This window comes from Nisaea nitritireducens (assembly GCF_014904795.1).
Taxonomy (GTDB): Bacteria; Pseudomonadota; Alphaproteobacteria; order Thalassobaculales; family Thalassobaculaceae; genus Nisaea; species Nisaea nitritireducens.
This window is the reverse complement of record NZ_JACZFS010000030.1, coordinates 1-56,882: the sequence shown is the minus strand read 5'-3', so window position 1 is coordinate 56,882 and position 56,882 is coordinate 1. Positions and strand designations below refer to the sequence as shown.

Sequence of the window (56,882 nt, the reverse complement as noted above, 5' to 3'; positions counted from 1 at the left end):
TTTCCCGTCATCTTAAGCTGATGGTCGAGGCAAATCTGCTGGAACGCCATCAGGAAGGCAGCCGGGCCTTCTACCGGATGAGTGAAGACAGCGACGTGTCCGATCTCGCCCGTATGCTGGTGGACCTGACGCCGGATGATGACGATGTCATCTCCGTCGATCTGAAGCGGCTGGATGAGATCAAGCTGCAGCGCGCCCAGGTGGCGGAGGAGTATTTCCGCCGCAATGCGCAGAACTGGGAAGATATGCGAGGCCAGCATATCGATGACGAGAGCGTCGATACGCGTCTGAAGCGCCGCATTCTCAGCGCGCCGGTGCGCGATTTGCTGGATATTGGAACAGGCACGGGACGTGTGCTTCGTCTTGTCGGTGAGGATGTTCGGGCCGCGGTCGGTGTCGATAATTCCCGCGAGATGCTGGCGATTGCCCGCAGCTATCTCGATCAGGAAGTGCTGCGGAATTGCCAGGTCCGGCATGCGGACATGTATCGCCTGCCGTTCCCGGCACATCGCTTTGATGCGGTCACGGCCAACATGCTGATGCATTATGCCGACAGCCCGGCCGATATGGTGCGCGAGGCGGCGCGGGTGCTGCGCCCGGGCGGCCGGCTTGTGCTGGTCGATTTCGCCTCTCATGACCTCGCGGACCTGCGCGAGCGCCATGCTCATCGCTGGCTCGGGTTTTCCGATGCCGATGTGGAGCGGCTGTTTGCAAAGGCAGGTCTCGAAATTCAGGATGTCGAGCGGATCGACGGTGGAGACCTCACGGTGTGTATCTGGACCGGCAAGAGCCGGATTGAAATTGCTAATGATCTTGTGGCGGAGGCGCTCTGATGGCCGAGAAACTTTCTGTCAGCTTTGAATTTTTCCCGCCCTCCAGTGAGGCTGCCGAAGCGCGCCTGTGGAACACGGTGGAAAAACTTGCCCCTCTCGGTCCGGCTTTCGCCTCGGTCACGTACGGGGCTGGCGGAACCACGCGGGAGCGCACCCTGAAAGTGGTGCAGAAACTGAAGAGCGACGGGCGTATGGAGCCTGCGGCGCATCTGACTTGTGTCGGTGCCGACAAGGCGGAGGTCGATGGCATCGCCAAGGGATGGCTTGAGGCGGGTATCACCCGGCTGGTCGCTCTGCGCGGCGATCCGCCCCAGGATACCGGCCGCTATCAGCCGCATCCGGACGGCTATGAAAATGCAGCGGATCTGGTCTCCGGATTGCGCCGGATCGGCGCTTTCGATATTTCCGTCGCGGCCTATCCGGAAGCACATCCGGACTCACCGTCTGAGGCGGCGGATATCGCCAATCTCAAGGCAAAGATCGACAACGGTGCGAACCGCGCGATCACCCAGTATTTCTTCGATGTCGATCTGTTCCTGCGTTTCCGGGACAAGGTCACCAAGGCGGGTATCGATGCTCCGCTGGTGCCGGGCATCATGCCAATTGGCCATTTTGGCCGGATGGTGAACTTCAGCAAACGCTGCGGCGCGTCTGTTCCCGACTGGCTGTTCGAGCGGTTCGAGGGACTGGACGAGGATCCGGAGACGCGTGAGCTGGTTGCCGCCAGCACCGCCGCCGATCTCTGCCATCGTCTGATCGAGGAAGGCGTGACGGATTTCCATTTCTACACCCTCAATGTGCCGTCGCTGACCTTCGCCACATGCCATCTGCTCGGCATGCGTCCGAACCTGTCGGAGGCCGCATGACGGGAGTGGGAGAGCGCATCCCGCATGCTGCCCCGGCGCCGGCCTCGCAACTGGCGCGCTGGGTCGGCAAGAGCGGCTGCGTAGAGGCGCTGAATATCGAGCGTCCGAAGCTGGTCATGAAAGTGCACCGGCGTTTCGTGAAGGCCGGTGCCGAGGTGCTTTTCACCAATTCCGGCGGCGCCGCTCCGCAGTTGCTGCGCAGTTTCCGCATGTTCGACGAGGCCTTCGCCGTCAGCTATCTCGGCGCCGAGCTGGCCCGGACGGTGGCTGACGAAGCGGCTCATCAGGTGCTGGTGATCGGCGATGTCCGCTTGCCATCGAGGGTTCCGGTCACGGGCTTCATGACGGCGGACGAAATCGAATCCGCCGCGCGCTGCCTTGTCTCCGCGCAGGTTGCGGGCGGTGTCGATGCGGTACTGATCGACGTTGCGGCCCGTCCCGCGCATGTCGCGGCGGCGATGAACGGGGCCCGCTGGGGCATGACGGAGGCAGAGCAGAAGGTTCCCCTGATGCTGCTGCTGCGTCCGGCATTGCAGCCGGGCCGGTTTGATCGCGACCAGATCCATGAAGATCTGGCACAATCCGCCGTGCTTGCTTCGACCATGCAGGTTGCGGCGATCGGCGTTAATCCGGGCGATATCCCTGAAACCGCTCCGGCACTGCTGGAACATGTATTGCCGAACTGGAAGGGGGCTGTGGCTCTCAGCCCGGCGGCGGATGCCAACACTGTGCGGACGCTGTGCGAAGACCCGATGCTGGGAGGGCGGCTTGCCTTCCTGCCGTCGTCGTCGCCGCGCGATCTCCGCCGCGTTATCAAAACAAGCCTCGGGGCCACGACGCTGGTCCGGAGAAGGAAAAGAAAATGAATCGGGAAGACCGGATCAAAGCCTTCGAAACCCTGCTCGGCGAACGCATCTTCGTGATGGACGGCGCCATGGGGACCATGGTGCAGGGCTATAACCTGGACGAGGCCGGCTATCGGGGCGAGCGCTTGGCGGACCATGGCTCCGACCTGCGCGGGAACAACGATATCCTGAACCTGACCCGGCCGGAAATCGTCGAAGAGATCCATCGGGCCTATTTCGATGCCGGCTCCGATATCGTCGAGACCAACACTTTCAGCGCGACCACGATCGCCCAAGCCGATTATGCCGCCGAGGATCTGGTCTACGAGCTGAACTTCGAAGGCGCTCGGATTGCACGGAAGGCCGCCGATGCAGCCGAAGCGGCGGAGCCGGGACGGATTTGTTTCGTTGCCGGTGCCCTCGGCCCGACCAACAGGACGGCCTCGATTTCTCCGGACGTCAACGATCCGGCTTTTCGGAACACGAATTTCGATGAGCTGGCCGGAGCCTATAAGGAAGCCGCTCGTGGTCTGATCGAAGGCGGTGCCGACCTGCTGCTGGTGGAGACCATTTTCGATACGCTGAACGCCAAGGCGGCTTTGTTCGGGATCGACGAGTTGGCAGAAGAGACCGGTATCCGGTTGCCGCTGATGATTTCCGGCACGATTACGGATCTCTCCGGCCGCACGCTCTCGGGACAGACACCGGAAGCCTTCTGGAACTCGGTGCGCCACGCCAAGCCAATCAGTGTCGGCCTCAATTGCGCGCTCGGAGCGCATCAGCTTCGCGGGTTTCTGGCCGAGCTTTCCCGCGTCGCCGAAACCTGTGTCAGCGCCTATCCCAATGCCGGACTGCCGAACGCTTTTGGTGGTTATGACGAGACCCCGGAAGAAACCGCGCGTGAGATCGGCGCCTGGGCCCGGGACGGACTGGTCAATATCGTCGGCGGCTGCTGCGGCACCACGCCGGATCACATCCGGGCAATCGCCGAGGCGGTCAAGGATGTGCCGCCGCGCGAGATACCGAAACCGCCGCGGCGCATGCGGCTTTCCGGCCTTGAGCCGTTCGAGGTGCCGGCATGAGCGAGACAATGGAAAAGACAGAAACCGGAGAAGTGACCGAGACCGGCGCCCGTTTCGTCAATATCGGCGAGCGCACAAACGTCACCGGCTCCGCCCGCTTCAAGCGGCTGATCCTGGAAGGCGACTATGAGACCGCGCTGGATGTTGCCCGTCAGCAGGTCGAGAGCGGCGCCCAGATCATCGACATCAACATGGATGAGGGGATGCTGGATTCGAAAGCGGCGATGGTCCGCTTTCTGAACATGATCGCGTCCGAGCCGGATATCTCGAAGGTTCCGGTGATGATCGACAGCTCGAAATGGGAGATCATCGAGGCTGGCCTGAAATGCGTGCAGGGCAAGTCGGTGGTGAATTCCATCAGCCTTAAGGAAGGCGAGGAGCCGTTCCTGAAACAGGCCCGGCTGGTCCGGCGCTATGGCGCCGCCGTTGTCGTGATGGCCTTTGATGAAGAAGGGCAGGCGGATACCGCCGATCGCAAATTCGAGATCTGCAAGCGGTCCTACGATCTGCTTGTCGGGACTGTCGGCTTTGCGCCGGAAGACATCATCTTCGATCCCAACATCTTCGCCGTTGCGACCGGGATTGAGGAGCACAACGATTACGGCCGGGCCTTCATTGAGGCCACGCGCCGGATCCGTACAGAGCTTCCGGGCGCCCATGTCTCCGGCGGCCTGTCGAACCTCTCTTTCTCCTTCCGTGGCAACAATTCGGTCCGCGAAGCGATCCATGCGGTCTTCCTGTTCCATGCCATCAAGGCAGGCATGGACATGGCGATCGTCAATGCGGGCGCGCTGCCGGTCTATGAGGATATTCCGGAAGATCTGCGGGAGCGGGCGGAAGACGTGGTGCTCAACCGACGGGACGATGCGACCGAACGCCTGCTGGAAATTGCCGAGAGTTTCCGGGGACAGGCCAAGGCCAGGGAAGCGGACCTCACCTGGCGTGAACAGGATGTGTCGGGCCGACTCTCTTATGCGCTGGTGCACGGTATTACCGACTTCATCGACGAGGATGTCGAGGAAGCGCGGCTTTCCCTTGGCCGCCCGCTGGATGTGATCGAAGGCCCGCTGATGTCCGGCATGAATGTCGTCGGCGACCTCTTCGGTGCGGGGAAGATGTTCCTGCCGCAGGTGGTCAAGAGCGCGCGGGTGATGAAGAAGGCCGTGGCGATCCTGCTGCCCTATATGGAGCAGGAAGCGGACGGCAAGGCCCGTTCCAATGGCAAGATCCTGATGGCGACGGTGAAGGGGGACGTTCACGATATTGGCAAGAACATCGTCGGCGTCGTGCTCCAGTGCAACAATTACGAGGTCATCGATCTCGGTGTCATGGTGTCGTCCGCCAAGATCCTGGAAACCGCCAAGGCGGAGAACGTCGATGCCATCGGCCTGTCCGGCCTGATCACGCCGAGCCTGGAGGAGATGTCCTATGTCGCCTCGGAGATGAAGCGGGAAGGCATGAGTCTGCCGCTGCTGATCGGTGGGGCGACCACCAGCAAGGTGCATACGGCGGTGAAGATCGCGCCGAATTATGATGGGCCGGTGGTCTATGTCACCGATGCATCGCGTGCGGTGGGCGTGACCGGGAACCTGTTCTCGGCCAGCAACAGCCAGAACTTCGCCGGTGAGATCTCGGACGAATATGAAAAGATCCGGGCGCACCATGCACGGGGTAACAGCGGGGCGAAGCGCCTGACGCTGGAAGAGGCGCGGGAGAATGCGACCCAGATCGACTGGGGTTCTTACGAGCCGCCGAAGCCGTCTTTCCTCGGCACTAAAATCTTCGACAATTATGACCTTGGCGAATTGGCCGAACGGATCGACTGGAAGCCTTTCTTCCAGGCTTGGGAGCTGCATGGCCGGTTCCCGGAAATTCTGAACGATCCGAAAGTCGGAGAGACCGCGCGTTCACTCTATGACGACGGGCGCCGGATGCTCGACACCATGATCACCGAGGGCTGGGTGCGGGCCCGTGCTGTTGTCGGCTTCTGGCCGGCGGCTTCGGACAAGGACGACATCGTGCTGTTTACAGACGAGAGCCGCACCGAGCGCCGGAGCGTTCTGCACACACTCCGTCAGCAGCGCATTCACAGCCGCGCAGACCGGGCGAACCTGGCGCTGTCCGACTTCATTGCTCCGCTGGAGACCGGTGTGGCCGATTATATCGGCGGCTTCGTGGTCACGGCGGGCGAGGAGATCGACGGGCGGGCGAAGAAGCTGGAGGCCGCGCACGACGACTATGACGCTATCCTGATGAAAGTTATCGGCGACCGGCTGGCGGAAGCCTTTGCCGAGCGCATGCATGAGCGGGTTCGCACGGAGTTCTGGGGCTACGCGCCAGGTGAGTCGCTCAGCAACGAGCAGCTCATCGCCGAGGATTATCGCGGTATCCGCCCGGCTCCGGGCTATCCGGCCTGCCCGGACCATACGGAAAAGCCAGAACTGTTCCGCCTGCTGGACGCGCAAGCCGCGACCGGTGTGTCTCTTACGGAAAGCAACGCCATGTGGCCTGCTTCCTCAGTTTCGGGGCTCTATTTCTCGCATCCTGAGTCGCGCTATTTCGGCCTCGGCCGGATCGGCCGCGATCAGGTGGCCGACTATGCCGCACGCAAGGGCGCGACTGTGGAAGAGGTCGAGCGCTGGCTGGCCTCCAACCTCGACTATGACCCGAAGGCCGCCGCTGCATAGCTTCAGGGATTCCCGTCTTTCTTCAGACGGGTTAGGTTCTGGACCTATGTTGGTGCGAGAGCCGGAGGCTGGTCTTGGAGGAAACACCGAGGGATAGAGTGTTCCGTGAGGAACTGGCCGATCCTGAACGTTTGAAAGTACATATTGGCCGGCTTGTCGAGCTGCTTAACGCGCGCCTCGATAGTGACAAACGCTACCTCGTCTATGTGCTCGCCCAGCCGAGCCGCATGGGACATCTGATAGCAGAGCCGTGGTGCTTGAACACAATGTTCCGAGAGCGCTACGACGAGATCGTGATTGTCACCGGCCCCGGCGCGCAGGCGGCCAACGCGGCAGTCTTTGAATATCTGAAATCAGAATTCACGGTTATCGAGACCGACGACATCATTTTGACGACAATGGGTTTCATTGATGCCGGTGCCTTCGGGCTGGGCAACTACGATCTTTATCTAAGATCACCACAGACCCTCTATAAGGACTTCACTAAACAATTGGCAAATGGCCTGCCGCATCGGTTCTTCTCCGTTCCGAACCATGTGCGTGACGCAGCGCAAAAGTTTCTCGACAGTTCAATTGAAGATCCATCACGGCCCTATGTCGTGCTGCATGTTCGCGATGCCGGTTTCGCTCCGGATATGGCGTACCACTCGTTCAGGTTCACGCCTATCGAAGCCTACCGGGATGGAGTGAAGTTTCTGCTCGAAAACGGGTATGCGGTGATCCGGATCGGCGATATTGCAAGCCCCGCACTCGATCTCACCGACCCGAATTACATAGAAGCCATGAGGCACGACGCACATGATCGGTCGCTTGATTTCGGGCTGATTGGCGGAGCTGCGTTTGGCATCTGCACGCAATCGGGGCCCTTCTCGATATTCCAGTCTTTGGGTAAGCCGTTCCTGGTGACCAATGCCTATCCGGTTTCGTCCTGGGGATTCTTGCCTCATGAGCTCTCGATCTTCACCCACTATGTGCGGGGAAACGGAGACCGTCTCTCGTATCGAGATATGGGGCTCGCCAACCTGAAGGGGATTCCCACTGCGGGGGCACTGGAGGCTGCGGGGCTGCGGGTTGAAAGCAACAGCGCGGAAGAAGTTCTCGCAGGGGTCATGGAGATGGCCCGGTTTGTCGAGGAGCAAACGCCGCAGGATCTGGAAGTTCAGAACCGGTTTTTGCAAATCACAGCCGAGTTTGACGAAACGGTCCGCGGCACGGCAACGCAAGGACCCACGCCGTCGCGGTGGCCGCAGCGTTTATGCTCAGCCTATCTGGAAACAAATCCCGGTTTTCTGACGTGACGGTAAAGAATATGGGGCCGCTGTGAATAGCGGCGCTTATTAAAAACCGATCGGTTTCGGCACATAGTGAAGTGTCCGGAAGCGGGCTGTCTCGATGAAGCCCAGCTTGCGGTAAAGCGCGAGCGCGCCTGTATTGCTGTCCTGGGTCGCAATGAGGGTGCAATCAGCCAGCCTGGCATAGTGGGAAAAGGCTGCCTTGATAAGTGCGGCGCCGATCCCTTGTCCCTGATGGGCTTGCGAGACGGCGATCAGGTCAATGGTCACTATACGGTTCTGAAGAAGGCACCCGTTAAAGCCAGCAATCTCGCCATCTTCTTCCCAGATGAAGGTCCTGTCCGTTCGTCCATTAACTTCATTCCGGGCCCACGCCGCCTTGACCCGGCTTGCGACCTTCTCCGAGACCTTTGGGTCGGCGTGATATCTGTCCGAGCGGAAAACGGCTTGGGCGATAGCTGCGCAAGACTCTCCGTCGCTCGGGTTTGAATACCTGATATTCGGGGAAGCGGGTTGGAGATCCTCTTGGATGAAATATCGTTCGAGTTGCACAAGCGTCTCGATTTCCCGGAAACCGCTGTCCTCTGCCGGAGGGCGCCATGCTTCCGGTAACCGGACGGATACCAGAATCGCATCGTCCGGCACCAAATCACGTATATCCCGGAGCTCGGACTCGTCTGCGATCTCCAGGCGATAGACAGGGCCTCCGAGGAGGGAGCTGTCGAAAGCTTGTTTCACCTGACTTGCCATTGTGACTATTCCTGAAGCAAAGGCCCGAAATCATTGCCGTAAAAAGATTGCACGGCCCAACCGTGTAACGGTAGTGATTGTTCGGTCGGGTGATGAAAATATAATCGTGATCAATATTGCCGGCGTTAACTTTATATTTCCCGTGGGTGTTACCAGATAGGACGTATCGTTTGCGGTGCACCTTGTGGCGCGTTTAGCTGGCCCCCGGTAACCCGTATGCAAATCATTGAGTAGGCGTATCGTCTTGACGGCAAAAGCGAAGCTTTTCCTGAAAATCGCTATAAGTTGTGTCCTGATTGGGTCCCTGATCTATCAGGTCGATCTTTCACGCCTGATTTCCGCGGCGCTATCGCCGTCTCTTCCGCTGCTGGGCTGCGTCGTCGGGATTGTCATCCTGCAGTTCTTTATCGGTGCCTGCCGCTGGTTCCTGCTCATCCGGGGGACCGGGGTGCCTCTGTCGCCCTGGCAGACATTTCGTATCCTGCTGGCGGGAATGTTTTTCAATCAGGCGCTTCCGGGCTCTCTCAGTGCCGACACGGTTCGTATCTGGCTTGTCAGCCAGCACGGTCTGCCGTTGTCCCGCGCCGCAAGTACCGTGCTTCTTGATCGAACGGCTGGCCTTGTCTCCATTCTGACGCTTCTGGTCGTGACCAGTGTGACCGTGGCAAAGGTCGCGCCGGATCCCAATCTCAGTACCGTTGCAATCCTCGTGGTAGGTGGAGCGCTCGTCCTGTTGGCGATGGGCCTTTCCAGCGCGGACTGGATCGCGGATCTGATCGAGGATCACCGGTTCGGCCGCCCCTTCGCTGCGATGCTCAGGGATTCCCGCGTGCTGTGGCGGGCGGGATACCGGTCCGCTATCGTTATTGGATTAAGCTACCTGCTGCATGTCATCAGCGCGTTCGGGCTCTGGGTAGTATTCAAGTCGATTTCGGTCGAGGTCGACTTCCCGATGGTGCTTGGCGCCCTGCCTTTGGTGATCCTCGGTACTTTGCTGCCGATCTCCGTCGGAGGCTGGGGCGTGCGGGAAGGTCTTATGGTCGGGATCTTCGCGATGACCGGGATGCCGCTGGAACATGCGCTCGCGGCGTCCATCCTCTGGGGCCTGTCGGTGATGATCGCGGCGGGGCTTGGCGGATTGCTCTGGTTATTGAGTCGCCCGGTCGTGGAACGCGCCGAGAGTGTGACAGAAGCCGCAGGCGGCCCGGCCACCTAGCGGCCGTAAAATCCCCGAACCACACCGACCAGGTAATCCAGCTCGGCTGTCGAAAGATGCTGGTCCGCCGGAAAGCTGATGATCGTTTCCGTATGCCGGTCGGTCACCGGGAAGGCGCCATCCGTATAGCCGAGATGGCGCAGGGCATCCTGTTTGTAGAGCGGGATCGGATAATGCACCTTGGCGTCGACCCGGCGCGCGTGACAGTGGGCGAGTAGTTCGTCCCGCCGTTCGGCATAAACCACATAGTTCAGATAAACCGAGCGTTCTTCCGGGCCTTTCGTGGCACGCCGGACGGGAAGCGTGATCTCCGGCACATCTGCGAATGCCGCGTCGTAATGCTCGGCAGCCTTGATCCTGCCAGCGACGATATCCTCAACCCTGGCGACGATCCATTTGCCAACGACCGCCTGCACGGAATCGAGGCGCGTGTTGTAGCCGAGGATTTCCATCTCATCGCGGTTGCGCAGGCCATGATTGCGCAAGAGCCGGCACATCCGGTCCATCTCGGGATCGTCGGTGACGATTACACCGGCATCGCCCCAGACATTGATGATCTTGAGTGGATGCATGGAGAATCCGCCGGCAATGCCCCACGTACCCGCCGGGCGGCCCGCTTCCGTCGCAAGGAGGCTTTGGCAGGCATCCTCGACCACTGACAGGCCATGCTTTTCGGCAATTGCGGTGATCCGCGTCATGTTGGCCATGTCGCCGGCCAGATGGACAGGCATGATCGCCTTGGTACGGGGGGTGATCGCGGCCTCAATCAGGTCAGGGTCGATCCCGAACGTATCGTCGCAATCGACGAAGACGATCCGCGCGCCGGTCTCCGCGATGGCGCCTGCGGTGGCGTAGAAGGTGTTGGCAGCGGTGATGACTTCGTCGCCGGGGCCGATGCCGAGGGCCTTGAGCGGGATCTTCAGCGCGTCCGTGCCGGAGCCGACACCGATGGCATATTTCGATCCTGCGGCAGCAGCGAACATCTCCTCGAATTCACCGACGACCTTGCCGAGGGTAAAGTCGGTGGAACGAACCAGCGCGCGTAACTCGTCGAAAATCTCATCGACATCGGCGAATTGCTGTTCCAGGGGAGAGTAGCGGACCTGCATCGGCTGGCCCTCTGTCTCGGCGGCCATCAGAACGGGCCTTTGAAGAAAGGATCGGGTACGTCGAGTGGGAGGTCCTTGCGGTCTGTCAGGATATCTTGCTCGATGGCGTTTATCTCGGCATCACCCAGGCCCATCATTTCGGCCGCTGTACGGGCGATGCGGGCGGCATCCGGGTAGAAGCCCTTGACCAGCCCGCGCGAGCTTGGCGTTGGATGGTCCGGCAGGCCGAGACGGACCGGGGCGGCGTCAAGCAGATCGAAACAGCGGCTTGTCACCTCGGACACGATTTCTGCGCCGATGCCGAACATCCGGAACCCGGTATCGACGGTCAGCAGCCGCCCGGTGCGGGCCACGCTTTCGACGATCGGATCGAGATTGAGCGGCCGGATCACCCGCAGGTCGAGCACTTCGACCGGGTGTCCGGCCTCCGCCAGCTTGTCGGCGGCGCGGACGGCTTCCAGCGTCATGTAGGAGGTGGCAACGATGGTCAGACCGTCGCCCTCGCGCACGGTGCGCGGGCCGTCGAGCGGACGGTGGACATAGCCTTCCGCGACCGGGCTTGTCGTATAATGCGACCAGCGATGCTCGATCACGACCACCGGATTGGCATCTTCGACGGCGGCGGCGATCATGCCTTTCGCGTCTTCGGCGAAGGCCGGCATGATGACTTTCAGACCGGGCACATGGGCGAAGATCGCTTCCATGCTCTGCGAATGTTCCGGGCCCTGCCCCCAGCCGCGCCCGACAATCATGCGCAGGACGAGCGGCACATTGTGGCGGCCGTTGCTGACATAATGGGTCTTGGCCGCGTTATTCAGGATCTGCTCAAGTGCCAGCAGGGCAAATTCGACGCGCTGCAGGCTGACCACCGGGCGCTTGCCTGCCATGGCGGCGCCGATGGCAATGCCGATCAGGCCATTCTCGGCGATCGGCATCTCGATCATCCGGTCGTGGCCTATATGTTTGCCGATATCCTTCAGGGTGCCGAACAGGGCGGCCGGGTCCTCGACCCCTTCGCCGAAGAAGATGACCGACGGATCGCGCCGTGCCGCTTCAAGCAGGCCGTCACGGATGGCGGTGCCCATATTGATCACCGGCGCATCCGGTGCACTGGTTGTTTCAGGCATAGACATGGGCGAGGGCCTCGGTCGGTTCCGGCAGCGGGGAGTCGATGGCAAAAGCAAACGCGCTGCTCACTTCGGCCTGAATGTCTTTTTCGAGACCTGCGAAGCTGGCCGCGCCGAGCGTTCCACTTTCTTCGAGCATTTTACGATAGCGTTCGAGAGGGTCCTGGACGCGCCAGGCCTGGAACTCTTCTTCGGTCCGGTAGCCGATATGATTGTCGTAGTTCGGCCCGCAATGCTCGCGCCACCGGTAGGTGTTGAGTTGCAGGAATGTCGGGTTCCCGGAGCGCGCGGTCTCGACGGCCCAGAGTGCGGCCTCGCGGACAGCCTCAAGGTCGTTGCCGTCGACATGCCGGTGCTCGATGCCGTGAGCGGCCGGAATGTCTGTCAGAGGTCGGTCCGGCTGGCGGTCGGCGAGGTTGGTATAGACCGAATAGAGATTGTTCTCGCAGACATAGACAATAGGCAGTCCGCGAAGCTTGGCGAAGTTGGCGGATTCGTGGAACACGCCTTCCTCAAGGCAGGCATCGCCGAGGAAGGAGACGGTGACCTTCCCGTTGTTATCGAACTTGTCTGACAGTGCGGTGCCTGTCGCCAAAGGGATCGAGCTGGCGACGATCGGGATGCTGGCCATCATGCCGGCATCCGGGTCCATCAGGTGCATGGAGCCGCCACGGCCGCCGATGCAGCCGTCCCGCTTACCGTAGATCTCCGCCATCATCGCCTTCAGGTTTCCACCCTTGGCAAGATAATGGGCATGGGACCGGTGACTGCTGAAGAGCCGGTCGTCGGACATGAGGGCATCGCAGACGCCGACGGCTGACGCTTCCTGGCCGATGGAGAGATGCACCGGGCAGCGCATTTCCTGCTCGGCGTAGCGTTCCGCAATGGTCTCCTCGACCAGACGAATGCGCAGCATCTGTTTCAGGCAGCGCAGCCTGTAGTCGTTCCCGGCGTCGGCCATTTTTCCAGCTCCGGCGTCAGATGAAGTTGATATGCATGGGCTGTTCGCCCTTCATTTCCGGCAATTCGAAGTCGCCCTTCTGGTAGCCGTCGAGGAATTCGTTGACCTTATGCTGCAGGCACAGGCTGCCGCACATTTTCTGGGCGTTGAAGTCCGGGCTGGCGAGGTAGTTCATCACTTCCCAGTAGCGGTCGCTGTAGAAGATGTCGCGGAACCGTTCCTCGGTGATGTTGCCGATGTGGAATTTCTTGTAGCGCTCGTTGAACAGCATGCCGCAGGGTGCGACCAGGCCGGAGCCGGACATCTGCAGCATGAAGGGCGCGCCGTAACAGCGCTGGTAGCTACGCGTGCCTTCGGTATCGATTTTCGACCACTTGACCGTTACCTGGTAGCTGTCGTCGGACAGCGCTTCGGCCGCGTGCAGGGTTTCGTAGAGGTCCGCATAGCCGCTGTAATCAACCCCGAGGGAGCCGTCCTCGTCGTCGCTGCAATGCTTGATCACCAGATAGTCCGGCCGCAGCTCCTTGCCAAGCTGTGCCAAGGGCATGATCTGGTCATGATATTCGGGCATCAGCACCATCTGCATGCCGATGGTCACATCGAGATTCTGCTCGCGCTTGATCTCGCCCATGGCCTTGATGTTTTCCGCGACCCGGTCGAACCAGTGTTCCTTCACGCCCATGATCTCGGCATAGCGTTTACGCTCACCAGCCGAGATGTTGACGCGGAGATAGGTCAGAGACGGGAGCACTTCTTCCAGCTTGCGCCGGTTGAGCACGAAGCCGTTGGTACCGACGGCCATGGAGAGACCAAGCTCGTGCCCGTATTTGCAGGCGTCGACGAAGACAGGCGAAATCGTGCTCTCACCATCGGAGACCAGGCTGATGCCTTTGACGCCGATCTCCGCGCAGTCCTCGAGAAACTCGAAGATCGCCTTCTTGTCGATCACCTTGCGCTCGTTTTCCTGCAGCATTGCGTAGCAGAAGTGGCAGGCGAAATTGCAGGCGCGGGTCAGCGACATGTCGATGGTGATCGGTGCGATCCGCTCACCGCGCTCCCAGGCGTCGATACGGTCCTGATGCCAGGCGATCTTGGTGCCGTCCAGGATCAGCTCGACGTGATCAGTCATTCCGGTCATGGCTTCGTTCCTTGGACTGTTGGTCCCGGTTTCTAGAGACGCCGGATACGGTTCGCGTCCTTCACCACCTCGGTGAAGAGTTCGATACGCTCGCCGGTCTGCTCCCGCAGCCAGCGCTCAAGTCTCATCAGCAGCACGGGTTTGTCCCAGGCGGGAACCTCGTCGGTGAAAGCGAGGAACAAACGATCATATTGGTCGATTTCGACCAATTCAAAGGAGCCGTCCGAAAGTCCGTTGTCCGCCTTGAAGCGCGCGATATGGGGCAGGACAAGATCGCGCTTTCCCGTCTTGTCGAGTTTTTGCCAGGCTTCACTGTAGGGCCGGTCGAAGAAATTCGTGTCTTTGTGACGGCCGAACCGGGCCTCGGCCTCGCGCCTGACGGCAGCAACAAGACGTAACGGAATGGCAAAGCAGGCCCCGGCATTGCGCGGCGTCAGGATGCCCGCGACCGGAGAGGGGACGTTTGGATCGTGGAGCGCGTGGAGAGCGAAGACCAGTCCATGCTCCACAACCTCGCGCACCGGGGCGCCTATGGCATGGGCGCATAACAGATCCAGGACGGCGCTTTCGGCCGCTTCTGGAGGGGCGCTGAAATGAGCGTCCACAACGGTCTCAGTGGCGTTGTCGAGGGTTAACGTCAGGCTCATCCCGTCCGCGTCCACTGCAATCTTTGCGGTGTCTGGAACCGGCGCGGAGGCGGCATGCACAAGATGGCCGAGCCGGTCCGTGATGCGCCCGGCAAAAGCCTCGGGAATGTCCGCGCGGCTGTTCACTGGCGTCTCACGCTGTAATGCTGCTGATATGGACAAGGCAATGATCCCCCTGGTCCTCGACCGAGATGTCGGAGAGTGGTGCGAGTGCGGTCTTCAGATCATCGGTGCGGCCAGCTGGCAGGGTGTCGCGATTGACCCGGACGGTGAAACTCTCGACACCGAATGCACCGGCGGCTTCGACCATGTTCAGGATGCTTGAAACCGGATTTTCGTCAGGGACCCACATCTCCAGAAAGTCCAGATCCACACCGTGGCTGCGCAACTGGTTCAGCAGGCGGTTCTCGTAGGATTCGACAAGCTGTTCGTAGTTGATGGCTTGCTCGCTCATCTGTCTCTCTCCGGCATCACGCGGCCGCTGCAAGGAAGGCGTTCACTGCGCCTGCCACCCGGTGGATTTCGTCTTCGGTCAGGTTCTGATGGATCGGCAGGGTAATGATGCGTTCTGACTGCAACTCGGTGACCGGGAAGTCTCCGGCCTTGTGCCCAAGATAGGCCGCCGCCGGTTGCAGATGGATCGGCACCGGATAATGGATCGCCGTTCCAATACCAAGCGTGGAAAGGTGTTCTTGCAACGCGTCGCGGTGATCCACCTGAATGACAAAGGTGTGGAAACTGTTGAATTCAATATCCCGGCAGGGTGGTGAGAAGGCTAGGGCGGGGTCTAACAGTTCGCGATAGAGCGCCGCATTGTTCCGGCGCCGTTCGATCAAATTGTCCATTTTACCGAGCCGGTAATGCAGGATCGCCGCCTGGATCTGGTCCATGCGCGAGACGGAGCCAAACTTCGCAACCGTGTTGCGGTCCACCAGCCCGTGATTGCGATAAAGCCGGGCATATTCCGCGATATCGTCACGATCTGTCGTCAGGAAACCGGCATCGCCACAGGCATTCAGGTTTTTCAGAGGATGGGCGGAGAAGCATCCGGCGTCACCAAGGGCACCGCTGGGCTTACCGTCATAGAGCGAGCCGATGGACTGGGCAGCGTCTTCGATAACCGCGAGCCCATGCCGCTCTGCAATGCTCCGGATCGGCCCCATATCGGCGACCCGCCCGGTCAGATGTACCGGCATGATCGCCTTGGTTTTCGGCGTGATCTTCTTTTCGATCTCCGCCGGGTCGATATTCTGGTCGGGCAGCACGTCGGCAAAGACCGGCGTAGCGCCGACATGGGCGATCACCGCTGTCGAGGCAACAAAGGAGTTGGGCGGCGTGATCACCTCATCGCCGTGACCGATACCGAGCGCTGCGAGAGAGAGAATGAGTGCATCCGTCCCGGAATTGAGTGCCACCGCGTGTTTCGTCCCGCAGCGCTCTGCCAGGGCAACTTCCAGCTTGTCGTTCCACGGCCCGCCTACATACATGCCGCTGGCGAGGATTCCCTCAATGATCGGCATCAGATCGTCGCGTTCCTGGGCGAACTGGGTGCCTATATCAACATAGGGGATCGGGGTCTCTGTCACGCTCGTATCCGGCATATTCTTCCTGTCCGCGCCACCTTCGCCTGCGGATAAACTCTTCCTCGCAGCGGCGCTGTCACTTCAAAAGCGCGGTCAACGCCTTGACCACGCTGATTTTATCGACCGAGTCACGGTGCCCGACGATACCAACCTTGATGGCACCGGCGATATTCCCGATCAGACCGATATTAGCAATATCCGTTCCAACTTTGGCCAACGGCGATGTGATGGAGAAAAAGGCATCGCCCGCCCCCATCGTGTCCACTACCCGGCGGGTGAAGGCCGGGATCTGCGTTACCGGTCCACCAGCGTCATAGGCGACGCATCCGTGGCGGCCATGGGTCAGGATCATGCGACCGCAATCGATCTTGCTCGGCAGGATCTCCTCGGCAATCTGACCGAGATCGCTGAACCGGTCGCCGACCGCGAGCCTGGCTTCGGGCGAGTCGATGCAGAGATAATCCGCGCGCGGATATTTGGTGATCAGATTATAGCCGCGATTGGCGCTGTTGGTCTGCGCATTGACAGCAAGGAATGGCGCTTTCTCGCATATCAGGTCGACGGTGGGGCCGGAGATCAACCCGTGGCCGAAGTCGGCCGCCATGACCAGATCGTACCCCGGAGCGAGTTCGGCGATCTTGGCATGCAAATCCGCCATCGGCTCGGGAGGCAGGGGCGAGTCCTCGATAAACTGGACCTCGAAGAGTTTCCGCACATAACTGTTGTCGACGAACCGCACCTTTCGCGTGGTTGGAGCATTCGGCCGGTAGACGGGAATGATATTCACATTCTCGCGCGACTGTTTGTTGATGAAATTCTCGCGCGGATCGTCCTCTCCAAGACAGGTGATGATGTCGACCTGTTTGCAGAAGCTGGCGACATGGTTTGCCGCCGCTATGACACCGCCCGCGAAAATCTCGATGTCCTGATACCGGGTGGACATGATGTTTTCCTTGGACGGCTGACCCGAGGGCGAGACGTACTGGTACTCGTCCAGGATCGTGTCGCCGATTATCAGGATCTTCATGTCCTTGATGCTGTCGACCAGGTCCAGCAATTGCTGCAGACCGACCCGGTTCCGGACCTGATCCAGATAGTCCCGGACCTCGGGCTCGAAGACATCGACATGCCGGTTGATCAGTTCGCTTGAACTGAAGGTGATGTCGTTGGTGAAAACAATTCGGCCGCCATGGCTTTCGACGGCGTTGCGTTCATCGACAATCTTGCCGGTGACGTCTTGCTCCGCGTCTACATAGTCGGAGCCCTTGATATAGGCATCCGGCTTGATCGCGTTGATCACCTGTTCCGCGGATGCGTCGTGATTGACCCCGACCCAGCTGACATATTCGAGTGCGGCCAGCATTTCGGCACGGAGTTGATCGGTGAAGACGGGGCGGCCCGGCCCTTTGTGAACATGCTCGTCGGCAGTCACGGTCACAATCAGCACATCGCCTTCCCGGCGAGCCTGCTCAAGGTGCCGGACATGCCCCATATGCAGCAAATCAAAGGTGCCATGGGCATGAGCGATCTTTTTGCCTGAAGATCGAATTTTTTCCGCTATCTCAGAGAGTTCCGAGACAGGTTTGATCTTATCTCTCGCTGATGCCTGCATCCGATTGATTCAACTATTTAAAGATACATAAAGCGTATCACAGTTTCATCGCCTTCCGGGAAAAACAATTCACGCGTATAACTTACACTCTCAGCCATGAGAGACGCGATGGTGTTGGCCAATTTTCAGTCTATGATTCAAACAGTTTCAATGAGTTGTTAAGCCGGAAATATCAGGGACGGGCACTTGGCCCGGCCCGGTAAAACCGGTGCCGCTGAGAAGGATGAGCTCAGGGCGTTGGCGTCTGGGGAACTTGTGATTAACCAGCGTTTTCCGGTCGTCTATCAGAAAGAAGAATCTTGATGACTTCTGTTTCCTGTCACCATTGCGATTCCGCCAGACTCGAAACGGTGGAGGGTTATTCTGATTGGTGCCGGGTCACGTCGGATAGCCGCAGCTGGACCAAAGGCGGCGCGTTGGCTGTTTGTGGCGCATGCGGTCTGGTACAGAAACCGATTACGGATGAGTGGTCCCGGGAAGCGGACAGAATCTACGAGAGCTATGTGCTCTACCATCAATCCCGGTCTGGCGTTGAGCAACTGATCGCAGGTGAGACTGGTCTAAAATCGAGGTCTGTCCACCTGATCGACTGGATGCGCGGGGCATTGAAACTGGACGACGATGGTCTCTTGCTCGATTTCGGATGCGGAACGGGATCAACATTAAAGGCCTTTGCACAGGAGCTGCCGCGTTGGCGGCTCAATGGATACGACCCGAACGTCAAAGACGTTAATGTTCTTTCCGAGATAGAGACGGTCGACGGGATCTATGAGCGTCTCGAAGATATCGACAAGCACTTTGATCTCGTTACGCTCGTTCACGTTTTCGAACATATTCCCTCACCGGCGAAAGTCATTCGCGACATTCGCAGGCTGCTTCACCCGACCAAAGGACGTCTGTTTATTCAGGTCCCGTATTTTCCTCATAACCCGTTTGACTTGTTGATCGCGGATCACAGCAGTCATTTCACGCAGGCGAGTATTGCGTCTGTTGTTGCAAGCGCTGGCTTCGACATTGAAGCCTTACGGGTAGATGTATTGAAACGGGAGATAACGGTTGTGGCCCGCCCGGGAGCGGGAAACTGGCGGGCATCGTCTGTTGATGCCGGTGCGACTGTTTGCGGTCTTCGTGCCGCGCTGGACTGGCTTGGGACGGTCAGGAAATCGATGGAAACTTGCGGTGACGGCGCGTTCGGAATTTTTGGCACGTCCATCTCAGCGGCGTGGGCATCATCCAATCTTGAGCGCAGGGCCGATTTTTATTTGGACGAAGATCGCTCGCGAGTGGGCTGTACGTTTTTTGATCGACCGATCGCAGCTCCGTCGGACGCACAACGGGGGGCGTCGATTTATATCCCGCTGGTTCCGGCTCTTGCTGCCCAGATCAGCGAGAGGCTCACGGGATTTGAGGCTGTTGCTATTCCCGGCGATTTTCCAGAAGCATTTACGAGAATTGGCACCGACGATGCTCATGCATCTTTAGGCTGATCTGGTCTCAATTGATTTTGGGTTCAATCAGGTAGAAGAGGTGCAGGCGGCGTGTCGTCTTTTCGCCTGTATGCACTTCGATTGGGGACAGCTCCGTAACGTCTCCGAACCGCTCCAGAATCGGAAACGGATTGTCCCATTTCGCGACCAGCAGCACCGTGTCCCCCGGTTCCGGCAGATACCGTTCCGTCAGCTCGTAGTGATGGTCCGGATGGCCGTCATAGTCCCACATCTTCGGGCGGCGCTCGAGATCGCGCAGGGCATAGAGCAGGGAAGCCATGGTCTTGCGGTCTTCGGTCAGCCAGACGGCCTCTGGATGTGCCGCGAGGACTGGGCGTAGCTGGTCCGCTACCTGATCCCATGCGCGCAGGCGGCGTAGCGGATCTTTCTTCAGCGGCACATCAACGCCGGGCAGGTCGAGGAAGAAGAAGCCAAGCACGGCGGCGGCCGTGAGATTGATGCCGATACCGGCGACAACAAGCTTCAGGCGGTCGCGCTTGAGCAGCCAACACACAACCAGGATCGTTGCCGCGACATAAGCCGTGGCCGCCCAGTTGGCGTTCGCCCGGCTGAGGAAGGACTGGCCGGTGATGATCAGCAGCACTGGCAGGGAGAAACACAGCAGCAGCTTTTCCATTTGCGCCGCCGGGTCCCGGCGCAGCACGGCGAGGCGCCAGAGCAGGGCGAGGAAAAGCACCGGCCCGAAGACACCGGCCTGGCTGCCGACGAATTCCAGCATTTTTCCGAAATGGAACAGGTCGCCCTTCAGGTTGGTGTTGTCTTTGACGTGCGTGAAGGTCACCCAGCCGGACTCGAAATTCCAGATCAGGTTCGGCGCGAACACGGCAAGCATGATGACGAGCGCGACCAGCGGCTTCCGGCTTGTCAGCCAGGACCGGTATGCGGGCGTAATCAGTGTGAACAGGACCAGACCGAGGATGAAATAGGCCATGGCATATTTGGCGAGGAACCCGGCACCGAGGGCGAGGCCGAGCAGCAGAGGCCATCCGGGTGCATCGCTTTTCAGGCTGCGGACGAAGGCCAGCATGGCCACAGCCCAGAGAAAGAGCAGCGGCACGTCGGTCGAGATCAGCAAGCTGGAGAGAGAGACAGCCGGAAGCGTCGCGAAACTCAGCCCGGACCAGAACCCAGCTTTCCTGCTCCCTGTCAGGGTCTCGGCAATACCGTAGATGGCGAGTGCCGTTCCGGCATGCAGCAGGGGCGAGGGCGCGCGGATGCAGGCTGTTGTATCGCCACAGAGCGATTGCGCCCCGGCAATGATGAAAGCGATCAACGGCGGCTTTGTGTAGTAGCCCCATTCGAGATCGCGGCTCCACGACCAGTATTGCGCCTCATCGCCATGCAGGCCGAGCCCGCTGCCTGCAAGAACCGCCAGCCGGAGCGCGGTCAGTGCCGCGACGGCGAGGAGGAGCCACAGGAAGTAGGGGCGGTTGTCGTCTTTGATCACGGTTGGCATGCGTCGATGCTTTCCTTGCGCGCCGGCCTTGCGTGCCGGAGATGCCACGCCTTAGCCGAGGCGCGCGTCCGAAACAATCGGGAATCGGTGCGGGGCGGTAAATTGACCTCTGTCAGGATCGGCAGAACCCGCAGCCGGAGTTTCTTGCCGAAGCCGCTGCAACCCAGTAGGACAAACGCAATAGCGTGACAAAGAGGCGACCATGGCGATGAAGACCCTGGATGAAGAAACCTTGATGACGCTCGCGGAGGAATTTCCCGAAACGTCTCGTGAAGCCTGGATGAGTGCTGTCGAAGCGGCCCTGAAAGGCGCGTCGTTCGACAAGGTTCTGACCCGTCAGACCTATGAAGGACTGAAGCTGCAGCCGATCTATACCGGTGAGGATGTACCGGCCGGAAGAACGGCGCCAACTCCGGGCGGCGACCGGACCGAGACCGGCTGGGACGTGCGGCAGATGCAGGCGCATGGCGATCCGGCGGAGGTTGCCAAGACGGCAAAACAGGATCTGGAGCGCGGCGCGACCTCGGTTCTGCTGCGGGTCGACCGGCCTGGCGTGGAGGGTGTGGTCGTTGGTTCGGTCGACGATCTCGACAAGGCACTTGCCGGCGTTCATCTGAACATGGCGCCGGTCGCGCTGGACGCGGGCGCTTATGCGCCTGCTGTCTCCTCCATGCTGGAAGCTCTTTGGGCCCGCCGCGGCTGCGATGCGGGAGAGGTTTCCGGCAGTTTTCGGATCGATCCTCTGGGCACGCTGGCCCGGGAAGGCTGGCTGCCGAAGACGGCGGAAGATGCTCTTGCGGAAATGGCGGAGATTGCCAAACGGACGGCGGCAAGTCATCCGAAGGTGCGATCCGTAGCGGTCGATACCGCACCGTATTACGAAGCGGGCGCCAACGAAGTGCAGGATCTGGCCTTCGCGATGGCGACCGGCATTGCTTATCTGCGTGCGCTGACCGCAGCCGGACTTGATGTCGCCTCAGCCGCAAAGCAGATCGAATTCACCTTCGCGCTCGGCGTTGATGTCTTTCAGGGCATTGGCAAGCTGCGCGCGGCACGGCGGCTTTGGGCGCGGGTGCTTGAGGCTTCCGGGGCCGACCCCGTAGAAGCTCCGATGAGTCTGCATGTGGTTACGGCCGAGCGTGCCATTGCCGGGCGGGATGTCTGGGTCAACATGCTGCGCGCCACGGTCTCGACCTTCGCCGCCGGTGTCGGCGGGGCGGACAGTCTGACGGTGCTGCCTTACGATCATGCGGTCGGCTTGCCGGATGGCTTCGCCCGCCGCATTGCCCGCAATACCCAGATCATCCTGATGGAAGAGTCCGGCCTGCATCGCGTGACCGATCCGGCGGGCGGGTCCTGGTATGTGGAAACGCTCAGCGACGAATATGCGGTCCGGGCATGGGATATCCTGCAATCCATCGAGGCTGATGGCGGCATGGTCGCCGCGCTTGCCTCTGGCCGGGTTGCTTCGATGGTTGCCGATGGCTGGGCCGAACGGGAACGGAACCTCGCCCGTCGCAAGGACGAGGTCACCGGCGTCAGCACCTTCCCGAACTTGAGTGAGGAAACGGCGGTAGGCGTCGTGTGTGACCGGGACGCGCTACGCGGGGCCCTTGGTCAAGGTCCTCTGCCGGACCGTGCGAAAGCCGGTGTGGAGATGGCGCCGCTGGCCCGGCACACGCTCGGCGAAGGGTTTGAAGCCCTGCGGGCCGCGAGCGATGCGGCGCTTGAGAAATCAGGCGCACGTCCCCGGATATTCCAGCTCAATCTCGGCACGCCGGCGGATTACACGGCGCGGGGAACGTTCGCGCAGAACTATTTCGCGGCAGGCGGTATCGAAAGCATTCCGGCGGAAACCGGCGGTGGTGATCTGGGAGCCGCATTTGAAAAGAGCGGCTGCCGTTTTGCGGTTCTTTGCTCGTCTGATAAAATTTATGGCGAGGCTGCGGTGGAAACTGCCGAAGTCCTGAAGAAATCCGGTGCGGAGCGCATTCTTCTCGCGGGGCGCCCCGGCGATAACGAAGATGCCTGGCGGGCAGCGGGGATCGACGGTTTCATCTATGTCGGTGACCAGACACTCGCTACCCTTCGCGATCTGGCAGCCGGATTGGGAGTGATCGAACAATGAGCACGATACCCGATTTCTCGACCGTCTCTCTCGGCAAACCCGCGACTGGCGGATCTGCTGCGGACAGCTCCGTCTGGGAGACCCCGGAACGTATTGCGGTCAAGCCGCTCTACACGGCGGAGGATATCGAGGGCCTCGATTTCCTGAAGACCTGGCCCGGCCTGCCGCCGTTCCTGCGCGGGCCTTACCCGACCATGTATGTGAACAAGCCCTGGACGGTCCGGCAATATGCCGGTTTCTCCACGGCGGAGCAGTCGAACGCGTTCTACCGCCGTAATCTCGCGGCCGGTCAGAAGGGCCTTTCGGTCGCGTTCGATCTGGCAACCCACCGTGGCTATGACAGCGATCATCCGCGCGTCGTCGGCGATGTCGGCATGGCCGGGGTCGCGATCGACAGCATTCTCGACATGCGCCAACTCTTCGATGGCATCCCGCTCGACCAGATGAGTGTGTCGATGACGATGAACGGCGCCGTGCTGCCGGTCATGGCGCTCTATATCCTCGCGGCGGAAGAACAGGGCGTTTCCCCGGAAAAGCTCAGCGGCACCATTCAGAACGACATTCTGAAGGAGTTCATGGTCCGCAACACCTACATCTACCCGCCCTCACCCTCGATGCGGATCATCTCCGACATCTTTGGCTATACGTCGACGAAAATGCCGCGTTTCAACTCGATCAGCATTTCCGGCTATCACATGCAGGAAGCGGGAGCGACGGCCGATCTGGAGCTGGCCTACACGCTGGCGGACGGGGTGCAATATGCCCGCGCGGGCATGGAAGCCGGGCTCGGCATCGATGCGTTCGCGCCGCGGCTCTCCTTCTTCTGGGCCATCGGCATGAACTTCTTCATGGAAGTCGCCAAGATGCGGGCCGCGCGCCTGCTCTGGGCCCGGCTTATGAAGCAGTTCGACCCGAAAAGCCCGAAAAGCCTTAGCCTGCGGACCCATTGCCAGACCTCCGGCTGGTCGCTGACCGCGCAGGACGTGTTCAATAACTCGGTCCGAACCTGCGTCGAGGCGCTGGCGGCAACGCACGGCCATACCCAGTCCCTGCACACCAACGCGCTGGATGAGGCGCTGGCCCTGCCGACGGATTTCTCCGCCCGGATTGCCCGTAACACCCAGCTGCTGATCCAACAGGAAACTGGCACCTGCAATGTCATCGATCCTTGGGGCGGCAGTTATTATGTCGAACGGCTGACCCACGATCTGGCCCAGCGTGCCTGGGCGCATATTGAGGAAGTCGAAAGCTTCGGCGGCATGGCCAAGGCGATTGAGGCCGGTATCCCGAAAATGCGGATCGAGGAAGCCGCTGCCCGCACCCAGGCTAGGATCGACAGTGGCCGGCAGACCATCGTCGGGGTGAACAAGTACCGCACGGACGAGCTCGACAATGTCGAGGTGCTGCGGGTCGACAATCAGTCGGTGCGCCGCCAGCAGCTCGAGAAGCTGGAACGGCTGCGGGCCGAGCGCGACGAGAGCGAAACCCGGCGCATGCTGGATCGGTTGACCGAGTCGGCCGGCTCCGGTGAAGGTAACCTGCTCGAACTCGCCGTTGATGCGGCGCGGGCGCGGGCGACGGTCGGTGAGATTTCTGATGCGCTTGAGAAAGTTTATGGACGGCATGTCGCGGAGGTGAAGACCGTGTCAGGCGTATATGCAAGTGAAGTCGGCAAGGGCGCCGAATCCGTGGAGCGTGTGCTGAAGGCTGTGAAGGCGTTCGAAGCAGTCGAAGGTCGCCGTCCGCGTATCCTGATCGCCAAGATGGGGCAGGACGGTCATGACCGGGGTCAGAAGGTGATTGCCTCGGCTTTTGCCGATCTCGGTTTCGACGTCGATATCGGCCCGCTGTTCCAGACCCCGGAAGAGGCGGCGCGGCAGGCGGTGGAAAACGATGTGCATGTGATCGGCGCCAGCTCGCTTGCCGCGGGTCACTTGACGCTGGTTCCGGCCCTGAAAGCGGAGCTGGAGAAGCTCGGGCGCGAGGATATCCTGATTGTCGTCGGAGGCGTGGTGCCGCCGCAGGATTACGATGCGCTCTATGAAGCCGGCGCCAAGGCGATCTTCCCGCCGGGCACCGTGATCAGCGATGCGGCGGTGGACCTGATCGCGAAGATCGGCGAAGTGCTCGGCCATTCGGTCGAGGCGGCGTGAGCCTTCACCCTGTTCGCGTGGATTAGATGACGTCTCAGAAAACCGTCGCGGTAACGAAGCGACGCCAGATGAGTACCGGCGATTATGTCTCAGGCGTCCGTGCGGGCGACCGCGCCGTGCTGGCGCGCGCCATTACCCTGATCGAAAGCCGGAATCCGGCACACCGGAGGCAGGCGCAGGACGTCTTGCAGGCGCTTCTCCCTTTTTCCGGTGCCGCGCGGCGGATCGGTATCACTGGCGTGCCGGGGGTCGGCAAGAGCACCTTCATCGAGGCTTTAGGCAAGATGCTGACCGGCTCCGGCCACAAGGTCGCGGTGCTGGCGGTGGATCCGTCGAGCAACCGCACCGGTGGCTCGATTCTTGGCGACAAGACCCGTATGCAGGAGCTCGGGCGCGATCCCGATGCCTATATCCGGCCAAGCCCGTCGGCGGGAACGCTTGGCGGGGTGGCCCGCGCGACTCGCGAGACCATGGTGATCTGCGAGGCTGCCGGCTTCGACCATGTGCTGGTGGAGACGGTCGGAGTCGGCCAGTCGGAGACCGTGGTCGCCGAGATGGTGGATTTCTTTCTCGTCCTGATGCTGCCCGGCGCCGGGGACGAGTTGCAGGGCATCAAGAAGGGCGTGCTGGAGATCGCGGACATGATCGCGGTCAACAAGGCGGATGGCGAGGTCAAGTCGCGCGCCCGGCGTGCTGCCGCGGAATATCGCCGGGCGTTGGAGATCATGAAACCTGCCAGCCCGAACTGGCAGCCGCCGGTGACGACCTGCAGTGCGCTTGGCGGGGACGGTCTCGCCGATATCCTGGCCGAGATCGAACGGCACAGGGAGACACTCACCGGTACCGGGGAGTTCCAGAAAAAACGCCAGGACCAGCAGGTGCGCTGGATGTGGTCCATGGTCCGGGAGCGGCTGATGGCACGCTTCGAGGAAGACGAGGCTGTTCGCGCCCTTGTGGCTGATCTCGAAGCCGATGTCGCTGGCAGTCGCCAAACCGCGAGCGCAGCCGCCGACCGGTTGTTGCAGACATTCGGCTTGTCACAGTCGCCGGAAGCCGGATGACTGAATTCGGTTTTCAGCAGGTCTTCGCCGATCAATAAGGGCTTTCTTACGCCCTGAAGTTGACAAGGCACCGGTTCCGCGCCAAGTCGAAACCAGATTGAACACAGGAAGAGACATGGCTGCTGAAATCGACATACCGGCTCCGGAACGCTCCATCGCCGAGGAACAGGAAGAGCTGATTTCCGAGTTCGCCTTCTTTGACGACTGGATGGACCGTTATCAGTATCTGATTGATCTCGGGCGCAAGCTGCCGCCGCTGGATGAGGAATTCCAGCGTGATGAGTTCAAGCTGAAAGGCTGTCAAAGCCAGGTCTGGCTGGTTGGGGAGCGACACGGCGACCGGCTGGTGTTCAAGGCCATCAGCGATGCCGCCATCGTTTCCGGCCTGATCGCTATCATCCTGCGCATTTACAGCAACCGGACTGCGGACGAGATTCTGGCGACGGAGCCGGATTTCATCCGTGAGGTTGGTCTTGAGGAGCATCTGAGCCCGACCCGCAAGAACGGTCTCGGCGCGATGCTGACCAAGATCAAGGCCGAGGCGCGCGCCGCCGGTGGCGGATAAGGGTCAGTCTCGTGAGCGGTATCGACGCGATCTATCAGGAAAAGATCCTTGCCTACGCGGCTGATATTCCGCGGCTCGGTAAATTGCCGGACGCGACCCACAAGGGTGAAGCGGTCAGCCGGGCCTGCGGGAGTGAAATCAGTGTCTACCTGAAGGTCGAGGACGGCCTGATCGTGGATTATGCGCAGAAGGTCGATGCCTGTGCTCTCGGCTCCGCGGCGGCCTCTATCGTGGCTCGTGCGATTGTCGGCCGTTCGTCCGCCGAGGTAGAGCAGGCCCGCGACGAAATGCGCGCGATGCTGAAAGAGGACGGCCCGGTCCCCGTTGGAAGTTTTGCGGAACTTGGCTTGTTGCAGTCCGCACGGTCTTTGGCCAACCGGCACAGCTCCATGTTGCTGGCGCTGGATGCTTCGGTCAGGGCTCTGAATACCAAATCATAAACTGCGCCAATTGCTCGATGCTGGAAGTTCACCGGCAAGCGTTTCAACTGGTCCTGTTCGGAGAAGAATCGCGCTTGGGATCATATCTGCTGGATCGCTGATATTTCCAAGTTCAAGGGTCACTTTCCGGACTGGAGCCTGCAATAAGATATGCAGGACATTTCGGGGCAGGTGATGGGCGGACAGCGTGCGCGATTGGTAGATGCAGTATAATGCATTGAAATAAGACCATTTTAGGCCTCTATCGAATTTTCAACTTCACAGATTGATTCTTAGAATCGTTCTAGTTTGTTGAAAGACAAAAGATTTTTCTTGCGTTCCGGGGGCGGAATCATATCCTGCCGGTGTAATCGGACAGTGATTGTTGTTGGAACAGATCATGAGTTCATGTGACGAAGAACTGGGCTGCGGGCCGACGGACACCTGTTACAGGGCCGTGATAACCGCCTATAGCCAGATGAAAATGCTGGGGCAGAAGGAGCAGATTTGCTTCAATTCCGCCGTTGCGGTTTATCGCCATCATCATCCGGAAGTTTCGGTTGATCGTGCACCTTATGTGATTGCCAACTGGCTCGACTGAAGTCCGGCGCAAGCACGGTTTGTAAAGGACGCTTTCGAGCGTCCTTTTTGTTTTTCAGTACGATTTTCGGCATATCGCCATGACGCCAGAGCACTCAGTAACACTGCGTGCGCCGCGGCCATCTGACATAGATGCCCGGCTTGCACTTGGATATTCAGCGGAAATCAACCGTATGTTCGGAGGCAGCGCCGGGACTCATTCGGACATGACCCGCGAGCAAGCTTCCGCCTGGTACCGCAAGCTCGCGGATCATCCCTGTGGCTGGATCATCGAGGTGGACGGTGCACTTGCCGGCGAGGCGAGGCTGGACAACATCAATCGGCAGGATCAACGGGCCAGAATGGCGATCGGATTGTTCAGCGACCGCAGTCTCGGGCGCGGTATAGGGCGGACGGCGGTCCGTCTGGTGCTGGATCAGGCTTTCGGCGAGATGAGGCTGCATCGCGTGGATTTACGCGTGCTTTCCTTCAACGAGCGCGCCATCCGGTGTTATCGGGCCTGCGGGTTCCGGCACGAGGGGACCGAACGCGAGTCTGCCTTCGTCGATGGCGCCAGGCATGACGACTGGATCATGGGCATCCTTCGGCCCGAATATGAAGCCTCACTGGAACGCTAGGCGTTCAGGCAGGTTTTCTCTGAGATGCCTGACGGGTCAGCACCATCCGGCGGACGAAGGCGATCACGAACAGCCCGCTCAGGATCAGGATAATGGTCGGCGCGGGAGCGCTGTCGATGAAGAAGCTGAGATAGGTGCCGAGCAGCATGGAGAGCATGCAGACGCCGATCGCAACCACCAGCATGGCGCCGAACCGGCGCACCAGCAGGAAAGCGATGGCGCCGGGGGAAATCAGCAGCCCGATGGCCAGGATCAGTCCGGCAGCGGAGAGCGTGGCGACGATGGTCAGCGACAGTGCCGCCAGCAGGCCATAATGCAACCAGGAGACCGGCAGGCCGATGGCCTGGGCCTGCGCAGGATCGAAGCTGTGCAGCAGCAGGTCCTTCCATTTCAGGACAATGGCGCCGGAAACGGCCAGCGAGATCAGACCGGCCGTCCAGAGCTCGCCCGCATCGACACCGAGCATGTTGCCGAACAGGATATGGTCGAGATGCACGTTCGTCTTGATCGAGACGTAGAGCACGATGCCGATCCCGAACATGCCGGAGAACACCACGCCCATCACCGTGTCCTGCTTCACCCGGCTGTTGTGTGAGAGATAGCCGGTGGCGAGCGCGCAGGTCATGCCGGCCAGAAAAGCGCCGATGATCAGCGGCCAGCCGAGAATATAGGCCAGCACGATCCCGGGCAGCACCGCATGACTGACCGCGTCCCCCATCAGGGCCCAGCCCTTCAGCACCAGAAAGCAGGAAAGCAGCGCCGTCGGCACCGCGACCAGTATGGAGATGTAGAAGGCGTTCAGCATGAAGCCGAACCGGAACGGCATCAGCAGGGTGTCGAGGGAGAGATCCATCAGGCAGCCCCTCCCGCCGGTCGGCCGCTGCCGCGCTTAAGAGCATCGGCAGCCTTGCGTTTAGCGGCGAGCAGCCCGTGCTTCGGGGCGAAGATGAAGACCGCGAGGAATATCAGGGTCTGCAGGGTGACGATGATGCCGCCCGTCGCGCCGTCCAGGAAATAGCTGGCATAGGCGCCGAGGAAGCTGGTCAGCGTGCCGATGGCGACGGAGGTCATGATCAGGCGCGGAAACCGGTCGCACAGCAGATAGGCGGTCGCGCCGGGTGTGACCACCATGGCGATCACCAGGAAGGCGCCGACCGTCTGCATCGCCGCGACTACGCAGGCGGAGAGCAGGACGAAGAAGACTGCTTTCAGCAGGCCGGGCCGGAGCCCGATGGAGCGGGCGTGGTTCTCGTCGAAGAAGGTGACCATCAGGTCTTTCCATTTCGCCAGCAGCACGGCCAGCGAGATGAACCCGATCAGGGCGAGTTGCAGCGTGTCCTCCGGCGTGATGGCGAGGATATTGCCCATGGTGATAGTCTGGATACTGACGGCCATCGGATTGATCGAAACCATGAACAGGCCGAGGCCGAAGAAGGAGGTGAAGATCAGGCCGATGATGACGTCGATCTTCAGGCCGGAACGTTCGGAGAGAAACAGCATGGCACCGGCCGCGAGCCCGCCGGCGATAAAGGCTCCGAGGGCGAAAGGCAGGCCAAGCATGTAGGCCCCGGCCACACCGGGCACAACGGAATGGGACAGCGCGTCGCCGATCAGCGACCAGCCCTTGAGCATCAGGTAGGAAGACAGAAAGGCGCAGACCCCGCCGACCAGGGCCGAGACCCACATGGCGTTGGTCATGTAGCCATAACCGAACGGCTCGAGGAGATAAGCGATCACGGCTTGTCCTCTTCGCGCTCCGGCGGCTCGCCGAAATGTACGAACGGCCGTTCGTCGTCTGTGAAGATGGTGACTTCGCGCGGGTCGCCATCCTCGTGTATTACTTCGCCCCCGAGGGTGAAGTGGCGCAGCACGCCGCCGAAGGCCCGCTCGAGATTCTTCCGGGTGAAGGTCGTCTCAGTCGGCCCATAGGCCAGAACGGTGCCTTTCACCAGGACGGTACGGTCGCAAAATTCCGGGACCGAGCCGAGATTGTGGGTCGAGACCAGCATGACCCGGCCCTCGTCCCGCAGCTCCCGAAGCAGGGCGACGATCTGATCTTCTGTCTTCACGTCGACGCCCGTGAAGGGCTCGTCCAGCAGGATGACCTGGCCGTCCTGGGCAAGGGCTCGGGCAAGGAACACGCGTTTGCGCTGACCGCCGGAAAGCTCGCCGATCTGGCGTTTGCGATAGTCCAGCATGTTGACCCGTGACAGCGCTAGCTCGACCGCTTCATGGTCGGCGGCAGAGGGCCGGCGCAGGAAGCCCATATGGCCGTAGCGGCCCATCATCACCACATCCTCGACCAGGACAGGGAAGCCCCAGTCGACATCCTCGGATTGCGGCACGTAGGCGACCAGGCTCTCGCGCATCGCTTCCTTGACGGTCCGGCCAAGCAAGCGGATCTCGCCCTTGGCGGTGGGCACGAAGCCCATAATGGCCTTGAACAGGGTTGATTTCCCGGCGCCGTTGACCCCGACGAGTGCGGTCACCGTGCCACGCGGGATCTCGAAACTGGCGTCGTAGAGAGCCGTGTGACCGTTGCGGTAGGTCACGGTCACGTCGTGGGCGTAGATGCCGCCGGCGTTGTCCCGATCCTTGTCCTGGCTGTTTTTCTGATCAGTGCGAGCGAGCATGGTGCGATCCGGTTTCAGTTCGCGGTGGCGGCGGTAAGGCCGTCCGCGACGGTCCTGGCGGTGACGGTCAGAAGGTCGAGATAGGTCGGCACCGGCCCATCCGGCTCGCTCAGCGAGTCGACATAGAGAACGCCGCCATATCGGGCGCCGGTCTCCCGCGCGACCTGCTTTGCCGGTGCGGTGTTCACGGTGCTTTCGCAGAAGACGACCGGGATATTGTTGTCGCGAACGCCGTCGATAACTTTACGGACCTGCTGCGGCGTGCCCATCTGATCGGCGTTCATCGGCCAGAGGTAGAGTTCCTTCAGGCCGAAATCGCGGGCGAGGTAGCTGAATGCGCCTTCGCAGGTGACCAGCCATCGCGCGGACTCCGGAATGCCGGCGATCCGGACCCGAAGCGGCTCGATGGTGGCGCGCAGCTTGTCCTTGTAGGCAGCTGCATTGGCGGCATAGGCCGCCGCATTCGCCGGATCGTGCTTGGAGAAGGCGCCGGCAATGTTGTCGATATAGACGAGAGCGTTGTTCAGTCCCATCCAGGCATGCGGGTTAGGTTTGCCCTCGTAGGCGCCGGCGGCAATCGAGATGGGCACGATGCCGTCCGTCAGGGTGGCCGACGGCTTGTCGCCGAGATGGGAGAGAAACTGCTCGAACCAGAGTTCCAGATTCATCCCGTTCCAGAGCACCAGATCCGCGCCGCTGGCCCGAACGATATCTCTCGGCGTCGGCTCGTAGCCGTGAATTTCCGCGCCCGGTTTGGTAATCGAGACAACCTCCGCCGCATCGCCGGCGACATTTGCCGCCATGTCAGCGAGGACGGTAAAGGTGGTAACGACCTTCATCTTGGCCGCGACCGGGGAGGCGAGCACCGCTCCGGAAATCAGGACGCCGCAAACCGCGGCCAGTGCCAGAAGGCGTTTGCCGGTGTTCATTCTTCGATCAACTCCCAAGGGCAGCCTGCGATACGGGGCAGGCTATTCAGGCGGTACGTGCTACGATAAACGTAAAACAGATATGGCTCATTTTATTAGTGGGTCAATATAAATTTAGCCTATGCTAAGTTTGCGATGCGCATTTAATCGGGTGAAGGGTCGGTGTTTTGGGCAGAAGTCGGAACAGCAAGATGGCGGAAGACCGGGATATGCCGGTTATTGACCTGCAGGATTCCGGCAAACGTGCGGCGTTGTTCGAACGTATCCGGCGCGACCATAGCGTCGAGATTGCCGAGGATTATGTCGAGCTGATCGCAGACCTGATCGAGACGAACGGAGAGGCCCGGCTGGTCGATCTGGCGGACTTGCTTGGGGTGAGCCGCCCGACCGTGAACAACACGATCCAGCGGTTGCAGAAAGAAGGCTATGTCGAGAGCAAACCCTACCGTTCGATTTTCCTGACGGACAAGGGGAGGGCCGTCGCGGAGCATGCCCGTCAGCGGCATCACATGGTTCTCGATTTTCTGCACACGATCGGGGTGCCTGCCGATATCGCGGAAGCCGATGCGGAAGGGCTGGAACATCATCTGTCGGAGCAAACGCTGGACTGCCTGGCGCGGGCGACCGAGGCGCTGAAGAAGGCATCCGGGCATGGCGGCAATCAGAGCTGAAAACCGTCTGTACGGCTTCTCTGATTGACCATAGGATCAGATATCCTTTCGGGAATGCAGCGCGTTCCCTATTCCCTTTGCGTGACGTCCGGGAGCCATCCAATGGCTGAATTTTCCGCCGATAATTCCAATGAGCCGACCATCCCGAAACCCGCGCTGCGGGCGCTGCCCAGCCCGGGGCGGCCTCCGGTGGAAGCGGATATCACGCGAAACAATCCGGATCTGGTGATCCGGCGGATGAACCTGAACGAATCGCCGATCCAACCGTCCCCGAAAGCCATCGCGGCGATGCAGGAAGCCTGTACCCGGGTGAACCGCTATCCCGATCCGCAATGGCGTGCGCTGACGGCGGCGATCTCGGAAGAGACCGGTATCCCGCAGCACCGGATCGTCATGGGCAATGGCAGCGACGAGGCGATTGTCTCCGCCGGTCGCCTGTCCGTCTCGCCGGGCGACGAAGTGCTGGTGCCGATCCCGTCTTTCCCGAGCTACAACAATGCGGCCGCGGTCAACGGCGGCACGCTTGTGACGGTGCCGCTGAAGGCTGACGGCAGCAACGATGTCGACGCGATGATCGCGGCGGCGACGGACCGCACCCGTCTCGTCTTTGCCGCTTCTCCGAATAACCCGACCGGCAACGTCCTGAGCTCGGAAGAGGTCGAGCGGCTTGCCCTCGGTATTCCCGATACGGCGCTACTGGTGCTGGACGAGGCCTATTACGAGTTCGGCATCCATGACGGAGGCGAGGACCATTTGGCCGTGATGGCGAAACGCAGCGGCCCCTGGGCCGTGTTCCGTACTTTCTCCAAGGCCTACGGCCTCGCCGGCATTCGGGTTGGGTATATCCTGGCCGGATCGGACGAGATCGCGAACGCCTTCCAGAAGATGCGCAGCGTGTTCAACGTCAATGCGGTGGCCCAGGCAGGCGCGCTGGCGGCATGGCATGACAAGGATCATCGCCACATGCTGTTGGAGAAAACCCGGATCGAGCGGGAACGTCTGGTCGCGGGCCTGACGGCGCTTGGTGCGGAACCGTTCCCGACGGTGGCGAATTTCGTCACCGCGAAGATGGATCGGCCAGCGGCGGATATCGTTGCGGCGCTTCTGGAGAAGGGCGTCATGATCGGACGGCTGATGCATCCGGGATACGAGAATTATATCCGGGTGACCGTAGGCAGCGATGAGGATACAGACGGCTTCCTCTCGGCCCTGAAAGACGTGCTGGCCGGTTAATCCGGTCAGCCGCCGAAAGCAAAGCGTCCGAGACGGATAAAGGGCGCCTTCCTGTTTTCCTGATGGAAGACCGAGATGGCGTCCACCGCGACGGGTGTTGCAAGTGCCTCGGCGCCGTGTTTCAGGATTTCCTGCATCAGGGCCTCGCGCTCGCTCTCATCCTCGATCCGCTTCGACAGGGTCATGTGGAAGCGGAACTCTCCCATAACGTAGGGATAGCCCCAGCGCTGCAGCATCTGTTCCTGCTGTGCGGAGAGTCCGGCGGCCCGCCGCTTCTCAAGCTCCGCCTCGCCGGGCAGGGCACGTAGCGGATCGAATTGGCGGACGCAATCGGCGGCAAGTTCCCGCATCTCCGCCTTGCTTTCCTTCTGCATCAGCGCGAGGAAGCCGGAAAGGTCCCGGGCCACCAGCTGTATCTCGAAAGGTGCGCGCGCTGCGGCAAAAGAAGATGCCTCTTCGAGCAACTGGTCAGCGGTATTCCCATCCCTCAAATGAAACGGCGGCTTCAGTGTGGCGTGAAAACCGTAATTGTTCGCCGTTGCCGTCAGTTCGGCCTGCCGAGCGGCGGTGATTTCATCGAGCTTGGGCTGATCCAGCGCCGTGCCGCTCACTGCATCGCGGCCCAGCCAGCCTGAGCCGAAACGGTGCAGCGGTGTGTCGCTGTCCGGTGCGAAATAAATCGCATAGCGCGGGCCGTCCGGGTTGGCGGCGGTACTGAATGCCGGGAACTGGGGCGAGTTGCTGGTCATGATCTGATTGGCTCCGAAAGGGTCATCATACTGTCAGGCCGACCGTGTATAGTCGGGCTCTTATGGCATGGTGCTGGCTTTTGGAGAAGTGCGTTGGGGGCGTTGGTTCAGGGGGCGCGGGTGCTGGTCCCGGGCGAGGGTTTGGTTGAGACCGATGTGCTGATCGAAGGCGACAAGATCGCGGCGGTCGGTGTCGATGCCGGGCCGGGAGATCGGCTCGTAGATGCACGCGGTCTGCTGCTTCTGCCGGGTATCGTCGATCTGCACGGGGACGCTTTCGAGCGTCAGATCATGCCGCGCCCCGGCGTGCATTTCCCGATGCAGGTGGCCTTCGCGGATACCGACCGGCAGCTGATCTCCAACGGCATCACGACCGCCTATCATGCGGTCACCTATTCCTGGGAGCCGGGCTTGCGCGGGCGGGATACCGTGGTCGCGATTGTGGATGGGCTGGAGGAAGCCCGGCCGCGGCTGCTGGCCGACTCGCGTTTTCATTTACGCTTTGAGCTCTACAATCTGGATGTCGCGGAAGAGGTGGCTGACTGGATGCGGCGCGGCCGGGTCGATCTGCTGGCTTTCAACGAACATATGGCGCCAATCCTGCGCAAGGCGGATCGCGGAGATCCGATGGGTACCTATACTGGCCGGACAGGCCTTTCCGAGGAGGATTTTCTCGCCCTGGTGCGCGGCCTAGAGGCTCGCACGGATGAAGTCGCACCGACGGTGAGCCGGCTGGCAGAGATTGCCAGGGCGAATAACATTCCAATGGCGTCTCACGACGATCGCACGCCGGATGAGCGCCGGCATTTCAACGCGTTGGGCTGCGGTATTGCCGAATTCCCTCTGACGCTGGATGCGGCGGAGGAGAGCCGTAAGCTCGGGAGTACCGCGATTTTCGGCGCGCCGAACGTGCTACGCGGCGGCAGCCATATGAAGGATGGCGGCATTCGTGCGGCCGATGAGGTTCGTGCCGGCCGCTGCAGCGCGCTGGTCTCTGATTATTATTACCCGGCTCTGCCACAGGCGCCGTTCATCCTCGCCGAGGCGGGTGATGCTTCGTTGGCAGAGGCCTGGGATCTTGTCTCGCGCAATCCGGCGCGCGCGGCCGGTCTGGACGATCGCGGGGAAATTGCAGTTGGCAAGCGTGCCGACTTCCTTCTCGTGGCACCACCGGACGGCGGGCGCGCGACGGTGAAGGCAACCTTTTGCGCCGGCAAACCGGTCATGGTCTCGGACTGGATCTGACGGCTGGGCGTAAACTGCTGTTTTATTATAAAATGCAATCTTGGCTGTGCGCTCTGTTGCCGTTATCGTGCAGTGCTATATGCAGACGATTTTTTATCAACCTATATAATTGCGAGATGGCGACAAAGTGACGTCGACGGATTCCGGAAGAAGCAACGCGGCGATTGACGAGACAACCGTATTTGACAGTCCGGTCGTTGAGCGGCTGGTTTCCCATTGGGAGACTCTTCGCCAGGGCCGGGTGGCGCCGAAAAGGGGAGAAGTCGATCCGCTGGATCTGTTCGAATTCCTGCCGAACATCTCAATGATCAAGGTGATCAACGGCGGCGCGGATTTCGAATTCAGCCTTATCGGGACCGGCCTCGCGAAGCTTTACGGACTGGTGACACGGCAAATCGTGTCGCAAGTCGATTGTGCGCCCGAAACCAGGGACGCGCTTCTGGATGCCTTGAAGCTTTGTGTTGAGTCAAAGAAGCCGGTGCATGGACTCTGGGACAAGGCCCGTACGGCTAAGCTGGTTGAGATAAATCTCGAAGTCGCGTTCGTGCCGATATCCGAGGACGGAAACGAGATCAGCCGTATCCTCGGATATCATGCGGTCCTGGACTGAACCCTATTCGAGGCCGATGGCGCGCTTGTAAAGCTCGAGCAGGTGCTCCTGCTCCTGCAGGTCGTCCTTGTCCAGCTTCCGAAGCTTCAGGATCTGACGCATCGTCTTGACGTCGAAGCCGTTGCCCTTGGCTTCGGCGAAGACATCCTTGATGTCCGCCGAGAGAGCGGCCTTTTCTTCTTCGAGCCGCTCAATCCGTTCAATATAGGAAACAAGCTGCTCCGCAGCGATGCCGCCGACTTCGGTCATGGAATATCCTCGTCAATAGAAGGAAAATCGCCCGGACAATAGTCGCGGCGCCCGATCCCATCAAGCGCCGCATCGGGCTTCAGTGATTTTGTTTCGCCATCTCGGCGTCGAAGGCCTTTTTCTGCTCGCCGCTGGCCTCGGACTGGTACTTCGCTTTCCAATCGTCATAGGGCATGCCGTAGACGATTTCGCGGGCCGCGCCGTAATCAAGTTCCAGATCCTTGGCCTCGGCTTCAGCCAGATACCATTTCGACAGGCAGTTGCGGCAGAACCCGGCGAGGTTCATCAGGTCGATATTCTGCACGTCCTTGCGTTCGCCCAGATGCGCCAGCAAGCGGCGGAAGGCGGCAGCTTCCAGTTCCAGCCGCGTCTGGTCGTCGAATTTGTCTGCCGGATTACCCATGATGTCTTCTCCCTCGGTCCTGACGGTTCCGTCTTCTTCTCAAAGAGTAAGCGACGAAACCGCGATTTCCAGTGCGTTTCCGAAAACCTCTGCCCATTTGTGCGCGTCTTCTTCGGAGGCGACAAGGTCCTGACGGAACTCGACTCCGATATGGGGGTGTCCGCGCGCCTCGGGGTGGGCATAGAGCGAGAAACCGCCGTCACGACCCGAATAGGGCTCGTTGTCGCCTATGGTCAGGTGCTCGTTTTGGCGCAAGGTCTCTATTACCGGCCGTGCGAGACGGTCGTCCTCGTTCCAGATGATACCGATTTCCCACGGGCGCGGTGTGCCGCGATCCTTCATCATCGGGGTGAAGCTATGCAAGGCGACGATCACCGGGTTGCGGCCATCCGCCTCCATCACGTCCATGCGGGCGCGGATTGCGGAATGGTACGGCTCGAAAAGTTCGGTCCGGCGAGAGTCCAGTTCGGCCTCGCTCAGGTCTTCATTTCCGGGAACCCGCGTACCGTCCGCAACGGCCGGGGAGGCATCGGGCGTTCCCGGTACCCGGTTGCAGTCGATCACCAGACGGGAATAGTTCGTGTGGACGAGCGGCGCATCGAACCGGTCGGACAGATACTCCGCAATCCAGGCAATGCCGATGTCGTAGCCGATATGGCGCGCCAGTTCTTCTTCCGTCAGGCCCAGATTTTTGAGCGAGGCCGGGACACGGTTCCGATGATGATCCGAGATGAAGAGGACAGGCGAGCGGCCACCGGAATTGCGTTCGCCGAAGGCGCAAGGGTCCCTGTCAGTCAGGATGGCAGTCATGATAATCCGGAGCGGGAAAATATTTGTCGCTGCGATCTAGCTCCTTTGCTGCGTGCTGACAAGCGAATGCAGACGCTTGTCCGGCACAGAGTGCCCGACTAGACTCCCGCCTCTTTCCGGGGAGGGATCATGGGTTCGCAGGGCACACTATTAAGGGAGCTGTTCGACGCAGCCGTTGCCGCGGCAGACCCTGTCTGCTGTCTGAAGCCGTTCCTCGACAAGGTGTTCGAGCGTCCGGTGACCGGCCGTATCGTCATCCTTGGTGCCGGCAAGGCAAGCGGCGCGATGGCGAAGGCGGTGGAGGACTATCTTCTCGAAGCCTTGCCGGGACGTGCCTTCGAAGGGCTTGTCGTCACCCGTTACGATCATGCGGTCCCGTGCGAGAAGATCGAGATCGTCGAGGCCGCGCACCCGGTGCCCGACGAGCAAGGCCGGGCGGCCGCCGCACGTATTCTCGAGATTGCCGGAACGCTCGGCGCCGACGATCTTGCCGTCTGTTTGATTTCAGGTGGTGGCTCGGCACTGCTGACGGCGCCGGCGGAGGGGCTTTCCTTTGAGGAGAAGCAGGCGCTGAACGGCGCGCTGCTGAAATCCGGCGCGACCATTCACGAGATGAACTGTGTCCGTAAGCATCTCTCTGCCATCAAGGGCGGCAGGCTGGCGGCGGCGGCCGCCCCGGCCCGGCTGGTGACGCTGGCGATTTCCGATGTCCCGGGCGACGACCTTGATGTGATCGGCTCGGGCCCGACCGTGCCGGACCCGTCGACTCTCGCCGACGCGCGGGCGATCCTGGCGAAATACAGCATCGATCTCCCCGAACATGTCGCGGCGTTGCTTCTGGATGCAGCCTCCGAGACGCCGAAAGCCGGTGATCCCGCGTTCGAGCACACCGAAACCCATCTGGTCGCGGCACCGCAGCGCTCCCTTGAAGCGGCGGCAGAGCTTGCAGCGGCAAAGGGATATGGCGCGATTATTCTCGGTGATGCCATCGAGGGAGAGAGCCGGGAAGTCGCGAAAATGCACGCGGCCATCGCAGCCCAGGTCGCCCGGCATGGCCAGCCAGCAAAGGCACCTCTGGTGCTGCTCTCCGGCGGCGAGACCACGGTGACCGTGCGCGGCTCCGGCCGGGGCGGACGTAACGCCGAATTCCTGCTTTCGCTGCTGGTTACCTTGCTGGAGCGGATGCCCGATTGCCGTCACAGGATCTCCGCGATTGCCTGCGATACCGACGGTATCGACGGGACGGAAGACAATGCGGGCTGTATTATGGGCGGCGAAATATTCGACCGTCTGGAGAATGGCCTCGACGATCCAAAACCCTATCTCGCCAATAATGACGGATACGGGTTTTTCGAGAAGGCCGGCGGCCTCGTTATGACTGGGCCGACCCTGACGAATGTGAATGATTTTCGCGCCATCCTGATCGAGTAGCCGGAGCGACCGTCCGGAGACTCTCGTGAATGACGATTTGAATTGTAACCGTGGTCGCGTTTAACTGGCAGCATGAGAAGATATAGAAACACGAAGATCGTCGCGACCCTTGGGCCGGCGAGCTCAACCCCGAAGCGCATCGAAGAGCTCTTCCGGGCCGGGGTGGATGTTTTCCGCCTGAATTTCAGCCATGGATCGCACCGGGATCACGCCGAGCGACTGCGGGTGATCCGGGATCTTGAGAAGACGACCGGCCGGCCGATCGCCGTCATGGCGGATCTGCAGGGCCCGAAACTCCGCATCGGAAGTTTCACGGACGGCAAGATCGAACTCAAGGCGGGCGCGAAATTCCGCCTCGATCTGGACCGGGCTCCGGGTGATCAGAAGCGGGTCTGCCTGCCCCACACCGAGATTTTCGAAGCGATTCACAAGGGCACCGATCTGTTGCTCGACGATGGCAAGATCCGGCTTACCGTGACCAAGTGCGGTGACGGGTTCGCCGAGACAAAGGTGATCACCGGCGGGCCGCTCTCCAACAACAAGGGCGTCAATGTCCCCAATGTCATGCTCGGGCTCTCGCCCCTGAGCGCCAAGGACCGGACGGATCTGTCCTTCGCGCTCAGTATCGGCGTTGACTGGGTCGCGCTCTCCTTCGTGCAGCGTCCGGAAGATGTTGCCGAAGCACGCAAGCTGATTGGCGATCAGGCTTCGATCATCGTCAAGCTGGAGAAACCCCAGGCGATCGACCGGCTGGAGGAAATCTGCGAGCTGACCGACAGCGTCATGGTCGCGCGCGGCGATCTCGGCGTGGAGATGCCGCCGGAAAAGGTGCCGATGCTGCAGAAGCGGATCATCAAGCTCTGCCGTTCGCTCGGCAAGCCGGTGGTGGTGGCGACGCAGATGCTGGATTCCATGGTCAGCAGCCCGACGCCGACCCGGGCGGAAGCCTCGGACGTGGCGACGGCGGTCTACGATTCTGCGGATGCGGTCATGCTGTCGGCGGAATCGGCGGCTGGCGAGTATCCGGTCGAGGCGGTCGAAATGATGAACCGCATCATCCGCGAGGTCGAAGGCGACCAGAACTATCGGCAGATCATCAATGCCAGTCATGATGAGCCGGATCCGACGGTCTCCGACGCGATCACGCTGGCGGCGCGGCAGGTGGCCGAGACGGTCAATGCTTCCTGCATCGTCACCTACACCACCTCAGGCTCGACCACGGTCCGCGCCTCGCGCGAACGGCCGGCGGTGCCGATCCTCTGCGTGACCGCGAACGAGCGGACTGCGCGGCGTCTTGCCATGGCCTGGGGCGTGCACGCGGTGCATGTCGAACAGGAGCAGCGCTTCTCCGCGGTGGTGAAGCGGGCTGTTGAGGTGGCGAAGGCGGAGGAATTCGGCGGTGCCGGAGACAAGATCGTGATCACGGCAGGTGTTCCGATGGGTACGCCGGGGTCGACCAACGTGCTTCGGGTCGAACGTATTCTCTGAGCCCGCAATCTGAGCCGTCGCCTCTGGACAGAGGGGGAGGGTTTGCCTTACAAGCTGGAAACTTCTCCGGAGATTTCCATGCAGCATTTTGGCGATGCCCTGATCGAACGCGTGCGCGCGCTCGGCACTCCCCTTTGTGTTGGCCTCGACCCATACCTTGATCGCATCCCGCCCCTGTTTCGCGACGGCGACATGTCGCCCGGCAACCCGCTGACGGCTCCCGCAGTTGAAGCTTTCCTGAAAGCGGTGCTGGATCGGGCCGCCGACAAGACGGCGGTGGTGAAGCCCCAGATCGCTTTCTTCGAGCGGATGGGCTGGCGTGGTCTGCGGGCGCTGGAGGAGGTTTGCTCCCACGCCCGCAAGCTCGGTATGCTGGTTCTGCTCGATGCCAAACGCGGCGATATCGGCAGCACGGCGGATGCCTATGCCGGTGCCTATCTGACGGATGATGCGCCGCTCCCGGCCGATGCCCTGACCCTCAATCCCTATCTCGGGATGGACACGCTGGAGCCGTTCTTCACAACGGCGAAGGCGCAAGGGCGTGGGCTCTTCATCCTGGTGAAAACCAGCAATCCGGGATCGGGGGATTTTCAGGACCTGAAGATCGGCAACCGCAGCCTCGCCGAGACGGTCGCGAACACGCTGAACAGCCAGGCGGAGGCGTTGACAGGCGGAAAGACCGGCTGGTCCTCCCTCGGTGTGGTTGTCGGGGCGACCTACCCCGGAGAAGCGGAACGCATTCGCCAGATCATGCCGCGCACGATCTTCCTGGTGCCTGGCTATGGCGCGCAGGGCGGCAGTGCCGCTGCGGCCGTGAATGGGTTTGTCAAAGGCCCGAACGGCCTTGAAGGCGGGATCGTCAGCTCCTCGCGCGGCATCCTGTTTCCGGCCGGCGGCGATACCGACAGCGCGGCGGACTGGGAGCAGGCCATCGACGCGGCTATCGATCAGGCGGCCACCGAGCTTGGTGAAGCAGTTTCGGTTTAAACCCCTAGACCGCCAAATACCCGCCATCGACTACCAGCGTGGTGCCGGTGACATAGCTCGACATATCCGAGGCAAGGAAAAGCGCAGGGCCGACCAGTTCCTCCGGATCGCCGAACCGGCCAAGCGGAATCCGGGTCAGGAATTGCCGGTAGCGCTCCGGGTCCTCGCGGGTCGGCAGGGTGATATCCGTCTTCATCGGTCCCGGCGCGATGGCATTTACCCTGATACCGTCTGCGGCGAGTTCCTGGGCGAGGCTCTGGGTCAGCATTTTCACCCCCGCCTTTGACGTCGAGTAGGCAAGCGAGGTAGCGGTCGAGACGAAGGCCGCAACCGAAGCCATGTTCACGATCGTGCCCCGGGTCTCGCGAAGCTGCGCCACGAAAGCCAGACTCATGTGCAGGGTGCCATCGAGATTGACGGCCATGGCATGACGCCAGGTTTCCTCAACGTCCGGGCTGTCGATCCGGTTGCGCGGACAGATCCCGGCATTGTTGATCAGAATGTCGATCGGGCCGTACTTCGTCTTGGTTTCTGCTGCGACGCGATCCGCTGCCGCGCGGTCGGAGACATCGAGTTGCATCGGGTATGCGATGCCGCCGTCCGCTTCTATGGCGTGCGCCGTTGAGCGGGCGCGCTCCATGTCGATATCCGCGCAGATCACCCGGGCGCCCTTCTTCGCGAACCCGATTGCGATGGCGGCGCCGAGCCCTTGTCCGGCCCCGGTGACGAGCGCCAGTTTACCGTCGATCATTCAATTCCTCCCCTGCCACGAATAGCCCTTTGACAATTACGGCGATGGACCGGTCCCGGGAAGGGGGTAGAGTCAAAAGAAAAAATACATAACGGGAGGACGGGGAATGACAAGGCAGGCGGGGCGGCAGGAAAATGTCGATGTCTTGGTGGTTGGATCCGGTGCAGGTGGGCTAGCCAGTGCCGTGTCGGCGGCGCATCGCGGGCTCAAGGTTCTGGTGGTTGAGAAAGAACCGGTGTTCGGCGGAACGTCGGCCCGGTCCGGCGGTTGGATGTGGATTCCGGTGAATGCGCCGGCGAAGCGCGCCGGGGTGGAGGACAGCCGCGCCTTGGCGGAAACCTACCTGAAGCATGAAGCCGGAGAGTTCTACGACCCGGAACGGGTGGATGCTTTCCTCGATGCCGGCCCGAAGGCGGTCGAGTTCTTCGAGGGCGAGACCAGCCTGCAATTCGATCTCGGACCTACCTTCGCCGATTATCATCCGGATGCGCCTGGCGGGCTGGATGGCGGCCGGTCGATTGTCGCCCGGCCCTTCGACGGCCGCGCGCTTGGCTCCGAGATCAAGCGGCTGCGCAAGCCGCTGAAGGAAATCACTTTCCTCGGCATGATGATTGGCACCGGCAAGGAGCTGCTGCATTTCTTCAATGTAACGCGCTCGCCCGTGTCGGCATTCTTCGTTGCCGTCCTGTTCTGCAAATATATGCGCGACCTGTTGTTCCATGGTCGATCCATGCGCCTGATGAACGGTAACGCACTGGTCGCCCGGTTGGCGAAATCCTGCTTCGACAAGGGCGTGGAAATCCGGACCCGCGCGCCGGTTCGCGAGATCTTGCAGGACGATGCGGGCCGGGTCACCGGCGCCATTGTGGAGACGCCTGAAGGCCGGGTCGAGATCACGGCCCGCAAGGGCGTTGTACTGGCCGCCGGCGGTTTCCCGCAGGATGTCCGCCGCCGCGCCACTCTCTTTCCCCATGCGCCGTCGGGCCATGAGCATTTGAGCCCGGCCCCTCCCGGCAATACGGGGGATGGCTTGCGTCTGGGAGAGAGTGTCGGGGCATCGGTCCGGGATGATCTGCCGAATGCCGCTGCCTGGGTGCCGATCTCGCGCCCTGTCTGGCCGGATGGAACCCAGGGCACCTTTCCGCATTTTGTCGACCGCTCGAAACCCGGTGTCATCGCCGTCACCCGCTCCGGCCGCAGGTTCGTGAACGAAGCGGACTCCTACCATGACTTCTGCCAGGCCATGTATGCGCGCTGTACCGAGGAAGGCGGAGAAATCTGTGCCTATTTCATCGTCGATCACCGGACGCTTCGGAAGTACGGGCTCGGCTATGTGAAGCCATACCCGGTACCGTTCCGTCCGCATATCCGCAGCGGGTATCTGCTGACCGGCAGGACGCTGGAAGAACTGGCTGGTGCCATCGGTGCCGACCCGGCGGCATTGTGGGCGACAGTCGCGGCGTATAATGGTCCTGCCGCGCATGGAGAGGATCCGGAGTTCCGCAGGGGCAGCACTTCCTACAACCGGTCTCTCGGCGATCCGGAGCATAAGCCCAATCCCTGCGTCGCCCCGATCGGCGATGGACCCTATTACGCCGTTCGGTTGGAGATTGGCGATCTCGGGACTTTTGCCGGCCTCGCGACGGACGGCAACGCCCGGGTTCTAAATGGCGACGGGACCCCAATTCCGGGCCTTTACGCTGCCGGCAATGATGCCGCGAGCATCATGGGTGGAAATTATCCCGGTGGTGGTATCACGCTTGGGCCGGCCGTGACCTTCGGCTACATCGCCGCGCGACACATGTCGGGCGATAACGCCTGACCCCGCGAATCGGCGAATCTCCTTGCCTCTTGCCGCCGGAAGTGCGGGAATGACGGTGGCGTGTGCGCTCGCGCCGCTCCCTGGTGCTGGCGCCTGTCGCCAGCTTGAAACCCGCTCGAAAAGAGGGGGAACGGACCGATCCGATCAAGGATCCGGAGCCGGCAAACCACAGGGAGGATACAATGGCAGACAAGAGTGGAGACACACCCCGTTGCGCGGTGCTCGTGGGTCCCTATCTGAGTGGCAAAACCTCGCTTTTCGAGGCGCTGCTTCTGGCGACGGGGACCCTGCACAAGAAGGGTTCGGTCCGGGACGGCACGACAGTCGGGGACGGCGCCGAGGAGGCCCGCAAACGTCAGGCGAGCACCGAACTCACCCTCGGGCGCGGCCGGTTCCTGGACGAGGACTGGATCTTCATCGACACGCCCGGCGGCCTCGATTTCAATCAGGACATGCGCAATGCCTGCATGGTTGCGGATATCGCGATCGTGGTGGCCGATCCGGAGATCGGCAAGGCGGCGGCGCTCACCCCCTATCTCAAGTTCCTCGACGCCCACGACATCCCGCATGTGATTTTCGTTAACAAGATCGAGGACTCGAACGACCGCATGCGCGACATCATGCATGCCCTGCAGGACGTCTCCGACCGGCCGGTCGCGTTGCGCCAGGTGCCGATCCGCGAGGGCGACGCGGTGACCGGCTATGTCGATCTGGTGAGCGAGCGGGCGTATCAGTACCAGAACGGAAAGCCGTCGAAGCTGGTGCAGATCCCGGATGCGGTCACGGACCGGGAGAAGGAAGCCCGGAACGAGATGCTGGAGACCCTGTCGGACTTCGACGATGCGCTGCTGGAGCAATTGCTGGAGGATGTCGAACCGGCGGCGCCGGATGTCTATGGTCAGCTCACCGAGACGCTTCAGGGCGATCTGGTTGTTCCCGTCCTGCTTGGCGGGGCGGAGAAGGATCATGGCGTGCAGCGGCTGCTCAAGACCTTGCGGCATGAGACGCCGGGCGTTGCGGCGACGGCCGAGCGGCTTGGCATCAGCGCGGTGGACAATACGGTCTGTCAGGTCTTTAAGACGGTGCATGCGGCCCATATGGGCAAGCTCTCCTATGTCCGGGTCTGGCATGGGGCGGTGAAGGACGGTGAAGAGCTGAACGGCCAGCGGGTCAGCGGCATCAATCACATGACCGGCGCCAAGCTGGAGAAATGCGGCTCTGTCTCCGAGGGGGATATCGCGGCCTTCGGGCGGATGGACGATATCATGACCGGGGATCTGCTGACCCCGGGCGGCGCGGCCACGCTGGATTGGCCGGAGCCGCTGCAACCGGTCTATGGCCTTGCCATCACGCCGGCCAATCGCGGCGACGAGGTGAAACTTTCCGGCGCGCTTGCCAAGCTGTCGGAGGAAGATCCGTCCTTTCGGGTGGGACACAACCCGGATCTGGGCGAGCTGGTGATAAGGGGGCAGGGCGATACCCATCTTCGAGTCATGGTCGAGCGGCTGGAGAACCGTTTCAAGCTGCAGGTCGATGCCCGCGAGCCCGGCGTGCCCTATAAGGAATCCATTCGCAAGGGCGCGGAGCAGCATGCCCGCCACAAGAAGCAGACCGGAGGGCACGGCCAGTTTGGCGATGTGAAGATCAAGATCGCACCGCTTGGCCGCGGCGAGGGGTTCGCCTTCAAGAACAGCATTGTCGGCGGCTCGGTGCCGAAGCAATACATCCCCGCCGTGGAGGAGGGGGTGAAGGACTTCATGCGGCGCGGCCCGCTCGGCTTCGAGGTCGTCGATGTCACGGTGGAGCTTTATGACGGATCGGCCCACGCGGTGGACAGTTCCGACATGGCCTTCAAGGCGGCGGCCCGGATGGCCATGAACGAGGCATTGCCCAAGTGCAGGCCGGTGCTGCTGGAGCCGATCCAGAAAGTGGTGATCTCTGTGCCGAACGATGCGACGGCGCGAGTACAGCGGATCATCACCGGGCGGCGCGGCCAGATCCTCGGCTTCCAGGCCAAGGAGGACTGGAGCGGCTGGGACGAGGTCGAGGCCTATCTGCCGGAGAGCGAGACCCGGGACCTGATCATCGAAATCCGCTCCCACACCGGCGGGATCGGCTTCTATGACGGCGCGTTCGATCATCTGGCGGAACTCACTGGCCGGATTGCCGATCAGGTCGTGGAGAGCAGGACCGCCGTGGCGACTGCCTGAGGCCATCGGATTGAAAGAAGGCGTCTGACCGGCTTTCCACTGGCCGGGCGCCTCATTCCATGATCTTTTTCCCCCCTGTCTTCTTGGCTGGTTTCTGGGGGAGGGAACTCAGCGATATGCTTCCGACCGGCAGCACTTACGACTCGATCTGTGACGCTTTCGAATGGCGCATTCCGGAGCGCTACAATATCGGCCGCGATATCGCGGACCGGCAGAATCCGGACGCCCTGGCACTGATCTACCGGACCGAGGACGGCACCGTCGCCCTTTACAGTTTCGGCGATATCACGAAAGCCTCCGGCAAGTTCGCGAACGTACTCACGGCCAGCGGCATCAAGCGCGGGGACAGGGTGGCGATCCTGTTGCCGCAGCGTCCGGAAACCGCCTTCGCCCATGCGGCCATCTACAAGGCCGGGATGATCGCGGTGCCGCTCTTCGCACTGTTCGCCGAGGAGGCGCTGGTCTACCGGCTGGCCAATTCAGGCGCCACGGCGGTGGTGACCGACGAGCTTGGGCTGGAGAAAATCCGGACCTTCCGCGATCAGGTGCCCGCGCTGCGCCATATCTTCGTGACCGACGTGACGGCGGGCGGCGATGATTTCACAGCATTCACGCCCGCGCTGGAGAGCGCGTCGGACAGTTTCGAGATCGTCGATACGAAAGCCGACGATCCGGCGCTCATCATCTACACCTCCGGCACGACAGGCCCGCCGAAGGGCGCGCTGCATGCCCACCGGGTTCTGCTCGGCCATCTGCCGGGTGTGGAGTTTCCGAACCGGATGTTCCCGAAACCGGGCGATCTGTACTGGACCCCGGCGGACTGGGCCTGGATCGGTGGGCTGATCGATGTGTTGCTGCCGGCCTGGCATCACGGGGTGCCGGTGCTCGCATACAGGGCCCGCAAGTTCGATCCGGAAGAGGCTTTCTGGCTGATGCAGGAGCACGGCGTACGGAACAGTTTCCTGCCGCCGACCGCGCTGAAGCTGATGCGCCAGGTCGACCGGCCGCGCGAACGCTACAGCTACGATGTGCGCTCGGTCGTCTCCGGCGGCGAGACGCTGGGTGCGGAGCTGCTGGATTGGGGGCGGGAGACTTTCGGGCTCACCATCAACGAGTTCTACGGTCAGACCGAATGCAATGTCGTGGTCGGCAATTGCGCCGATGTGATGGAGGTGCGTCCGGGGGCGATGGGCCGGGCCATTCCGGGGCATGAAGTTGCGATTGTAGACGATGCCGGGAAGCCGTTGCCCGACGGCACTCAGGGCAATGTCGGTATCGCCAGGGGCGATCCCGTGATGTTCCTCGAATACTGGAACAATTCCGAGGCGACGGAGAAGAAGTTCGTTGGCGACTGGCTGCTGACCGGCGATCAGGCGGTGCGCGATACGGACGGTTATTTCTGGTATGTCGGCCGCGACGACGATGTCATCACCTCGGCCGGTTACCGGATCGGTCCGGGCGAAATCGAGGATTGCCTGGCCGGCCATCCGACGGTGGCGATGGCGGCGGTGATCGGCGTGCCTGACCCCTTGCGGACCCAGGCCGTAAAAGCTTTCATCGTGCTGAAGGAAGATGTTGCCGGTGACGACGCGCTGGCAAAGGACATTCAGGACTATGTGAAGACGCGACTGGCGGCGCATGAATATCCTCGCCATGTCACGTTCGTCGACGCCTTGCCGATGACCACCACGGGCAAGATCGTGCGCAAGGACCTGCGGGCCCTGCACGATGCTGAACTTGAAGAAAAATGATCGAGACGGAACGGCTGATCCTCAGGCGCTGGCGCGCGGCGGACCGGGAGGCTTTCGCGGCGCTGAACGCCTCGGCGGAGGTCTGCAAGTTTTTGCCGAAGCGGCTCACCAGGGAAGAGTCGGATGCGTTCGCGGACCGGATCGACGACCATTTCGAGACGCGCGGGTTCGGCCTCTTTGCCGTCGAGCGCAAGGATAGCGGTGCTTTTATCGGCTTCACCGGGCTTGCCGTGCCACGTTTCGATGCGCCCTTCATGTCTGCGGTCGAAATCGGCTGGCGGTTGGACCATGCCCATTGGGGCAAGGGCTTCGCGACGGAAGCGGCGCGGGTGGCACTTGCCCATGCGTTCGGCCCGCTCGGGCTGGAAGAGGTTGTCTCCTTCACTGTTCCGATGAACACCCGGTCGCGGGCCGTGATGGAGAAGATCGGCCTGCAGCACGACCCGGCAGACGATTTCGATCACCCCATGCTGGAGCCCGGTGACCCGCTCCGGCGGCACGTGCTTTACCGGATCGGCAGGGAGCGGGCGGCATGACGCTCTGTTATATCGGCCCCGAGGATGTTGCCGGCCGCCTGTCCTGGCGGGCCATCGTCGATGCGCTCGAGGCGGGGCACAGGTTGCCGCGCGCCCGGACCGGGGACCAGTTGCTCGAACGGGATGACGAGGCGCTGTTGACCCGCTGCGCATGGATCGATGGGCTCGGCATGGGGGTGAAATCCGCTAGCGTGATGCCGGGTAATGCGGCGGTGGGATTGCCAACCGTGCAGGCGGCGATGCTGGTCTTCGCGGACGGCACCGGAACACCGGAAGCAGTGCTCGACGGCACCATGGTGACGGACTGGAAGACGGCGGCGGATTCTGTTCTCGGCGCCCGTTACCTCGCCCGTCCGGACAGCCGCAAGCTGGTTATTGTCGGGGCGGGCAAGGTGGCGGGTATGCTGGCCCGGGCCTATGCGGAACTGTTCCCGGGCCTCGAGAGGATCGAGATCCACAACCGCTCCCAGCAGCGCGCCGACGATCTCTGCGAACATTTGCGCCGGGACGGTTTGCCCGTCATCCGGGTCGACAGCCTGCCCGCTGCCGTCGGTGATGCCGATATCGTCGCCACGGCGACCATGTCCCGCGCGCCGGTTCTGATGGGGGAGTGGGTATCACCTGGTACCCATGTCGATCTGGTCGGAGGTTTCACGCCGGAGATGCGGGAGGCCGACGATGCGTTGATCTCCAGGGCGCGCCTGTTTGTCGATTGCCGGGAGACCACGGTCGCGGATGTGGGCGATCTTGCCATTCCGATTAAGTCTGGACTGATTGGGGCGAAGGATGTTCGGGCTGATCTCTACGATCTTGCTGCCGGAACCCCCGGCAGGACCGACGATGCGGAGATAACATTGTTCAAGAACGGCGGCGGGGCACATCTCGATTTGATGACCGCGCGGGCCATAATGGCGGCCACCGGTGTCTGAAGGGGCTTGTCCACGATCGGGATTCTATACTTCTTCGCGGCGTGGCCCAAAGCTGAGTAGAATGCGCGTTCCTGACATCCAGAGTAAACGTTTCAGCGGGGAAACCGGATCATGACCGTGACCGTCGATTATTTTATGACCACATCAAGTCCGTGGAGCTATCTCGGCGCCCGGCGGTTCATGGCGATGACCCAGAAGGTCGGCGCCGAGGTGAATGTCTATGCGGTCGATTTCGGACAGATCTTTTCGCAGTCCGGCGGTTTGCCGCTGCCGAAGAGGGCACCGCAGCGGCGGGCCTACCGGCTTGTCGAACTCGCCCGCTGGAAGCGGCATCTCGGCCTGCCCATCGTCATCGAGCCGGAAAATTTTCCCGCTAAGACGCCTCTGTCTGCCCACCTGGTGACCGCCGCCCGACTCGCCGGCGGCGATGCCCTGCTATTGTCGACGCTGATTCTGGAAAGCCTCTGGGAGCAGGACCGGTCGATCGACGATGAAAGCGTTCTGGCGGACTGTTGCCAGAAGGCCGGACTGGACGGTGCGTCGCTGATAAAGGCCGCTAAGAGCGAGGAGACCAAGGCCGCGTTCGCGGAGGATACCGAACTGGCCCTGCATCGCGGTGTTTTCGGTGCTCCGTCCTTTATCATCGACGAGGAATTGTTCTGGGGACAGGACCGGCTCGATTTCGTCGCCGAGAAACTCGGTGCTGCCTGATCGCCGCCTTATCCGGCGGTGGATGAGGTGAGGCTGGAGACGGTTCCGGTCGGCGATCCCTGATTGTTCGGATTTTTCCGGTTTTCTGGCCGGATGAAGGAATGGCTGAGCGGCGATAGGACGCCTGGTTCCGGTCCCCGTTGTTGTTCGCGTAACGGCTATCATTCTTCTCAGGCATTATTACGTATACGTTGTTGCTTGGCTCTTCGGGCCTCCTCCCTTACGGTTGTCGATGCAAAGAGCTTTTACTTCGGCTGACGCGAAACGGCGTTTGTTGCGGATAGGGCTCCAAAGAACGGCCCAATCAAATCGGGCCGGCTAAAACAGGGAGGACTAGAATGAAACGCGGAATTGCGATTCTGAGCGCCGCTATGCTTGTCGCCATGACAGGCATTGCCGATGCGAAAACCTTAAAAGTGCAGGCCAGCTCGAAGGCAGGCGACTGGGCCCACCGCTTCATGGGGGAAACCTGGGCGCCGAAGCTCAGTGACATGACCAGCGGGTCGGTGAAGATAGAGGTGCTTCCGACGAAAGCGGTTGTTCCTCACCGTGAGACGATCGATGCGGTGGCGAACGGGATCCTCGACGGCGACCTGAACGCAGTCAGCTATTTTTCCGGTCGCGACCCGGCCTTCGCGGTGATCGGCGACCTGATCGCCGGATACGATACCGTGGACCAGGTGCGCACCTTCTGCATGCATGGCGGCGGCAAGGAAATTCTTCAGAAGCTGTATGACAAATACACCAAGGGCAAAGTCCATGTCGTCGGCTGTGGCCCCTATGCCAAGGAAGCCTTCGTCTCCACGGTTCCGATCAAGACCGTCGCCGATATGAAAGGCGTGAAGGTCCGTTCTCCGGAAGGCCTTGCCGCGGAAGTGTTCAAGCGTGCAGGCGCGGCCCCGGTGTCGCTGCCATTCTCCGAAGTCTACACGGCGCTCGAAAAAGGTGTGATCGACGCCGCAGATGCGTCGGCCCACGTCAACAACAACGCCTCCGGTATGTACAAGGTGGCGAAGTTCCCGATCTATCCGGGTATCCACTCCATGGCTGTCCTCCAGTTCATTGTGAACAAGAAGGTTTGGGACAAGCTCGGCAAGGAAGGCCAGACGGCGCTCGAGGTCTGGTATTCGTCCGCCTACGACGCCATGCGGCGTGAAGCTGACCTGCAGGACCGTGCCATTGCTGCCGAGCAGCGGGCAGGGGGCGACATCACTGTGATCGACTGGTCGACAGAAGAACGCGCCAAGTTCCGCGAGATTGCGGTCGGTGCCTGGCACGATTTCGCTGCCAAGTCTCCGTTGGCGAAGGAAGCTCTGGACGCACATCTCGCTTACATGCGTAGCGTCGGTCTTCTGAAAGAATAGAGAAATCGCTTCTTGAAACCGCCGCACCCGTCAGGGTGCGGCGGCTGCTTCCTTTTCTTTCCCAGTTTTTTCTGACGACCAACGGAGTGCACGCATGATTGCCGGGCATACTGAAAAAATGGTCGGGGCACCGATTGCCGCGACATTCAGCCGTTCTGTGGACCATGTCAGCAGGTTCCTCGGTCTGGCAGTAAGCAATCTCTACTTGCTGGCGGCGGCCTGCACCTTGTGGGAAGTGATCGCCCGTTACGTTTTCAACAGCCCCACCCAGTGGGTCTTCGAAGTCGTTATGGTCCTTTGCGCCTCCTCATGGATGCTGTCGGCTGGCTTCGTGACGCTCCGCAAACGACATATCGGGATCACGGTTTTCTACCTGATGGCGTCCGACCGGGTCCGGTGGTGGCTCGATCTGTTCGCAATGGTGGTCGGTGTTTTCGCTCTCTACATGCTGGTGTCGGACACCCTGATCCGTGCGCTCGAGAGTATCGATCTGACGGAGCGCGGCGGGACAGCCTGGAATTCACCGCTGCCAATGGTTCTGAAGACCGTGCTGGTAAGCGGACTGTTTCTCTACCTCATGCAGTTGCTGATCAATCTGACGCGTCATTTCAGGACCCGTCCACTTCAGGTCGCCACCCTGGCCGTCATGGCGCTGATCTGCCTCCGGCTGCTGCTGCAAATCTTCGGTCACTACGGCGGTACCGAAAGCCTTTGGTATGGTTTTGAGGAGACACTTGCCGAGAACGGCAGCGCCTTCGTCGATCACTTCAATGTCGACCGCGATGAGGTCGGGATCGCGACGATCTCGCTGCTGATTGTTGCCGCACTGCTGGCGCTGATGATGACTGGGATGCCGCTGGGCATCGTGACCCTGATCATCTCCGTTGTTTGCGCGCTGATGTTCTACGGCACCACCGGCATGTATCTGGTCTCGACCAACGCGATGGACCTGCTGGAAAAATATCCGCTGGTGGCCGTGCCGTTCTTCGTTCTGATGGCTTCCATCCTGGAGCGGGCCGGTATCGCCCAGGATCTGTTCGATGCCATGTCGATCTTCGCAGGCGGTCTGCGCGGCGGTGTCGCACTCCAGACCACAATCGTGGCTGTGATTCTGGCCGCCATGTCCGGTGTGATGGGCGGCGAGATCGTCATGCTGGGGCTGGTGGCTTTGCCGCAGATGCTGCGACTAGGCTACGATCGGAAGCTGACGATCGGCCTGATCTGCGCGGCCGGCGCCCTGGCGACCCTGATACCGCCCTCGATCGTCATGATCGTTTACGGCCTGAGTGCCAATGTCGGGATCGGCGACCTGTTCTCGGCCGGCTTCGTCCCCGGGCTCATGCTCGCGGCGTTCTACGTGTCCTACGTCCTGATCCGTTGCAACCTCAATCACGATCTGGCGCCGACGGCAGCAGAGATCGCCGCGCGGACCGGTGAGGAGACCAAGCTCGGACGCCATCAGGTCTGGGCTGTCGTTTTGTGCATCTTGCTGATCGTCTGTGTCATGGGATCGATCTATGGCGGGATCACGAGTGTGACGGAGGCGGCTGCGGTCGGCGTTTTCGGAGCGATTCTTGTGGCCGCGGTCCGTTTTCAGTTCAATTACCCCCTGATCCGGGATTGTCTCGCCAACACGATGTCTGTGGTCGGGACAATCATCTGGCTGATCCTCGGTGCGGTCGCGTTTGTCGGGCTTTACAACCTGATCGGCGGTGCCGATTTCATGCGGGATCTGATCAAGGGGGCCGGGCTGGGCGCACTCGGCACGATCTTCGTCATGATGGCGATCCTGGTCATTCTCGGCACCTTCATGGAATGGATTGCGATCATCTTCATCACCGTGCCGGTCTTCGCGCCGGTGGTTCGGGATCTGGCGCCCGAGCTTGGTATGGAGCCGGAATGGGCCGCGGTCTGGTTCGGGATCCTGTTCGTCATGAACATCCAGATCTATTTCCTCAGTCCGCCGTTCGGGCCGGCCTGCTTCTGGCTGAAATCGGTTGCTCCGCGCGACGTCACGCTGCAGGAAATCTTTGTCAGTGTCATTCCGTTCATCTGTTTGCAGATCATCGGCATGCTCCTGGTCATGTTCTTCCCGCAGATCGCTCTGTGGATGCCACAATTGCTGAATTGATCGGAGATATCCCATGTCGTTGTATGACCAGCACGAAGATGACGAAAACGCTATCGCCGGGTCCTACGGGGTTTCGCCGACCGTGGTCGGTGTCCTGATAGGCCTTGCCATCATCGTCTTCATGTTCGCGGTTGCTGACGGATTTTCCTGAATTCCGAAAATCGGGGCCCTGGCAATCTGGGCCCCGATAATCTGGAGTAACCGGATTCCACGATCCGTCTTTCCGTGCTTTTGTGAGGAAAGACGGATGGAGGGAGCCGATGCAGTCAGTCACTATGAGTTTGGACGAAGCCCACGCCCTTGCGGTGCGGTGCCTCACGCAGCATGGAGCGGATGAGGAGAATGCGCGCGCGGTCGCCGATATCGTCACGGCGGCGGAGCGTGACCTTTGCCATTCCCACGGATTGTTCCGGATTCCCGGCTATGTCGCTTCGCTGAAGAGCGGCAAGGTGAACGGCAAGGCACGGCCGGCAGTGAGCGACCTTGCGCCCTCCGTGGTTCGGGTGGCGGGTGACAACGGTTTTGCGCCGCTTGCGCTGGAAGTCGGCCGGGCCGCGCTGGTGGAGCGGGCGAAAAGCAACGGCATCGCTGCGCTGGCTCTGAACGATATCTATCACTTCGCGGCCCTCTGGCCGGAGACGGAGGCGCTGGCCGAGCAGGGGCTGGCTGCTTTCGCTTTCACTGCGGCCTTTCCCTATGTGGTCGCGCCGGGCGGCCGGACGCCGATCTTCGGAACGAACCCGATGGCGTTTGCCTGGCCGCGGCCGGGCAAGCATCCGATGGTCTTCGATCAGGCCTCCTCGACCATGGCGCGGGGGGAGATCATGATCGCCGCGCGGGACGGTCATTCCGTACCCTATGGCGCGGGGATAGACAGCAACGGCAAGGACACAACCGACCCCAAGGCAATCCTCGACGGCGGCGCGCAGCTCGCCTTTGGCGGATACAAGGGCGCGGCGCTGGCCATGATGGTCGAGTTGCTGGTGGGCGCCCTGATCGGGGACAAGCTGAGTTTCGAGGCCGAGGCGGCGGATAACGGCGATGGTGGCCCTCCGGTCGGGGGGGAGCTGATCATCGCTCTCGATCCGGCCCGGTTCGGTGACGGCGAGGGCTTTGCGGCCCATGCGGATCTGCTGTTCGAGCGGATATTGTCGGATGAAGGTGTCCGGTTGCCCGGGGACCGGCGGCGGAAGGCGCGTGAGACAACCGCGCGGGACGGCATCCGTGTCCAGGAGAGCCTGTCGCGGACATTGCTGGAATTGATTGGCAGCTAGGTCTGGATGTCGTCTGAGCAGAGATGCCGTATGAGCGGGGATTCGGGGGCCGGATAAAAATGGACCGGGTCGCGTGTTGACGCGCCCGGGCCAAGTCGAACAGGGCGGAGGCTTGATCTTGCCCTGAAGGCATTTGGAGTTCGTCATCATAACGTATGCGGGCGAGTGTTCAATAATAAATTCTCCTCATCCGTTATCGTTGCCACGCATTCCGCGTGACCGGCACACGGAGCTATGGCAATAGGATTATCAGGGATCTGCAGAACCGTGAGAGGAGCAGCCGTTATGGTGTCACGAGGGTTATTCGCGGCGGTCACCGTTGCCGCGACAATGTTTTCCGGGGGCGTCAGTGCCGAAGAGAAGGTTCTGAACGTCTATAACTGGAGCGACTATATCGCCGAGGACACAATCCAGAAGTTCGAGGCGGAGACCGGCATCAAGGTCAATTACGATGTCTTCGACAGCAACGAGATCGTCGAAGCCAAGTTGCTGACCGGCTCGACCGGCTATGACGTGGTGGTGCCGACGGCCAACTTCCTTGAGCGCCAGATCAAGGCCGGTGTGTTCCAGGCTTTGGATCCGGCGAAATTGCCGAACCTGAAGAACATGGATCCGGTCATCAGTGCGCGCGTGGCATTGCACGATCCGGATAATGCCCACTCTGTGACCTATATGTGGGGAACGACCGGGTTCGGCTTCAACGTGAAGGCTATCAGTCAGCGGCTGGGCGGCATGTCGACGGACACCTGGAGCCTGTTCTTCGATCCGGCGGTGGTCTCGAAACTGGCCGATTGCGGTGTCGCTCTGCTGGATGCGCCGACTGACGTGATGGCGACCGCGCTGAAATATCTCGGTCTCGATCCGAACAGCGAGTCCCCGGACGATCTGGCCAAGGCGGAAGAGCTGCTTGCCAAGGTTCGGCCGCACATCCGCTATTTCCATTCCTCGCAATATATCGACGACCTGGCCAATGGAGAGATCTGTCTGGCCATGGGTTATTCGGGGGACATTCTGCAGGCGGCGGACCGGGCTGCGGAAGCCAACCAGGGGGTCGAGGTACAGTATGTCATTCCGAAGGAAGGTGCTGTGGTCTGGTTCGACATGTTGGCCATCCCGGCGGATGCGCCTCATCCGGAGAATGCCCATGCCTTCATCGATTTCGTGATGCGGCCCCAGATCGCGGCCGATATTTCGAACTACGTGCTCTATGCCAACGCGAACGAGGCCTCGCTGCCGATGGTCGACGAGGAGGTTCGGTCTAACCCGTCGATTTATCCGACGGACGCAATCAAGGAGAACCTGTTCCCGACCCTGGCCCGCTCGGCCAGGTATGACCGGTTGATGAAACGCAGCTGGACAAAGATCAAGGCCGGCCAGTAGCGGCTGGCTCGGGGGCCAGCACTAGCTGGGCTTGAAGAGGTATGTGCGGGCGTCAGGGGGTATCCTGACGCCCGCAACTTTTACATCCGGATTTGACGGGGGAGGACCACCTCACTGCAGGACTCGCGGCGCTGATTGTCTGGTGACGCAGGGGCTGTTGGCCAGGCGGCGCGGCCGGTGTTCGGGGGGCGGGTTGACGTGTTTGGCGGTTTTCCTCGGTTTTCCCGATAATTTTCGTGGAACGTCATTTTTTTGCAAATAAGTGTTTGACGGTTTGGTTAGGTGGGTCGTATAAGGCGCCTCCCGTTGCGGGGCGGCCCACTGAATTGG

At 61.2% G+C, this 56,882-nt stretch carries 52 protein-coding genes (1 of these 52 running past the window's edge); 33 read left to right on the top strand and 19 right to left on the bottom strand.

Annotation, left to right across the window (positions count from 1 at the left end; genetic code table 11):
* The 6 genes from IG629_RS10680 to IG629_RS10660 all read left to right on the top strand — a co-directional run.
* Positions 1-833, top strand: the 3' portion of a protein-coding gene (locus IG629_RS10680) for an ArsR/SmtB family transcription factor (RefSeq protein ID WP_028466607.1). 130 nt of this gene lie to the left of the window's left edge; 833 of the gene's 963 nt are visible here — the last part of the coding sequence; the start codon falls outside the window, past its left edge; the stop codon is at positions 831-833.
* Entirely contained in the window at positions 833-1,699 is an 867-nt protein-coding gene (gene metF / locus IG629_RS10675) for a methylenetetrahydrofolate reductase [NAD(P)H] (RefSeq protein WP_193171931.1), read from the top strand. The genes IG629_RS10680 and metF overlap by 1 nt, the downstream gene beginning before the upstream one ends.
* Positions 1,696-2,565 carry a homocysteine S-methyltransferase family protein gene (locus tag IG629_RS10670; RefSeq protein ID WP_193171930.1) on the top strand — a complete coding sequence of 290 codons (870 nt, stop codon included), beginning with the start codon at positions 1,696-1,698 and terminating at the stop codon, positions 2,563-2,565. Before metF ends, IG629_RS10670 begins: the two co-directional genes overlap by 4 nt.
* A complete protein-coding gene (locus tag IG629_RS22635; RefSeq protein ID WP_051284944.1) occupies positions 2,562-3,626 on the top strand; it encodes a homocysteine S-methyltransferase family protein in 1,065 nt (354 codons plus the stop codon). The genes IG629_RS10670 and IG629_RS22635 overlap by 4 nt, the downstream gene beginning before the upstream one ends.
* Before the next feature lie 8 nt (positions 3,627-3,634).
* The gene (gene metH, locus IG629_RS10665; RefSeq protein ID WP_226886610.1) at positions 3,635-6,313 is read left to right on the top strand and encodes a methionine synthase; all 2,679 of its coding nucleotides are present in this window, start codon (positions 3,635-3,637) and stop codon (positions 6,311-6,313) included.
* 74 nt (positions 6,314-6,387) lie between these two features.
* Positions 6,388-7,611 (top strand): TIGR04372 family glycosyltransferase, encoded by a 1,224-nt coding sequence (locus IG629_RS10660; RefSeq protein ID WP_193171929.1) that lies wholly within the window; start codon positions 6,388-6,390, stop codon positions 7,609-7,611.
* A gap of 39 nt (positions 7,612-7,650) precedes the next feature.
* On the opposite strand, the gene IG629_RS10655 is transcribed toward IG629_RS10660, so the two are convergent.
* Complete coding sequence (locus tag IG629_RS10655) at positions 7,651-8,355, bottom strand: GNAT family N-acetyltransferase (protein WP_193171928.1); 705 nt, start codon at positions 8,353-8,355, stop codon at positions 7,651-7,653.
* A 244-nt stretch (positions 8,356-8,599) separates the two neighbouring features.
* Between IG629_RS10655 and IG629_RS10650 the strand changes: the two genes are divergently transcribed.
* Positions 8,600-9,571: a lysylphosphatidylglycerol synthase transmembrane domain-containing protein gene (locus IG629_RS10650; RefSeq protein ID WP_193171927.1), complete on the top strand. Its 972-nt coding sequence runs from the start codon at positions 8,600-8,602 to the stop codon at positions 9,569-9,571.
* Here the strand turns inward: IG629_RS10650 and IG629_RS10645 are convergent.
* The 8 genes from IG629_RS10645 to IG629_RS10610 are packed head-to-tail and all read right to left on the bottom strand — an operon-like array spanning position 9,568 to position 17,748.
* Entirely contained in the window at positions 9,568-10,707 is a 1,140-nt protein-coding gene (locus tag IG629_RS10645) for a DegT/DnrJ/EryC1/StrS family aminotransferase (protein ID WP_226886609.1), read from the bottom strand. The two genes, IG629_RS10650 and IG629_RS10645, sit on opposite strands and share 4 nt — an antisense overlap.
* Positions 10,707-11,813 (bottom strand): alpha-ketoacid dehydrogenase subunit beta, encoded by a 1,107-nt coding sequence (locus IG629_RS10640; protein WP_226886608.1) that lies wholly within the window; start codon positions 11,811-11,813, stop codon positions 10,707-10,709. The genes IG629_RS10645 and IG629_RS10640 overlap by 1 nt, the downstream gene beginning before the upstream one ends.
* Entirely contained in the window at positions 11,800-12,768 is a 969-nt protein-coding gene (locus IG629_RS10635; RefSeq protein ID WP_226886607.1) for a thiamine pyrophosphate-dependent dehydrogenase E1 component subunit alpha, read from the bottom strand. The genes IG629_RS10640 and IG629_RS10635 overlap by 14 nt, the downstream gene beginning before the upstream one ends.
* Before the next feature lie 16 nt (positions 12,769-12,784).
* On the bottom strand, positions 12,785-13,906 hold the full coding sequence (locus IG629_RS10630) for a radical SAM protein (protein ID WP_193171926.1): 1,122 nt from the start codon (positions 13,904-13,906) through the stop codon (positions 12,785-12,787).
* 32 nt (positions 13,907-13,938) lie between these two features.
* Positions 13,939-14,679 carry a hypothetical protein gene (locus IG629_RS10625; RefSeq protein WP_193171925.1) on the bottom strand — a complete coding sequence of 247 codons (741 nt, stop codon included), beginning with the start codon at positions 14,677-14,679 and terminating at the stop codon, positions 13,939-13,941.
* Positions 14,680-14,686: 7 nt separating this feature from the next.
* Complete coding sequence (locus IG629_RS10620) at positions 14,687-15,007, bottom strand: hypothetical protein (protein WP_193171924.1); 321 nt, start codon at positions 15,005-15,007, stop codon at positions 14,687-14,689.
* Between the two features lie 16 nt (positions 15,008-15,023).
* Positions 15,024-16,154, bottom strand: coding sequence for a DegT/DnrJ/EryC1/StrS family aminotransferase (locus IG629_RS10615; protein ID WP_193171923.1), 1,131 nt, complete (start codon positions 16,152-16,154; stop codon positions 15,024-15,026).
* Positions 16,155-16,212: 58 nt separating this feature from the next.
* Complete coding sequence (locus IG629_RS10610) at positions 16,213-17,748, bottom strand: PfkB family carbohydrate kinase (RefSeq protein WP_193171922.1); 1,536 nt, start codon at positions 17,746-17,748, stop codon at positions 16,213-16,215.
* Positions 17,749-18,050: 302 nt separating this feature from the next.
* Here IG629_RS10610 and IG629_RS10605 point away from each other — a divergent pair, with 302 nt between their 5' ends.
* Complete coding sequence (locus tag IG629_RS10605; protein ID WP_193171921.1) at positions 18,051-19,235, top strand: class I SAM-dependent methyltransferase; 1,185 nt, start codon at positions 18,051-18,053, stop codon at positions 19,233-19,235.
* 7 nt (positions 19,236-19,242) lie between these two features.
* On the opposite strand, the gene IG629_RS10600 is transcribed toward IG629_RS10605, so the two are convergent.
* Positions 19,243-20,712: an ArnT family glycosyltransferase gene (locus IG629_RS10600; RefSeq protein ID WP_193171920.1), complete on the bottom strand. Its 1,470-nt coding sequence runs from the start codon at positions 20,710-20,712 to the stop codon at positions 19,243-19,245.
* 202 nt (positions 20,713-20,914) lie between these two features.
* On the opposite strand from IG629_RS10600, the gene IG629_RS10595 reads away from it, so the two are divergent.
* The 7 genes from IG629_RS10595 (at position 20,915) to IG629_RS10565 (ending at position 28,255) form a co-directional block, all read left to right on the top strand.
* Entirely contained in the window at positions 20,915-22,840 is a 1,926-nt protein-coding gene (locus tag IG629_RS10595) for a methylmalonyl-CoA mutase subunit beta (RefSeq protein ID WP_226886606.1), read from the top strand.
* Entirely contained in the window at positions 22,837-24,993 is a 2,157-nt protein-coding gene (gene scpA / locus IG629_RS10590) for a methylmalonyl-CoA mutase (protein WP_193171919.1), read from the top strand. The genes IG629_RS10595 and scpA overlap by 4 nt, the downstream gene beginning before the upstream one ends.
* 26 nt (positions 24,994-25,019) lie before the next feature.
* Positions 25,020-26,054: a methylmalonyl Co-A mutase-associated GTPase MeaB gene (gene meaB, locus IG629_RS10585; RefSeq protein ID WP_193171918.1), complete on the top strand. Its 1,035-nt coding sequence runs from the start codon at positions 25,020-25,022 to the stop codon at positions 26,052-26,054.
* 115 nt (positions 26,055-26,169) lie between these two features.
* Positions 26,170-26,619 carry a SufE family protein gene (locus IG629_RS10580; protein WP_193171917.1) on the top strand — a complete coding sequence of 150 codons (450 nt, stop codon included), beginning with the start codon at positions 26,170-26,172 and terminating at the stop codon, positions 26,617-26,619.
* An 11-nt stretch (positions 26,620-26,630) separates the two neighbouring features.
* Positions 26,631-27,059, top strand: a complete 429-nt coding sequence (locus IG629_RS10575) for an iron-sulfur cluster assembly scaffold protein (protein WP_193171916.1) — start codon at positions 26,631-26,633, stop codon at positions 27,057-27,059.
* Between the two features lie 379 nt (positions 27,060-27,438).
* Entirely contained in the window at positions 27,439-27,639 is a 201-nt protein-coding gene (locus IG629_RS10570) for a hypothetical protein (protein WP_036554427.1), read from the top strand.
* Positions 27,640-27,718: 79 nt separating this feature from the next.
* Positions 27,719-28,255 carry a GNAT family N-acetyltransferase gene (locus tag IG629_RS10565; protein WP_193171915.1) on the top strand — a complete coding sequence of 179 codons (537 nt, stop codon included), beginning with the start codon at positions 27,719-27,721 and terminating at the stop codon, positions 28,253-28,255.
* A gap of 4 nt (positions 28,256-28,259) precedes the next feature.
* On the opposite strand, the gene IG629_RS10560 is transcribed toward IG629_RS10565, so the two are convergent.
* From IG629_RS10560 to IG629_RS10545, 4 genes are read right to left on the bottom strand one after another with little or no spacing between them, the layout of a single operon-like run.
* Entirely contained in the window at positions 28,260-29,108 is an 849-nt protein-coding gene (locus IG629_RS10560) for a metal ABC transporter permease (protein ID WP_193171914.1), read from the bottom strand.
* A complete protein-coding gene (locus IG629_RS10555) occupies positions 29,108-29,992 on the bottom strand; it encodes a metal ABC transporter permease (protein ID WP_319025064.1) in 885 nt (294 codons plus the stop codon). Before IG629_RS10555 ends, IG629_RS10560 begins: the two co-directional genes overlap by 1 nt.
* Positions 29,989-30,888 (bottom strand): manganese/iron ABC transporter ATP-binding protein, encoded by a 900-nt coding sequence (locus IG629_RS10550; protein ID WP_036554430.1) that lies wholly within the window; start codon positions 30,886-30,888, stop codon positions 29,989-29,991. Before IG629_RS10550 ends, IG629_RS10555 begins: the two co-directional genes overlap by 4 nt.
* Before the next feature lie 14 nt (positions 30,889-30,902).
* Entirely contained in the window at positions 30,903-31,817 is a 915-nt protein-coding gene (locus IG629_RS10545; protein ID WP_193171913.1) for a metal ABC transporter substrate-binding protein, read from the bottom strand.
* A 191-nt stretch (positions 31,818-32,008) separates the two neighbouring features.
* Between IG629_RS10545 and mntR the strand changes: the two genes are divergently transcribed.
* Together mntR and hisC are read left to right on the top strand one after the other, a co-directional pair.
* Positions 32,009-32,488, top strand: a complete 480-nt coding sequence (gene mntR / locus IG629_RS10540) for a manganese-binding transcriptional regulator MntR (protein ID WP_226886605.1) — start codon at positions 32,009-32,011, stop codon at positions 32,486-32,488.
* A 102-nt stretch (positions 32,489-32,590) separates the two neighbouring features.
* Entirely contained in the window at positions 32,591-33,721 is a 1,131-nt protein-coding gene (hisC, locus tag IG629_RS10535; RefSeq protein WP_193171912.1) for a histidinol-phosphate transaminase, read from the top strand.
* Between the two features lie 5 nt (positions 33,722-33,726).
* On the opposite strand, the gene IG629_RS10530 is transcribed toward hisC, so the two are convergent.
* The gene (locus IG629_RS10530; protein ID WP_193171911.1) at positions 33,727-34,470 is read right to left on the bottom strand and encodes a DUF1045 domain-containing protein; all 744 of its coding nucleotides are present in this window, start codon (positions 34,468-34,470) and stop codon (positions 33,727-33,729) included.
* 93 nt (positions 34,471-34,563) lie between these two features.
* Between IG629_RS10530 and IG629_RS10525 the strand changes: the two genes are divergently transcribed.
* Positions 34,564-35,715, top strand: coding sequence for an alpha-D-ribose 1-methylphosphonate 5-triphosphate diphosphatase (locus IG629_RS10525; protein WP_193171910.1), 1,152 nt, complete (start codon positions 34,564-34,566; stop codon positions 35,713-35,715).
* Between the two features lie 127 nt (positions 35,716-35,842).
* A complete protein-coding gene (locus IG629_RS10520) occupies positions 35,843-36,325 on the top strand; it encodes a PAS domain-containing protein (protein ID WP_193171909.1) in 483 nt (160 codons plus the stop codon).
* Between the two features lie 3 nt (positions 36,326-36,328).
* On the opposite strand, the gene IG629_RS10515 is transcribed toward IG629_RS10520, so the two are convergent.
* The 3 genes from IG629_RS10515 to IG629_RS10505 form a co-directional block, all read right to left on the bottom strand.
* Positions 36,329-36,574, bottom strand: a complete 246-nt coding sequence (locus IG629_RS10515; protein ID WP_028466638.1) for a DUF2312 domain-containing protein — start codon at positions 36,572-36,574, stop codon at positions 36,329-36,331.
* Between the two features lie 79 nt (positions 36,575-36,653).
* Positions 36,654-36,977, bottom strand: a complete 324-nt coding sequence (locus IG629_RS10510) for a DUF1244 domain-containing protein (RefSeq protein WP_193171908.1) — start codon at positions 36,975-36,977, stop codon at positions 36,654-36,656.
* A 39-nt stretch (positions 36,978-37,016) separates the two neighbouring features.
* The gene (locus tag IG629_RS10505) at positions 37,017-37,787 is read right to left on the bottom strand and encodes an N-formylglutamate amidohydrolase (RefSeq protein ID WP_193171907.1); all 771 of its coding nucleotides are present in this window, start codon (positions 37,785-37,787) and stop codon (positions 37,017-37,019) included.
* 129 nt (positions 37,788-37,916) lie between these two features.
* Here IG629_RS10505 and IG629_RS10500 point away from each other — a divergent pair, with 129 nt between their 5' ends.
* The 3 genes from IG629_RS10500 (at position 37,917) to pyrF (ending at position 41,693) form a co-directional block, all read left to right on the top strand.
* Positions 37,917-39,218 (top strand): glycerate kinase type-2 family protein, encoded by a 1,302-nt coding sequence (locus tag IG629_RS10500; protein WP_193171906.1) that lies wholly within the window; start codon positions 37,917-37,919, stop codon positions 39,216-39,218.
* Positions 39,219-39,290: 72 nt separating this feature from the next.
* Positions 39,291-40,706: a pyruvate kinase gene (pyk, locus tag IG629_RS10495; RefSeq protein ID WP_193171905.1), complete on the top strand. Its 1,416-nt coding sequence runs from the start codon at positions 39,291-39,293 to the stop codon at positions 40,704-40,706.
* 78 nt (positions 40,707-40,784) lie between these two features.
* A complete protein-coding gene (pyrF, locus tag IG629_RS10490; RefSeq protein WP_193171904.1) occupies positions 40,785-41,693 on the top strand; it encodes an orotidine-5'-phosphate decarboxylase in 909 nt (302 codons plus the stop codon).
* A 4-nt stretch (positions 41,694-41,697) separates the two neighbouring features.
* Here pyrF and IG629_RS10485 read toward each other — a convergent pair whose 3' ends face one another.
* A complete protein-coding gene (locus IG629_RS10485) occupies positions 41,698-42,444 on the bottom strand; it encodes an SDR family NAD(P)-dependent oxidoreductase (RefSeq protein WP_193171903.1) in 747 nt (248 codons plus the stop codon).
* A gap of 106 nt (positions 42,445-42,550) precedes the next feature.
* Here IG629_RS10485 and IG629_RS10480 point away from each other — a divergent pair, with 106 nt between their 5' ends.
* From IG629_RS10480 to IG629_RS10430, 11 genes are all read left to right on the top strand, one after another.
* Positions 42,551-44,266: an FAD-dependent oxidoreductase gene (locus tag IG629_RS10480; protein ID WP_193171902.1), complete on the top strand. Its 1,716-nt coding sequence runs from the start codon at positions 42,551-42,553 to the stop codon at positions 44,264-44,266.
* Between the two features lie 182 nt (positions 44,267-44,448).
* Positions 44,449-46,476, top strand: coding sequence for an elongation factor G (locus IG629_RS10475; RefSeq protein WP_193171901.1), 2,028 nt, complete (start codon positions 44,449-44,451; stop codon positions 46,474-46,476).
* 116 nt (positions 46,477-46,592) lie between these two features.
* Positions 46,593-48,227 (top strand): acyl-CoA synthetase, encoded by a 1,635-nt coding sequence (locus tag IG629_RS10470; protein ID WP_193171900.1) that lies wholly within the window; start codon positions 46,593-46,595, stop codon positions 48,225-48,227.
* A complete protein-coding gene (locus IG629_RS10465; protein WP_193171899.1) occupies positions 48,224-48,763 on the top strand; it encodes a GNAT family N-acetyltransferase in 540 nt (179 codons plus the stop codon). Before IG629_RS10470 ends, IG629_RS10465 begins: the two co-directional genes overlap by 4 nt.
* Positions 48,760-49,692: an ornithine cyclodeaminase family protein gene (locus IG629_RS10460; protein WP_193171898.1), complete on the top strand. Its 933-nt coding sequence runs from the start codon at positions 48,760-48,762 to the stop codon at positions 49,690-49,692. The genes IG629_RS10465 and IG629_RS10460 overlap by 4 nt, the downstream gene beginning before the upstream one ends.
* A gap of 111 nt (positions 49,693-49,803) precedes the next feature.
* Positions 49,804-50,403, top strand: coding sequence for a 2-hydroxychromene-2-carboxylate isomerase (locus IG629_RS10455; RefSeq protein ID WP_193171897.1), 600 nt, complete (start codon positions 49,804-49,806; stop codon positions 50,401-50,403).
* A gap of 338 nt (positions 50,404-50,741) precedes the next feature.
* The gene (locus tag IG629_RS10450) at positions 50,742-51,767 is read left to right on the top strand and encodes a TRAP transporter substrate-binding protein (RefSeq protein WP_193171896.1); all 1,026 of its coding nucleotides are present in this window, start codon (positions 50,742-50,744) and stop codon (positions 51,765-51,767) included.
* A 94-nt stretch (positions 51,768-51,861) separates the two neighbouring features.
* Entirely contained in the window at positions 51,862-53,898 is a 2,037-nt protein-coding gene (locus IG629_RS10445) for a TRAP transporter large permease subunit (protein WP_193171895.1), read from the top strand.
* 13 nt (positions 53,899-53,911) lie between these two features.
* Positions 53,912-54,049: a hypothetical protein gene (locus tag IG629_RS10440; protein WP_193171894.1), complete on the top strand. Its 138-nt coding sequence runs from the start codon at positions 53,912-53,914 to the stop codon at positions 54,047-54,049.
* A 109-nt stretch (positions 54,050-54,158) separates the two neighbouring features.
* Positions 54,159-55,172, top strand: a complete 1,014-nt coding sequence (locus IG629_RS10435) for an Ldh family oxidoreductase (RefSeq protein WP_193171893.1) — start codon at positions 54,159-54,161, stop codon at positions 55,170-55,172.
* Between the two features lie 285 nt (positions 55,173-55,457).
* On the top strand, positions 55,458-56,552 hold the full coding sequence (locus IG629_RS10430; RefSeq protein ID WP_193171892.1) for a polyamine ABC transporter substrate-binding protein: 1,095 nt from the start codon (positions 55,458-55,460) through the stop codon (positions 56,550-56,552).
* Positions 56,553-56,882 lie beyond the last annotated feature (330 nt).

What these genes read in the sequence shown, in the direction of transcription:
- metF (WP_193171931.1), top strand. Translation starts at nt 833, where the DNA reads ATGGCCGAGAAACTTTCTGTCAGCTTTGAATTTTTCCCGCCCTCCAGT.
- IG629_RS10670 (WP_193171930.1), top strand. Translation starts at nt 1,696, where the DNA reads ATGACGGGAGTGGGAGAGCGCATCCCGCATGCTGCCCCGGCGCCGGCC.
- IG629_RS22635 (WP_051284944.1), top strand. Translation starts at nt 2,562, where the DNA reads ATGAATCGGGAAGACCGGATCAAAGCCTTCGAAACCCTGCTCGGCGAA.
- metH (WP_226886610.1), top strand. Translation starts at nt 3,635, where the DNA reads ATGGAAAAGACAGAAACCGGAGAAGTGACCGAGACCGGCGCCCGTTTC.
- IG629_RS10655 (WP_193171928.1), bottom strand. Translation starts at nt 8,355, where the DNA reads ATGGCAAGTCAGGTGAAACAAGCTTTCGACAGCTCCCTCCTCGGAGGC.
- IG629_RS10645 (WP_226886609.1), bottom strand. Translation starts at nt 10,707, where the DNA reads ATGGCCGCCGAGACAGAGGGCCAGCCGATGCAGGTCCGCTACTCTCCC.
- IG629_RS10640 (WP_226886608.1), bottom strand. Translation starts at nt 11,813, where the DNA reads ATGTCTATGCCTGAAACAACCAGTGCACCGGATGCGCCGGTGATCAAT.
- IG629_RS10635 (WP_226886607.1), bottom strand. Translation starts at nt 12,768, where the DNA reads ATGGCCGACGCCGGGAACGACTACAGGCTGCGCTGCCTGAAACAGATG.
- IG629_RS10630 (WP_193171926.1), bottom strand. Translation starts at nt 13,906, where the DNA reads ATGACCGGAATGACTGATCACGTCGAGCTGATCCTGGACGGCACCAAG.
- IG629_RS10620 (WP_193171924.1), bottom strand. Translation starts at nt 15,007, where the DNA reads ATGAGCGAGCAAGCCATCAACTACGAACAGCTTGTCGAATCCTACGAG.
- IG629_RS10615 (WP_193171923.1), bottom strand. Translation starts at nt 16,154, where the DNA reads ATGCCGGATACGAGCGTGACAGAGACCCCGATCCCCTATGTTGATATA.
- IG629_RS10610 (WP_193171922.1), bottom strand. Translation starts at nt 17,748, where the DNA reads ATGCAGGCATCAGCGAGAGATAAGATCAAACCTGTCTCGGAACTCTCT.
- IG629_RS10605 (WP_193171921.1), top strand. Translation starts at nt 18,051, where the DNA reads ATGACTTCTGTTTCCTGTCACCATTGCGATTCCGCCAGACTCGAAACG.
- IG629_RS10600 (WP_193171920.1), bottom strand. Translation starts at nt 20,712, where the DNA reads ATGCCAACCGTGATCAAAGACGACAACCGCCCCTACTTCCTGTGGCTC.
- IG629_RS10595 (WP_226886606.1), top strand. Translation starts at nt 20,915, where the DNA reads ATGGCGATGAAGACCCTGGATGAAGAAACCTTGATGACGCTCGCGGAG.
- scpA (WP_193171919.1), top strand. Translation starts at nt 22,837, where the DNA reads ATGAGCACGATACCCGATTTCTCGACCGTCTCTCTCGGCAAACCCGCG.
- meaB (WP_193171918.1), top strand. Translation starts at nt 25,020, where the DNA reads ATGACGTCTCAGAAAACCGTCGCGGTAACGAAGCGACGCCAGATGAGT.
- IG629_RS10580 (WP_193171917.1), top strand. Translation starts at nt 26,170, where the DNA reads ATGGCTGCTGAAATCGACATACCGGCTCCGGAACGCTCCATCGCCGAG.
- IG629_RS10570 (WP_036554427.1), top strand. Translation starts at nt 27,439, where the DNA reads ATGAGTTCATGTGACGAAGAACTGGGCTGCGGGCCGACGGACACCTGT.
- IG629_RS10565 (WP_193171915.1), top strand. Translation starts at nt 27,719, where the DNA reads ATGACGCCAGAGCACTCAGTAACACTGCGTGCGCCGCGGCCATCTGAC.
- IG629_RS10560 (WP_193171914.1), bottom strand. Translation starts at nt 29,108, where the DNA reads ATGGATCTCTCCCTCGACACCCTGCTGATGCCGTTCCGGTTCGGCTTC.
- IG629_RS10550 (WP_036554430.1), bottom strand. Translation starts at nt 30,888, where the DNA reads ATGCTCGCTCGCACTGATCAGAAAAACAGCCAGGACAAGGATCGGGAC.
- IG629_RS10545 (WP_193171913.1), bottom strand. Translation starts at nt 31,817, where the DNA reads ATGAACACCGGCAAACGCCTTCTGGCACTGGCCGCGGTTTGCGGCGTC.
- mntR (WP_226886605.1), top strand. Translation starts at nt 32,009, where the DNA reads ATGGCGGAAGACCGGGATATGCCGGTTATTGACCTGCAGGATTCCGGC.
- hisC (WP_193171912.1), top strand. Translation starts at nt 32,591, where the DNA reads ATGGCTGAATTTTCCGCCGATAATTCCAATGAGCCGACCATCCCGAAA.
- IG629_RS10530 (WP_193171911.1), bottom strand. Translation starts at nt 34,470, where the DNA reads ATGACCAGCAACTCGCCCCAGTTCCCGGCATTCAGTACCGCCGCCAAC.
- IG629_RS10515 (WP_028466638.1), bottom strand. Translation starts at nt 36,574, where the DNA reads ATGACCGAAGTCGGCGGCATCGCTGCGGAGCAGCTTGTTTCCTATATT.
- IG629_RS10510 (WP_193171908.1), bottom strand. Translation starts at nt 36,977, where the DNA reads ATGGGTAATCCGGCAGACAAATTCGACGACCAGACGCGGCTGGAACTG.
- IG629_RS10505 (WP_193171907.1), bottom strand. Translation starts at nt 37,787, where the DNA reads ATGACTGCCATCCTGACTGACAGGGACCCTTGCGCCTTCGGCGAACGC.
- IG629_RS10500 (WP_193171906.1), top strand. Translation starts at nt 37,917, where the DNA reads ATGGGTTCGCAGGGCACACTATTAAGGGAGCTGTTCGACGCAGCCGTT.
- pyk (WP_193171905.1), top strand. Translation starts at nt 39,291, where the DNA reads ATGAGAAGATATAGAAACACGAAGATCGTCGCGACCCTTGGGCCGGCG.
- pyrF (WP_193171904.1), top strand. Translation starts at nt 40,785, where the DNA reads ATGCAGCATTTTGGCGATGCCCTGATCGAACGCGTGCGCGCGCTCGGC.
- IG629_RS10485 (WP_193171903.1), bottom strand. Translation starts at nt 42,444, where the DNA reads ATGATCGACGGTAAACTGGCGCTCGTCACCGGGGCCGGACAAGGGCTC.
- IG629_RS10480 (WP_193171902.1), top strand. Translation starts at nt 42,551, where the DNA reads ATGACAAGGCAGGCGGGGCGGCAGGAAAATGTCGATGTCTTGGTGGTT.
- IG629_RS10475 (WP_193171901.1), top strand. Translation starts at nt 44,449, where the DNA reads ATGGCAGACAAGAGTGGAGACACACCCCGTTGCGCGGTGCTCGTGGGT.
- IG629_RS10470 (WP_193171900.1), top strand. Translation starts at nt 46,593, where the DNA reads ATGCTTCCGACCGGCAGCACTTACGACTCGATCTGTGACGCTTTCGAA.
- IG629_RS10465 (WP_193171899.1), top strand. Translation starts at nt 48,224, where the DNA reads ATGATCGAGACGGAACGGCTGATCCTCAGGCGCTGGCGCGCGGCGGAC.
- IG629_RS10460 (WP_193171898.1), top strand. Translation starts at nt 48,760, where the DNA reads ATGACGCTCTGTTATATCGGCCCCGAGGATGTTGCCGGCCGCCTGTCC.
- IG629_RS10455 (WP_193171897.1), top strand. Translation starts at nt 49,804, where the DNA reads ATGACCGTGACCGTCGATTATTTTATGACCACATCAAGTCCGTGGAGC.
- IG629_RS10450 (WP_193171896.1), top strand. Translation starts at nt 50,742, where the DNA reads ATGAAACGCGGAATTGCGATTCTGAGCGCCGCTATGCTTGTCGCCATG.
- IG629_RS10445 (WP_193171895.1), top strand. Translation starts at nt 51,862, where the DNA reads ATGATTGCCGGGCATACTGAAAAAATGGTCGGGGCACCGATTGCCGCG.
- IG629_RS10440 (WP_193171894.1), top strand. Translation starts at nt 53,912, where the DNA reads ATGTCGTTGTATGACCAGCACGAAGATGACGAAAACGCTATCGCCGGG.
- IG629_RS10435 (WP_193171893.1), top strand. Translation starts at nt 54,159, where the DNA reads ATGCAGTCAGTCACTATGAGTTTGGACGAAGCCCACGCCCTTGCGGTG.
- IG629_RS10430 (WP_193171892.1), top strand. Translation starts at nt 55,458, where the DNA reads ATGGTGTCACGAGGGTTATTCGCGGCGGTCACCGTTGCCGCGACAATG.